Origin of the sequence: Flavobacterium quisquiliarum (genome assembly GCF_019308285.1) — a bacterium.
Lineage (GTDB): Bacteria > Bacteroidota > Bacteroidia > Flavobacteriales > Flavobacteriaceae > Flavobacterium > Flavobacterium quisquiliarum.
Window position 1 is genome coordinate 369,164 of record NZ_WWEM01000020.1, and the last position, 57,671, is coordinate 426,834.

Here is a 57,671-nt window from a genome sequence, read left to right on the forward strand (position 1 = left end):
CGAACTTTGCGTTTTACAACGTAATGTTTAGTAAAAAAACTTGCGTGCTTTGCGGTTAAAATTTCATTTCAATTAGAAACCAAAAAACTAACCCAATGAAAAAACAATTTTCAATTATTGCCATCCTATTTTCGGCATCGCTTTTTGCTCAAAAAATAGACCGAAAAGCCTTGGTAACACGATATAATGTTCAAATTACGGCAATCGATACGCTGGCTTCTTTGACAGTCGGGAATGGCGCTTTTGCCTTTACGGTGGATGCAACAGGACTTCAGACTTTTCCAAAAACGTATCAAAACGGAATTCCGTTAGGAACTCAGTCAGAATGGGGTTGGGACAGTTATAAAAATGTGAACAGCTATAAGTTTTCAGAGACTTTAAGAGATTACAAACAGTATGGAAGAGACATTTCATATACTGTTCAAATTAAGGAACCAGCGAGAAGAGTTGAGGCGGTAAACTGGTTCAGACAGAATCCGCATTTATTGCAATTGGGAAATTTAGGCTTTGAAATCACTAAAAAAGATGGAAGTATTGTAAAGCCGAGCGACCTTAAGGCGATTTCCCAAAAATTGAATTTATGGACGGGCGAAATTGAAAGTTATTTTGAAGTTGAAGGAACTCCTGTAACCGTTTATACTGCTTCACATCAAGATAAAGATGAGATAGGTGTAAAAGTTAAGTCTGCTTTATTGAAAGAAAAACGACTGAAAATCAGTTTAAGAATTCCTTTTCCGACAGGAGATTGGGCTGATATGGGAACAAAATGGGAAGGAAGACAGGATTATAAAACCACTCTGACAGAAAAATCTAAAACACAGGCTGTTGTAAAACATGTGATGGACAGCATTTCGTATAATGTGGGTTTAAGCTGGAAAGGAAATGCGCAGATTAAGAAAACAGGGGAACATTATTTTGTTTTAGAACCCTCAAATATAGATGTATTAGAATTAAGCTGTCTTTTCGCTTTAGCGGAAAAACCAGTTTCAAATTCTTCTTTTTTGGTTATCGAAAATAGCAGTATCAAAGGCTGGGAACAGTTTTGGAAAAGTGGTGCTGCAGTTGATTTTTCTGGAAGCACAGATCCGCGTGCCAAGGAATTGGAACGCAGAGTAATTTTGTCGCAGTATCTAACCAAAGTGCAATGTACAGGAAAAGTGCCTCCGCAAGAAACGGGTTTAACGTATAACAGTTGGTATGGAAAACCGCATTTGGAAATGCATTGGTGGCACGGTGTTCATTTTGCGCTTTGGAACAGAGCAGATTTATTAGAAAAAAGCCTTCCGTGGTATCAGAAAGTTTTTGATAAAGCAAAAAATATTGCCAAAAGACAAGGTTTTGAAGGAGCAAGATGGCAGAAAATGACTGATCCTGATGGTAACGAAAGTCCGTCATCTGTAGGTTCGTTTCTGATTTGGCAGCAACCTCATTTTATTACCTATGCTGAATTAATATATCGCAATAAACCTGAAAAAGCAACTTTAGATTTATACAGCGAAAGAGTTTTTGCAACCGCAGATTTTATGGCTTCGTTTGCTAATTATGATGCTAAAAAAGACCGTTATGTTTTAGGGCCGGGCGTTATTCCGGCGCAGGAACGTTTTAAAGCTATGGAAACGTTTAATCCGACTTATGAGTTGGCGTATTGGAATTGGGCTTTGAAAACGGCAATTGCATGGAAGAAAAAATTAAACCAAAAAGTACCAGAAAAATGGGAAACGGTTTTAGCTAAATTGTCTCCACTGCCAATTTCAGATCAGGTTTATCTGGCGACAGAAAGTGCCACGGATTCTTATACCAATCCAGAATTTAAAACCGACCATCCTTCCGTTTTGGGAACTTTCGGAATGCTTCCAGAAACTTCTTTGTTGGATAAGAAAATCATGAAAAATACTTTTGATTTGGTTTGGAATACTTGGTCATGGGATAAAACCTGGGGTTGGGATTTCCCAATGACGGCTATGTCTGCTGCACGTCTGCAAATGCCGGAAAAAGCAATTGATGCCTTGTTTATGAATGTGACTACGAATACCTATTTAAAAAATGGACATAATTATCAAGCAGAACGATTAACACTTTATCTTCCAGGAAATGGCGGATTACTGACAGCAGTAGCCATGATGTGCGCGGGTTGGGACGGAACAACTGAAGAAAATCCGGGTTTCCCGAAAGATGGAACATGGAAAGTAAAAAGCGAAGGATTTAAGAAGTTTTTTTAAAAAAGATTCTGAGTTGCTGAGATTCTGAGATGCTAAGTTTTTAAGTTTAGCTTGTCATTCCGAGGAACGAGGAATCTCCGCAAGGAACTCCATAAGATAAATCGTCAATCTTTGTCGAGTCACTTACGAAGATTCCTCGTTCCTCGGAATGACAAGAATACCTAAAAAATCTGTACTAATCTGCCAAAATAATTTTAAATCTGCGTGAAATTTTTATAATAAATAATGAATCATGAAAAATATAATTCTATTAATAATTTCATTTTTAACGGTTTCTATTTCTGCACAAAGGCAAATGGAAAACCTCGATCGAGGCGTTATTGCTGTAAAAAACAAGGATCAGTTTTTTATTGGATGGCGTGTTTTAGGAACTGATCCAGATGATCTGGCTTTTAATTTATATCGTAAAAGTGGTACTAAAAAAGCAGTAAAATTGAATGAAAAACCCATTATTGGCGCAACAAACTTTGTAGATACCAAAGCGAATGCTAAAGAAGAAAATACTTGGTTTGTAAAAACGGTTTTAAAAGGAAAAGAATCTGATGCAAAAGGAAGTTTTACGATTCTGGCTTCAAGTCCTGATAAAGATTATTTATCAATTGTATTAAAACCAATTGAAGGTTATACAGCAAATGATCTTTCGGTTGGCGATTTAGACGGAGACGGAAAGTATGATCTTGTGGTGCACATGACAGGAAAAGGTCATGACAATTCACATACAGGAATTACAGATCCTCCTGTTTTTCAAGCCTATACTTTGGAAGGTAAATTTTTATGGGAAATCAATTTAGGAAAGAACATTCGCGAAGGCGCACATTACACGCAGTTTATGGTGTACGATTTGGATGGCGACGGAATTTCAGAGTTTGTTTGTAAAACAGCTGACGGAACTAGAGACAGTCAAAATAATGTTGTAGGAGATGCATCAAAAGACTGGGTTGATCGAGATCCAAATTCAGCAACTTTTGGAAAAATTTTAAAAGGTCCTGAATATCTTTCTGTCTTTAACGGAAAAACAGGAAAACTAATTACAACAGTCGATTATATTGCTGAAAGAGGCGGTTTGGCGGGCTGGGGAGGACATGGCGGAAGCGGTGGAAATGATACTAAAGGAAACCGTATGGATCGTTTTTTGGCTTGTGTTGCTTATCTTGACGGAATTCATCCAAGCGTTGTAATGTGTCGTGGTTATTATGGAAGGACAGTTTTGGCAGCATGGGATTTTAAAGATCAAAAACTAACTTCGAGATGGGTTTTTGATAGTAAAGATTCTGAAAATCCTTATTCGGGAATGGGAAATCATAATCTTACCGTTACTGATGTAGATAATGATGGCAAAGATGAAATTATTTATGGTTCAATGTGTGTTGATGATAACGGAAAAGGTTTGTACACAACGGGTTTTAGACATGGAGATGCCATTCATGTTTCAGATTTAGATCCTGATCGTCCAGGTCTAGAAGTTTTTGGAATTCATGAAATTGAAAATGGCACAAAAGGGCCTGGGGTTACTATTTTTGCCGCTGCCGATGGAAAAGTTTTATTTACGGATTCTCTAAATGAAGATGTCGGCAGAGGTGTTGCAGATAATATTGATCCAACCCGAAAAGGCGCACAATTCTGGTGGTCAGGTTCTCCAAATTTGTATGATATGAAAGGCAAAGTTGTTGGGAAAGCACCAAGTTCAGTTAATTTCTTAATTTATTGGGATGGAGATACATCGCGTGAAATTCTCAATTCGAATTATATCGATAAATATGAAAAAGGCCGTTTGTTTACTGCAAATGGTGCGGTTTCTAATAATGGTACAAAATCGACACCGGCACTTTCGGCAGATATTTTAGGCGACTGGCGTGAGGAATTGATTTTGAGATCGGAAGACAATAAAGAACTCCGAATTTATTCTACCACTATTCCAACCCAAATTAGGCAGTATACACTCATGCACGATCCGCAGTACAGATTGAGCATTGCATGGCAGAATGTTGGCTATAATCAGCCTCCGCATACCAGCTTTTATATGGGTGCAGGTATGAAATCTGCTCCAAAACCAAATATTGTGTTAGTGTCAGCAAAGAAATAGTTTAAAAGTTAATTCAGAAAGAATGTTCATAACCCTTTGGGTGTAATATAATAAAATAGCTTCATTCAAGAATTAAAAATCTAATTTAATCTGCTGAAATCCTTTAAAATCTGCGTGAAATACTTTTGCTTATAAATTTTTCACGCAGATTCATACAGATTAAAGCTGATTTATATCTAAGCTGATTTAATAGAAGTGAAAAAAGTAATTTCACCCAACAGGGTGTTCATAAGATTAAAATCAATTCAATCATGAAAAAAATAATATTTTGTACGGCTTTAGTGATTTCGTTTGTTTTTGTATCGTTCAAGAAAAATGATTCAGGCGTAACCTTAAAAGAAGTGACTGTAAAAGCACCTTTTGAAATGCCAGCGATAAAAATTCCTGATTTCAGCAACTGTAAAGAATTTTCGATTACGGATTTTGGTGCTGTTGTGGGAGATTTAAATAAAACTTCTGAGGCAATCAGTAAAGCTATTGCTAAAGCCAGCAAATCGGGTGGCGGAACAGTTATTATTCCGGAAGGAGAATGGTTAACAAAGAAAATTCATTTTAAAAGCAATGTAAATCTGCATTTGAAAAAAGGCGCGGTTTTGCTTTTTTCAGAAAACCCAAAAGATTACCTGCCAGCGGTACGCTCGACTTGGGAAGGTTATGAATGTTATAATTATTCGCCTTTGATTTATGCGTATCAATGTAAAAATATAGCTATTACAGGAGAAGGCGAATTAAAAGCCAAAATGGATGTTTGGAAACAATGGTTTGCAAGACCTAAAGCGCATATGGAAAGCCTGAAGAGATTGTATTATTTGGCTTCTTACAATAAACCAATGAAAGAAAGGCAGATGGTAAACGATACTGCCAATTTCCGTCCACAATTTATTCAGTTTAATAGATGTGAAAATATTTTGATGGAAGGTGTGACGATTACCAATAGTCCGTTTTGGACGATTCATCCTTTTTTGTCTAAAGATGTGGTACTTCGAAATCTTAATGTTTATGCTCACGGACATAATAACGATGGTGTAGATCCTGAAATGAGTCAGAATGTTTTGATTGAAAATTGTGTTTTTGACCAAGGAGACGATGCGATTGCGATTAAATCTGGAAGTAATCAAGACGCTTGGAGATTGAACACGCCTTCAAAAAATATTGTAATGAGAAATTGCACTGTCAAAAACGGTCATCAATTAGTTGCTATTGGAAGTGAACTTTCGGGCGGTATCGAAAATGTTTTTATTGATAATTGCACAGTGGTAGATGGCGCCAAACTCAATCATCTTTTATTCATTAAAACCAATGAACGCAGAGGCGGTTATGTAAAGAATATTCACATGACCAACATAACTTCAGGAAAAATTGACGAGGGAATTCTCGGAATTGAAACCGATGTTTTGTACCAATGGCGAAATTTAGTTCCAACAATCGAAAGAAGACTCACACCAATTCAAGACGTTTATCTTGAAAATGTAAAAGCTACAAACGTCAAATTTATTTCAAGAATTTTGGCGCAGAAAGAACTTCCGGTCGAAAATGTTTTTCTTAAAAATGTAACAGCTCAGAATGTTCAGGGAGAAAAATCCATTCATGAAAATGTAAAAAACTTTAGTGCTCAAAACTGATTTAAATTTTAAAAAGATGAATATCAATACCCTTCTGTTCAAAATACTTTTAGTTTTTATATGTTGTTTTAACGCTTCTGTTGTTGAAGCGCAGTTGTTGAATATTAAAAATGATTCTTTTTGGAAAACCAAAGATGGAAAACCAATTTACAGTCAGGGAGGCGGTATTTTTAAATTTACAGACCCAATAAGCGGTATTCAGAAATATTATTGGTATGGCGTGCAGTATGAAGAAGCAGATGTTTACCGCAATAATCCTGCGGTTACACTGCCAACATCAACTTTCAAGTCGGTTACCTGTTACGGCTCTACAGATTTGGTCAACTGGACTTTTGAAGGGGATGTTTTGACCAAAGAAAAAGTAAATAAAAACGGCAAAACATGGGTTGGACGTTTGGGAGTTGCTTATATCAAGGAATGGAAAAAATATGCGATGTTCGTACAGCACGATTCAGAAGTATTGATTACACTTTCGGACTCGCCGACGGGTCAGTTTGAATGGCATCAGAAAATCAATATGGAAAAAATGATTGGAACGAGCAACACTGGCGATCAGACTGTTTTTACAGATGAAGACACTGGAAAATCCTATTTAATTTATTCTTACGGAAGGGGGCGAAATAAAATTTATGTTTCTGAAATTGGTATCAAAAACGAAAAAATAAATCTTTTGGATTGTACGGAGGTTTTTAAAGGCGAAAGCCGTGAAGGAAACTGCATGTTTAAATACAAGAACAAATATTATATGTTTGCATCGAATATATATGGCTGGGATGCTTCTTTTGCTTATTATTTGGTATCCGACAATATTCACGGGCCTTATCTTCCTGCAAATGACATGCAGGTAATGAAAGGCACGGAAGACGATTTTGCGCACATCTCGCAAACTGGATTTTTCTTTTCTGTAAAAGGAAGCAAACAAGAAACCATAGTCTATTGCGGAGACCGCTGGGCCAATTTTGCTGGAAACGGATTAGGTTATAACCAATGGTGTCCCATTTCGTTTGAAGGAACAACACCTTATTTTAATTCTTTAAACTCATGGAATCTAGAAGAGAAAACAGGAAGATGGGAAGTAGCAAAAGATAATAATTACATCAAAAATCCAAGTTTCGAAGCCGACCGCAGACATATTCCGAGTCCTGTAAAACCTGTCCAAATTCAGCTGACGGGCTGGTTTTCTGAAGTAATTCAAGGCAATAAGATTTCGTTAGATTCAATTTCACCAGTTTTAAATCACTTTAATACCGAAGAAGAACGAAAAACGGTAATTGGAGAGAAAAGTCTTGAAATCAGTGATAAAATAGATTTTAAAAGAAAGATTTTTCAAACTATTGCTTCTTCGCCATTCGTAAAACTGAAAGACGGTGTTTATACACTTTCTGGCAAAATAATAAACAGCGCTGATTTTAAGAATTTAGAAATGTATGCAGTCAGTGGCAACAAAAGATTTTCCTATGTTATTAAAGAACAAAACGCAGCGTGGAAAACCATTACCATTTCAAACATCGTTGTAAAAGGGGGAAAGGTAGAGATTGGTTTTTTGGCTGACGGAAAAGCTGGAGCTTTTTGTTATGTAGATGATTTATCTTTTATGAATTAGTATTATAAACTTAATTGTCTGATTTTTAACAGAAGTAAAATGATGTTTTTTACTAATTGTCTGTATCTCTTTTCTGAATGATGTTTAAATCCTTGTTAAAAGAATTGCGATATTTTTTGATATACTCTGAAGGTTTCATTCCAAACAATTTTATAAACTGCTGACGGAAATAGCGCTGATCTTCGATACCAACCTGAGGGCCAACTTGAGCTATATTAATATTTTCAGTAAGCATAATTACAGCGGCTCTGCGTATTCTGATAGATCGGATAAAAACATTTACGGTTTGTCCCGAAATTGCTTTAATCTTCTTATAAAGACTGGAATGGCTCATTCCCATTTCGGCAGAGAAACTCTTTAAATTGAATTCGCTGTTTTCAAGATTGGCTTCAACAATTTCGATACATTTATCCAGGAATTCTTTGTATTCAGTTGGAACTTTATTTCCGTTTTCACGAAGTGTAATGCTGTCTAAGAAGTATTTGCGCAATTGCCCTCTGTTTCGAAGAACCGAATCTACTCTTGCTAAAAGTATATCACTGTCGAATGGTTTAGTAACATAATCATCAGCGCCTTCTGTAATACTCTGCAAATGAATATCGTTACTCGTTGTTGCTGTAAGAAGTATTACTGGAATATGGCTTAAATCGTCATTTTGCTTGATTTTTTTGCACAAATCCAATCCGTTCATACCTTCCATAGAAATGTCGCTTAATACAATATCTGGCGTATGTTTTTCTACCAATTTTAATCCGTCAATACCATTAGCTGCAGCGTAAACAACATAATTTTTAGAGAAAAGCTGCACCAGATAATGATTCATTTCAGGATTGTCTTCCACAATCAGCAGTGTTTTTTTAGTGCTGATTATTGCTGACTGAAGATTTTCTGGATAGGAGGACTCGATTGTTTTTTCGTATGTATTTTGATGAGCGACAGGCATTCCTTCAAGAAGTTCTCCCACAAGCGGTGACATGTGCGGGTGATTTTCGTTGATGTTCATTTCGGTAAAATGACTGTTTCCTTTTGGAAGCGTAATTAGGAACGATGTGCCTTTTCCTACTTTACTTTTACAAATGATCTCACCATGATGTTTCTTCACAAAATACTTCGCAATATAAAGTCCGATTCCAAAACCATTAGAAGACTTAGATTGAATTTGTTTGAATTTTTCAAAAATAGTATCAATATCATTTTCGTGGATACCGCTTCCAGTATCCGATATAATTATCGAAACATCAGTAATATTCTCGATTACTTCAATAGTAATTGATCCTTTATTAGGAGTAAATTTAAAAGCATTAGAGATTAAATTGAACAGCGTAATTTCTATTTTTTCATAATCTCCATATATTTCAACTGCTGTTTCATTTTCAATAAATTGGTAGTTTAGATTTTTAACCGCCGCCATTTGTGTAAAGCTCTCGTAAATTTCTTTACAAAGCAGATTCAGGTTAATCTTGGAAATTTTGAGTTCGTCAAGATCGGTTTCTGCTTTTCTAAACAACAGCAATTGATCTGTAAGACTCAATAATCGCTTCGCATTTTTGTAGGCAAGATTTAAATCTAAATCATCTTCAGTGCGGTTTTTTCTTTCCATTGCACTTTTAAGCGGATTTATAATCAAAGACAAAGGAGTGCGTAATTCATGAGCCATATAAGTGAACATAGAAAATTGTTTCTCAGCATGTTCTTTGTCTTTGGTATGCTCCATTCGAGCCAGTTTTATTTCGTAGCGAAGTCTTTCCTTGTTTTTGTGATAGCCAACGTAAGCGTAGATAGCGCCAATTACACCAATTAAATAAAAGGTATAAGCCCACCAAGTTCTGTACCAAGGCGGAAGGATGGTTACCGTTGCCAATGTTACTTCATTCGTCCAATTTCCAAAAACATCGGTTGTTTTTACTTTAAAAACATACGTTCCTTCAGTTAGGCGGGAATAATTTGCTCGGTTATTTTTTGAAGTGTAATTCCAGGTTTTATCCCAGCCGTCGAGAAAATAAGCGGTATTGATTTTTTCAGAATTAACATAATCTAGATAAACAAAATCAAAACTTAATGCCGATTTTTCATAAGGAAGCTCGACACTGCTGATCATTTCCAGATTTTTTTCAGTTATGTAAGGACTGTTCAATGGTAAAGATTCATTGTTTACCAGCAAATCATTTAATAAAAATCGGCCTGTATTTTTTTTATCTTTTATGCTGTCCGGATGAAAAACATTAAATCCATTTATACCTCCAAAAATAAATTCTCCCGTAGAAAGTTTTGTTCCCGCATTCCAGCTAAATTGATTGCCCTGCAGTCCGTCAGTGGTTCCGAAATTTCTGAAAGTATTATTCTTTGGATTAAATCTTGAGATTCCATGATATGTACTCATCCATAAATTCCCTTCATTATCTTCTAAAAGACGTAATATCGTATTGCTTGGAAGGCCGTTTTGAGTGGTGTATTTTTTAGTCTTTCCTGTTTTTCTATCGAATAAAAGCAGACCGCCTTCTACGGTGCCAATCCAAAGATTGTTATTTTGATCCTCAGTTATACATCTAATGTTATAATCAGAATGGTAGTTTTTAATTTTTTTTGTTTTGGCATCTATCTCAAAAAAAGAATTGAATGTTCCGCCCCATATTTTGCCGTCTTTGGTTTCGTAAAGACAAGTTACATCGCGTAAAGTATTACTATAACAGATAAATTTATTCTGTTTTCTGTCAAATTGATAAAATGCACCAGCATTAGTTACGGCAAGCCAAAGTGTTTTTTTTGAATCTAAAAAGAGCAACCATGATTCTTGTTCCGCTTTTTTAGTGTATTGATTATAAATGGAATAATTCTGAATTGCTTTTGATTTTGGATCAATACGGCATACACCGCCTTTCCACATCGCGACCCAAATGGCATTATCAGAATCTCTTACTATACTGGTAACAAAATTACTTTGAAGTTTTCTCCCAGCTGATGATGTGGTAGAGTAGACATCATAGGTATTTTGCTTTCTGTTCCAGTATCGCATTCCAGCACCATCTGTACCGATCCAGATACTTTTCTTTTCATCTTCACAAAAAGAAAGCATGAAGTTTGCAGCAGGATCTTCATCCTCTTTATTAGTCTGTGGATTTTTGCTTTTGTAATGATTAAAATAGAGAGGCTTTTTTCCCATCATGCTGACACCGCCACGCAGTGTTCCAAACCACATTTCTCCGTTTTTACTTTCAAAAATATCATACAGCGATTTACTGTTCAATAAGGAAATAGGGCCGCTTGCCTGATAAGAAATAGGAGTAAATTGATTTTTTGTAATAGTGTAAAGACCCGCACCGTCTGTAGCAATCCAAAGTCTATTCTCCTGCTTAAAAAAATCACGAACTACTGTTTTTTCCTGAAAGTAGTTTTTAGAATAGTTATTGAGACTTGCATTATATAAGTAAGCACCTTCATCTGAGCCAATCCAAAGTCCTTCATTGGTCAGTTTTATGCAGTTTGCACCTGTAATGCTATTGTTTAGAAGCGTTAATTTTTTTGATTTAAGATCATATTGGCAAAGACCTGTTCCAGTTATAAAAACATAGAAGATTTTTTTCTTTGCATCGTAAGCTATGGAGCGGGCTATATAATTTAATTTGCCATTAAAAGGTATTGCTGTTCCAGTTTTTTCGCCTTCTTTATAAAGTACAATTGCTTCTTTTGTTGCAACAAGAATAATTTTTTCAGAATGTACCGCAATGATTTCGTAGGCAGTAATTTGTAAAGGTTTGACTTTTTTGTCAATTCCAATATATTTCAATGGACTAAACGAAGAGCGTTCTGCATTAAAAATAACAGGTCCAGCTGTTGTTCCTATCCACAAATTATTTTGATAATCGCCTTCGATGCAGCTTATGGCATTTCCTTGAATAGAATTAGGATCAGTATGGATATGGCGGTAAATTTTAAAATCGTTTCCGTCATATCTGTTAAGACCATCAAAAGTTCCAAACCACATATATCCATTTTGATCTTGATATATGGTGGCAACAGAATTGTTAGAAAGTCCTGATGAAATGTCAAGATGTCTTATTGGGTAATTCTGTCCAAACGCATTTATTGAAAGAAAACTGATAACAAGAAAAACTAACTTATTCATAGATTTTTTTTAAGCTTACTGCTCTTTATATATACGAAAAATAGAAGGAATGTGATCTGAAAGCAGAATCAACTTTTTAGATGAATATAGCTTAAATCGGTATGCTTTGCGAAAATAATAATTTATTGCATAAGGTGTAAAAGTAACATTTGTTTTTTAGATTAATTGTTGACCGAAATTTTTATGCTCTTTTTTCTATATAAAAGTCTGCTTCTTTTTTGAAACTATACAGTTTGAAAACCATAATCGAAGGGATTATTAAATCGATTGTTTTAATGACTATTTTTTTGTTTTGTTATTTTTTTTAGACCAAAAAAATGAAGAATCTGTTTTTATAAGGCATTCTATTTATGCTTTTACGAAATTGTCCCCTTTTATAAATGAATTTTTCCCTGTATTTAAAACGCGCTGTATCCTTAATTTGCAATGTGAGTTGACAAGCTATAACGATTAAATAATTGTATTTTATTTTTTGATTAAAGCAAGTCAGCAAAAACATCTAACTAATTATCTTAACCAAAAACAATTTAAAAATGACCAGCACTCCAATTAAACTTTACAGAGGAAACCTATCCTCATTCTAAAGAAAAGATTACACTTATTTTAAAAAGAAAACAGTTTATAATTCTAAGAAACAATTAGTGTAAAACTAAACCTTGTTTCTTTAGGTTTATTTCCTGCTATCTTTTTTCGACCTAAACTGAATGAACAAAAACTAACTTAAACCAAACCAATTAAAAAAGTATGAAAAGGATTAAAACTAAATTTTTACTTTTATTACTCTTGCTTCCTTTTTGTGTTTTCGCTCAGAACACAATCAGCGGTGTCGTCTTGGAAAAGGGTTCCAAACAGCCCATACCGGGAGCGAACATAAAAGTATTAGGTGTCAATAGCAGCACCTCTACTGACTTTGATGGGAAATTTCAATTATCTGGAGTAAAATCAGATAGTCAAATTGCCGTTTCCTTTACTGGTTATGTCAATCAAACTATTGCAGTTGGCGGGCAGAAAAATGTAACCGTATATCTTGAAGAAGATACAAATCAGCTGAAAGAAGTGGTTGTACAGGTAGGATATGGAAGCGTTAAAAAGAAAGACGCTACAGGATCTGTTACAGCACTTACTACAAAAGACTTTAACAAAGGAAATAATATTACAACAGAAAATCTGCTTAACGGAAGAGTGGCAGGTCTAACAGTAAATTCAACTGGTGCTCCAGGTTCCAGCTCTCAAATTAGAATTCGAGGAGGAAGTTCACTTTTTGCTAGTAATGATCCACTTATTGTAATTGACGGATTGCCTCTTGATAATGCGACCAATACAGGTTCTTCTTCGTTTTTAGCCTCATTGAACCCAGCAACGGTTGAATCAATCACGGTTTTAAAAGATGCATCGGCTTCGGCAATTTATGGTTCTCGTGCTTCAAATGGTGTAATTATTATTACGACTAAAAAAGGAAGTAAAACATTGTCTGTAGATTACAATGTGCAATATGCTGCAGGTTCGCTGACTAAAACCGTTGATGTTTTCAGTGCTGACGAATTTAGAAGTGTAATTGCAGACAGAAGAAGCGATGATTTGGATAAACTAGGAACAGCAAATACAGACTGGCAAAAAGCAATTTATAGAAATACTGGAACAGTAGATCAAAGTTTAGCCGTTAGAGGAAGCTTGTTCAATATTATTCCAACCAGTTTAACACTTGGAAATACAGATCAGCAAGGATTACGCTTGACGAATAATTTTAAAAGAAACACCGTTGGTTTAGTAATGAATCCAACGTTCTTGGACAATCATTTAAAAATGAGGCTTTCGGCTAATTACACAAACGAGATTAACCGATTTACTGATGCTGTTGAAGGAGCTGCTATCGGTTTTGACCCAACACAGCCAATAAAAGTGGAAGGAGCGCCTTACGGAGGTTATTTTGAATATACGACAGGAGTAGATTCAAACGGTAATTATCCGTTAGTTTCGACTGCAGCAAGAAATCCTGTTGCGCAATTGTTGAATACAAATGATAGAGGAACGAACGACAGAATTTTTGGAAATTTTGAAATCGATTATAAATTCCACTTTTTGCCTGCTTTAAGAGCGGTTGTAAATGTTGGTTTTGATGAATCGAATGGAGACAGAAGAAGATTAGTAGGAGCTGATGCAGGTTCTGCTCCATCCAACAACAATATTCCGTATGGTACAAATGAATATACGGAACAAACTAGAAGAAATAAATTATTAGACACTTATTTGGTTTATAACAAAACGTTTAAATCATTGAATTTTGAAATGACGGGTGGTTATTCGTATCAAAAATTTCAAAGCTCAAAATTTGAAACAGGTAATATCTTAAATCCCGATTTGCCATCGACATTTCCTGAAACTACTTTGGATACAGATGTTGTTTTGTTAGGATTTTTTGCCAGAACAAACTTGAATTTTAGAGATAAATATTTATTAACGCTGTCTTACAGAAGAGATGGTTCTTCAAGATTTGAAGAAGCAAACCGTTGGGGAAATTTCCCTTCTGTAGCTTTTGCATGGAAAATCAAAGAAGATTTCTTTAAAGAGAGCACCGTGTTATCTGACTTAAAATTAAGATTAAGTTATGGTATAACAGGACAACAAGATATTCCTGAGCCAAATGGATACTTGCAGAAATACCAAGTTGGAAGTGGAAATTCCGAATATTATTTTGGAGCAAGTCCTGTAGCTGTTGCACTTCCTTCAAAAAGAACAAACAATTTAAAATGGGAGGAAACCACTTCATACAATGCGGGTCTTGATTTCGGATTTTTAGACAATCGCTTAGCTGCTGGACTTGATGTTTATTATAAAGAATCTAAAGATTTATTAGTAAACGCAGCAATATCTGACGGTAGTAACTTTTCTAACCGTGTTTATCAAAATGTTGGAAGTTTTACCACAAAAGGAGTAGAGTTTACGCTTAATGCGAATGCCATTAGAACAGAAAATTTTAACTGGAACATGAACTTTAATATCGCCAAATTCGAAAGAAGAATCAAAAATCTAGTAAATGGAACCGATATCTTTTTAGGAGATAATATTGCGGGAACAGGAACTCCAGGGCAAATTTTTAGAGAAGGCTACACGCCATATTCTTTCTATGTATACAAACAATTATACAACAATGAAGGAAAACCAATTGATGGTGCATTCGCTGATTTAAATGGCGATAATATCAAAAATGATTCAGATAAATACATTTACAATAATCCTGATCCGGATTTTACACTTGGATTTGCGTCGAATATGAATTACAAGAAGTTTGACTTTTCATTCAATTTACGTGCAAGTATTGGTAACCGAATTTTTAATGCTGTAGATGCCAGCAGAGCACAATATGATGCTATGGAAAATGGAGGTGTTTTAAGTAATATTCCATCTCAGGTATTAGAAACCAATTTTCAGACTACTTCAAATGTAGTATTATCAGATCTTTATATTGAAAATGCTTCATTTTTAAAATTAGACAACATTACGTTGGGCTATACTTTATCGAACTGGCTAAACAGCAAAGCTTCGTTAAGAGTATCAACGGGAGTTCAGAACGTTTTTGTACTTACCAAATACAGTGGTTTGGATCCTGAAATCACAAATAATGGTGTAGACAAAACGATTTATCCAAGACAGCGATCAGTACTATTTGGTCTTAATCTTAAATTTTAATACAGCAAACATGAAAAAATATATAGTAATAACAATAGCTGCATTGACTCTGATGTTTCAGTCCTGTACAGATGATTTAAATGTTGTCTCAAAAGATGACGATGTTCTTTCTTCTGATGTATTATTTTCTACGCCTGACGGATACAAAAAAGCATTCGCAGGAGTATATGGAAATTTAACTTTAACAGGTGTTTTGGGGCCTGACAACTCTTCGCTTGAAGGTGTAGATGCGGGAACGAGCCAGTTTACAAGATGTTTATTATACATGCAGGAATTAACGACAGACGAATTGGTTTGGAGTTATGAAAATGATGGTGGAACGGCAGAATTACAACGTAACATTTGGACACCTGCAAATCCTGTAATTTTAGGAATGTTTAGTAGAACTATGGTTTCTGTGGCTTATGCAAATGAGTTTTTACGCCAGAGTACTCCAGAAAAATTAAGTTCAAGAGGTATTACAAATGCGACAACAGTGGCTGATATAGCACTTTACCGTCAAGAGGTTCGTGTTTTAAGAGCGTATGCTTATTATACTATGATGGATTTATTTGGGAAAGCGCCAATGTATACCGAAAATGATCCTGTAAATTTTACGGGGCCTGAGGTAAACAGAAAACAATTGTTTGAATATGTCGAAACTGAATTAAAAGCGGTTTTACCAGATTTAAAAGCAGCAAGAACAAATGAATACGGAAGAGTAGACCAATCTATGGCGCGCATGATTTTGGCTAAAATGTATTTGAATGCTCAAGTATATATCCAGGAAAATCGTTTTAATGATTGTGTTACAATGTGTAACGATATCATTGCTGGCGGTTATACTTTGAAACCGAAATATTTAGACAATTTTAAAGCTGATAATAATACTTCTGAAGAAATCATATTCGGAATCCAGTCAGATGGAGCAGTTTCGCAAAACTGGGGAGCAACAACTGTATTGACCAACGGTCAAATTGGTGCTTGGGAAAACAATGGTACCGATTTTGGAATTGGAGGCTGGACAGGAGCACTGAGAATCAGAAAAGAATTTGCTCAAAAATTTGATGGTGTTAAATTTAGTCAAGACACTAGAAATACAATTGGAAAAGGTGTGCAAGGTGATCCAGCAAAACAAAGATCGATTGATATTGATGATATTGGCGTAAAAACACAGGGTTATATTTTATCGAAGTTTTCCAATAAAACATCTACTGGAGTTAATGGAATCAGTTCTACTTATGCTGATACCGATTTTCCATTATTCAGATTGGCCGATGTGTATTTAATGTATGCTGAAGCTACTTTGAGAGGTGGAAACGGAACAACTACTCAAGCATTAAATTATGTAAATGCTTTAAGACAAAGAGCTAATAATAATTCAACAGTTGGAAATATTACTTTAAGTGAGTTGACGCTTGATTTTCTTATTGATGAAAGAGCTCGAGAATTGCACTGGGAAGCGCACAGAAGACAAGATTTAATTCGTTTTGGAAAATATACTGGCGGTTCTTACAATTGGGCATGGAAAGGAAATTCCTCTAAAGGAATCGCAATCCCTTCTTACATGAGTGTTTTTCCTATTCCAGAAGGTTCGTTGGGAGCCAATAGAAATTTAACTCAAAACACAGGTTACTAAAACTTTTTTAACTTAAACGATACACAAAATGAAACTTATATATAAAATTTTTATAGCTGTTGTTGTACTTACAGGATTTTGGTCTTGTGAAAACGAAGAAAATTTAATGATTTTAGAGCCTCAGGAAGCTGCTTTTGCTATCATAACTCCAGAAGGCGGTTCTTCTACAATTCTAAATAAAGCAACTCCAAATAATACTGCTATTACCTTTACTTGGGAAAAAGTAAGTTACGGAACACCAACGATAATCACTTATACGGTACAGTTTGCAGCGAGTAATACTGAGTTTGCAGCACCGGTAGATATTACCTCTTCAACTTCTACACACGCTTCTATTACAGTCGCAGAACTTAATGCAAAAGCGCTGGAACTTGGATTGGTTCCTGAAGAGCAAGGTACAATTGATGTTAGAATTAAATCTACGGTTGGAACTACACTTTCAGAACCAAAACTTTCTACGCCAATTACAATCAATGTAACTCCTTACAGAGGAGAATTGCCTAAAAAAGATTTGTTTTTAGTGGGACCTGGTACTGCTGCAGGCTGGAGTGTAACGAGCAATAATATGCCGATTTACAGAGATCCAAAAGAAAATGCAAAACATTATTATACAGGTTACTTTAATAAAGATGGTTTTAAATTAATTGAACAAATTGGTTTCTGGGCTCCAGCTTATGGAACAAATGGTGCCAAAGTACAATACAGAGCAACAGAAGCAGATACTGATCCAGGTGTTTTCCCAACAGCAGCTTCAGGTTATTATAGTTTTGAACTTAATCTTGAAGATTTGACATACAAAATTACACCTTACACAGGTCCAATGACAACGTATGCAACAATTACTTTTACTGGATCTGTATTAACAGGCGATGATACAGGATGGGCTCAAGATGTTCCTTTAGTAAAATCAGCATTTGATTCTCATATCTGGAAAGTTACTCAAACTTTAAAAGGAGGAAAAATGAAATTCAGAGCAAACAATAGTTGGGATGTAAGCTGGGGAGATAATGGTGGAGATATACTTGTTGAGGCAGGGAAATACGAAATCTGGTTTAATGATTTAGATGGCCGTTATATGTTTATCTCAATGCCATAATTGAATTAAAAATAAGAGAAGCCTCAGCTTTTTTTGAGGCTTCTTCTTTAGATTAAAAAAGCTTGTTTTAAATTCAAATCTCATTAATTACAATTTCTATTATGAAAAAATATATAAAAATTCTTGGGTTGCTTGCTATAACGGCTATTCAGTTTTCGTGCTCAAGTAACGATAATTCCGATACAGAGCCTGTCAACCCACCAGATGCAACTGATACTTTTATTAGAGCTTCAGATGTTTCTTTTCTTCCGCAAATGGAAGCTTTAGGTACTAAATTCTATAGCAATGGAAAAGCCGAAGGAATGCTTACAACGCTAAGAAATGCAGGTTGTAATACTGTCCGAATTCGTTTATGGAAAAAACCTGTAAACGGACGCTCAGGTTTAAGTGAAGTAAAACAATTGGCTCAAAAAGCAAGACAAGCGGGTTTAAGAGTTTGGCTTACAGTTCATTATTCTGATGATTGGGCAGATCCAGGAGTTCAAACCACTCCAGAAGAATGGAAAAATTTATCTTTTACCGATTTAAAATCGGCAGTTACGTCTTATACGTCAACAATAATTTCAGAAATAAATCCAGATATTATTCAGATAGGAAATGAAATAAATAGTGGCTTATTATGGCCACAAGGAAATCTTATAAGTAACGAACAGCAATGCATAGATTTACTAAGTGCAGCAAGTGCTGTGGTTCGCAGTAAAGCGCCAAACACAAAAATAATGATTCATTATGCTGGTGTAAATGGCGGTGGGACAGATTGGTTTTTTACTAAAATGAAAAGTATTGATTACGACTATATCGGATTATCTTATTATCCTGTTTGGCACGGTAAGGATTTAAATGAAGTAAAAAATACTATTGATGCTTTAGGAAAGAAATTCAGTAAAAAAGTTCTGATTGCAGAAACGGCTTATCCTTTTACTTTACTGCACAATGACCAGACCAACAATATCGTAGGAACAAGTGATCAGCTGGTACCAGGATATCCTGCAACTCCTGCTGGACAGAGAACATTTGTTATGGATATTAAAAACATCGTAAAAACATCACAATATGGACAAGGATTTGCCTATTGGGGTGGTGAATGGGTTGCATTTAAAGGACCGCAATCGACTAGTGGTTCTACATTTGAAAATCAAGCCTTATATAGTTTTGATAACAACGCCTTATCCGTAATGCAAGCTTTCAGTAAAGACTAAATCATGAAAAAAACGCTAAAAACTATTTCTTTTTTAATGCTAATTGGTGTTGCTTTTACTTCGTGTAAACCAAAAATGATTAGCGAAAAAAATTCCTTTTCAAAAGGAGCAGATATTGGCTGGTTACCACAAATGGAAGCAACCGGTTATAAATTTTATGATGCAGACGGTTCTCAAAAAGACTGTCTGCAATTATTAAAAGACCGTGGCATCAATACCATCAGGTTGCGTGTTTGGGTAAATCCGAATAACGATAAAGCCAGCGGACACTGCAGTCCCGAGGAAACCGTTGTGATGGCGGTTCGCGCACAAAAAATGGGAATGCGTATTATGATCAACTTCCATTACAGCGATTCTTGGGCAGATCCGGGCAAACAAAATAAACCTGCGGCTTGGGCAAAACATTCTTTTCCAGAATTATTGACCGATGTGTATCAGCATACTTATGATGTTTTAAAACTGTTGAAAAAAGCAGGAGTAACTCCAGAATGGGTTCAGGTAGGAAATGAAATTCCAGGCGGTATGCTTTGGCCGGAAGGCAGTACAGATAATTTTAAGCAATTAGCACAATTGCTTGATAAAGGATATGAAGCGACAAAAGCCATTGATCCAAAAATTAAAGTAATTGTTCATTTGGATGAAGGAAATAAAAGTGAAAAATTCAGATGGTTTTTCGATAAAGCAACCGAAAATAAAGTAAAATATGACGTGATTGGTTTATCGTATTATCCATATTGGATCAAAACCGATTACCAAAGCACCATTTTGGATTTAGAAAATAATCTAAAAGATATGGCTTCACGTTACAATAAAGAAGTTATGGTTGTAGAAGTAGGCGGTGATTTCGAAGCAGTACAAAACACAAAAGAACTGCTTGAAGCAACTATAAAAGCGGTGAAAAGTGTACCCAATAATAAAGGTTTAGGCGTTATTTATTGGGAACCTCAAGGTGAAAAAAGCTGGAGCGGTTATCAGCTTAATGCATGGCTTTCTGATGGAAAACCTTCACCTGCATTGGATGCTTTTAAAGAATAAAACTTTTATCAAAAAATAAAATTTATCAGTAAGATATTAAATTTTATAGCACTAAATTGTCTTAATATCTCAACGGTAAAAAAATAAAAAAGAAAATGAAATTAATTTTTAGGTCAATATTATTCTCCAGTTTGCTGTTTTTTTCATCTGGAAAAATGATGTCACAATCTACCACAGTTATTTTAAAAGACAATTGGCGCTTTTCTGCAGCTGTAAAAGAAGAAGCTTTTTCTGTAGATTTTAATACTTCTAAATGGGAAAAAGTAAGTGTGCCACACGATTGGGCTATTTACGGACCTTTTGACAAAGAATGGGACAAACAGGTTTCGGCAATTGAACAAAACGGAGAAAAAATTCCAACAGAAAAAACAGGTCGTACCGGGTCATTACCACATATTGGAACGGGCTGGTATCGTAACACATTCTCTATTCCGCAGTTTAAAAAAGGAAAAAAAGCACTCCTTATTTTTGAAGGTGCTATGAGTGAACCACAAGTTTACTTAAACGGAAAAAAGATAGGAGAATGGGGTTATGGCTACAGCTATTTTTATATCGATATTACGAATGACCTTAAAGCAGGTTCAGAAAATTTATTAGCTGTTAAATTGACTAATATGCCATTTTCTTCAAGATGGTATCCAGGAGCTGGACTTTATAGAAATGTTAGCATTGTAATAAAAGAAGAGGATAGTTTTGAACAGTGGGGGACTTTTGTTACGACGCCAGAAATGAAAGGAGATAATGCTGTTGTTGATATTAAAGCAGAAGTTCATGGCAGTACTATGTCAATGATTACCGAAATAAAAGATGCAGCTAATAAAGTAGTGGCAACTCAAAAAGCTTCAGAAATGAAAGATGGAAAATTTCATCAAATTATTGAAGTGACTAAACCTCATTTATGGAGCCCTGAGACACCTTATTTGTATACTGCAGTAACCAAATTATATGCTTCAGACGGAACATTAAAAGACGAGCAAAACATAAAATTTGGTATCCGATTTATTAAATACGAAGCCAATAAAGGATTTAGCCTGAATGGTAAAGTAACTAAATTTAAAGGAGTTTGTCTTCATCATGATTTGGGCCCTCTTGGTGTGGCTATAAATAAAGCAGCGCTTCGAAGACAGCTTACAATTCTAAAAGATATGGGTTGCAACGCAATCAGAAGTTCTCATAATATGCCTTCTTTTGAACAGCTTGAACTGGCTGACGAAATGGGATTCATGTTTCTGGCAGAAAGTTTTGATGAATGGGCAAAACCCAAAGTACAAAACGGTTATCATCGCTTTTTTGAAGAATATGCTGAAAAAGATATTGTCAATTTAGTGAGAGCTACAAGAAATCATCCTTGCATTGTAATGTGGAGTTCTGGAAACGAGGTTCCCGATCAATGGGGCGCTGAAGGGGTAAAACGCGCTAGATGGCTACAGGATATTTTTCATCGTGAAGATGCTACAAGACCCGTGACTGTTGGTATGGATCAGGTAAAAGCAACTATGGAATCTGGCTTTGGAGCTTTACTCGATATTCCGGGATTAAATTATAGAGTGCATCTTTACGAAGAAGCGTATAAAACATTTCCGCAAGGACTTATTTTAGGTTCAGAAACAGCTTCAACAGTGAGTTCAAGAGGAATTTATAAGTTTCCTGTTGTTCAGGCAAAGAATAAGGAATATGATGATTTTCAAAGTTCTTCGTATGATTTAGAAGCTTGCAGCTGGTCGAATGTTCCTGACGAAGATTTTGTGCTTCAGGATGATAAACCTTGGGTTATTGGAGAATTTGTCTGGACTGGTTTTGATTATTTAGGAGAACCAACGCCTTATGATGAAAAATGGCCTTCAAGAAGTTCTTATTTCGGGATTTCAGATTTGGCGGGACTTCCTAAAGACCGTTTTTATCTTTACAGAAGCAGATGGAATACAAAAGATAAAACGCTTCATATTCTGCCACATTGGAACTGGAAAGGAAGAGAAGGTGAAGTTACTCCTGTTTTCGTTTACACCAATTATGACAGCGCCGAGCTTTTTGTAAATGGAAAAAGTATGGGGGTTCAGAAAAAAAACAACTCAACGCCGCAGAATCGTTACAGATTGATGTGGAATGATGTTAAATACGAACCAGGAACGGTAAAAGTCGTAGCATTTGATTCGAGTGGAAAAGTGGCGGCAGAAAATGAAATTAAAACGGCTGGAGATCCCTATAGAATTGTGCTTGAAGCAGATCGTAAAACGATAAAAGCTGATGGAGATGATATTTCTTTTGTAACGGTTTCGGTCGTAGATAAAAATGGAATTCCATGTCCGACGGCAGTCAATGAACTGGAATTTAAAGTTACTGGAGTCGGAACTTACAGAGCAGCATGTAATGGTGATGCCACATCATTGGAAATATTTCATGACAATAAAATGAAGCTTTTCAGCGGGAAACTGGTGGTACTTGTAAAATCAACTAAACAAAGTGGTACCATGCAGCTTGAAGTTAAAGGTGATAATCTTGAAAAGGCAAGAATTAATATTAAATCACTCAAATAATAGTTTTTACAATATTGATAGTACTGTATTTGAGGAAGTAGAAGACGAAAAGAAATACAAAACAAAATAAACGAAGGGGCTAAAATATTACCAGTTAATATTTTAGCTCTTTTTTTTATTGGTTTTTTTAGACATATTTAATTTTGTTTTGTTCTGGAGATATATCTTCTATTTGTACCTCATAATTCAAAAATGACTTTTATTTTATAGTAATTGGTTGATAATTTAAAAACATTTAGATCACTTTTGTTTAAAATTGTGGCGTCGAGTGTGTTTCGCTTTTTTTGTGCGGATGCTTGCTTTCTTAAATAAATTTTAGGTCTTTTGCTTTGTATAGCTAAAATGATGACAGGAAAATGGTTAAAAAGATTAGGTATATTTTCTTACATAGTTAAAAAGATAATTAAAACGAAATTAATATAATTCTAAATAATGAAGTGTTTATAGGATAATAGTACAATAAATGTGAGAATAATAGATTTAATACGAGGTGCATTATTAATACTCAGTTTTAATGTTAGTGCACAGTTTTCAAATTTGAAATTTGAGAATTTTGATACCAGCAAAGGGCTCTCTAGCAGTACTTGTGTAGAAATATTTCAGGATAAAGAAGGCTTTTTGTGGTTTGGTACCATTGATGGTTTAAATAAGTATAATGGATATGAATTTGAAATTTTCCGGCCAATTGTTAATGACAAGTATTCCATTAGTAACAATCGCATAAATGCCATTACAGAAGATCATTTAGGATATTTATGGATAGGAACGAGTAATGGTTTAAATGTTTTTGATAAAAAAGCACAGCGATTTTACAAAATTAATCTGGACAAAAATATCATCGATAAAACTAATCCGAGAGAGGAAATCAATTGTCTAAAATTTGATACTCTAAAAAGAATACTTTGGGTTGGTACTAAAAACGGTTTGATTAAAATTGATCTGTCAACTTTTTCAAATAACTTTCAAAGTTTAAAATCAGTTCGTTATACTGCCAGTTCTAAAAACAGTAATGCATTAGATAACAATAATGTTTCTAATTTGATATTAGATAAAAAAGGACAGCTTTGGATTGGAACAGCAGGAAATAATTTGCATAGGTACAATTCAAAAACAAATGTATTCGAACGTCAGAATATAAAATTTGAGACGAATCAGTTTTTAGATCATTTGCCTAAACAAATTATACTTGATAACAGAGGTGAATTTTGGATTGGTAATGATTTGGGACATTTGTATGTTTATAATTCGATCACTAAACAACATAAAAAAGTTAGTTCAGAGAGTTATTCAGTACCAATTTTTCATCTGTATCAAGATAACAAAGGTTTAATTTGGGTAGCTACCGATGGAGAGGGATTATATCTCTTAGATCAGCAAAAGGGATTAGTAAAACATCTGATCCAAAATCCAGATGATTCTTTTTCATTACCAAACAATCAGCCATCAAAAGTACTTCAAGATAAGGAAGGTATTTATTGGATAGCTACTTATAACAAAGGTGTAAGTAAATTAGCTTTATTTAAATCATCGTTTGGCCATCATTTCTACAAAGCTCAAACTACAAATAGTTTAAGTACTAAAATTGCACAGTCAGTATTTCAAGATAGTCATCAGCGAATTTGGATTGGAACAGATGGAGGAGGTCTTGATATGTATGATGATACAAAAGAAACGTATAAACATTATAAAAATATCCCAGGTAATTCAAATTCATTGAGTTCTAATAAAATTCTGTATGTAATTGAGGGCAATAATGATGAGTTATGGGTATGTACCTGGGACAGAGGTCTTAACAAATTTAATACAGAGACTGGTCAGGTAAAACGGTTTTTAAATGATCCGAATAATGCTTTTTCAATAGGCCAAAATACAGTTTGGTGTGCTGTTAAAGACAAACAAGAGAGACTTTGGCTGGGTACATCTTTGGAAGGACTAAATTTATTTGATACCCAAACAGAGCGTTTCTATCAGTTTAAGAACAGTCCGAATACACCAAAAAGTATAATTAGTAATTTTGTTTTTTCACTTTTTGTAGATTCCAAAAACAGACTTTGGGTAGGAACATCTATAGGTCTTTGTTATGTCAATCTTGATAGATTGGATGCCAGAATACCAAAGAAAATCCAGTTTGAAGAAATTAAAATTAAAAATGTCCAAGGAAATCGCGTAAACCAAGTAATTGAAGATTATAAAGGGAATATTTGGGTTGGTACAGATATGGGCTTATTTCAATTAGATAAGAATTTACAATTGAGAAAATCCTATTCTTCATCAAATGGTCTTCCAAATAATTTAGTGGTTGGTTTACAGGAAGATAATAACAAAAATATATGGATTAGTACAAAGAGTGGTCTGTCTCTATTAAGTCCTAAATCAGGTAAGATCATTAATTTTAATGTTCACGATGGCTTGCAAGGTCTAGAATTTCAAAGTAAATCAATAGCTAAAACTTTTGATGGACGTATAATAGCTGGTGGAATAAATGGGTTTAATTTATTTAATCCCAATGATATAGTGCTGAATTCAGATAAAGTAAAACCTATTCTTTCTGGTATAAAATTGTTCAATCAAAAAGTTAATGCCGGCGATACGATCAATAATAGAGTTTTGTTTGAAAATGATCTTAATAGTTTAGATAAATTAAAACTGGCTTATAATGAAGGTCATATATCAATAAGCTTTGTAGCCTTAAACTATCAGAATCCAGAGCGTGTAAAATATGCTTATAAAATGTCTGGATTGGATAAAGAATATATCAATGCAGATAATAATCGTATTGCAAATTATGCAAATCTGCCCCCAGGCTCCTATAATTTTGAAGTAATGTCTGCAATTGATGGTCAATGGGAAAATGCTGGTAAAACAAGTATTGAGATTAAAGTTTCTCCTCCTTTTTGGAAATCATGGTGGGCATATATTTTTTATATGATAACAGCAACAGCCATGATTTGGTTTGGACTAAAGTATTATACCCAAAGATTGAACGAGGAGAAAGAACAAGAATTGGATCAATTAAAACTAAAATTCTTTATCAATGTTTCTCATGAATTTAGAACACCCTTGACCTTGATATTAAATCCCGTTGAGAAAATATTGACTCACTTTAATGAGCCCGATGAAGTAAAAAGATCAGCGGCAATAATTCAAAAAAGCAGTAAACGTTTACTTTATTTAGTAGATCAGTTATTGGATCTTAGAAAAATGGATCTTGGTAAATCTCATTTAGAAATTGCTAATCTGGATATTGTAAAATTTAGCAAGGAAACTTTTTTCTTGTTTGAAGATTTAGCTAAATCCAAAAACATTCGTTTTGTCTTTGAATCAGAATTTGATCAATATTATGGAAATTTTGATGCCGATAAAATTGAAAAAATACTAGCAAATCTCCTATCTAATGCAATTAAGTTTACAGATAATGGAGGAATTATTACGTTGACATTATCTGAAATTTTTGTAGATAGTATAGGATATAAATGGAATTATTTAAGGCCTTCGATTAATCGAAAAATGATTCAGATTAATGTGTCAGATACGGGAATAGGTTTTAAAAAGAAACAGCTTAAAGAAGTCTTTCAGCGTTTTTTTCATGCCGATGCATCTAAAGCAGGAACAGGTATTGGATTGAATTTTACAAAGAGTCTTGTTGAATTGCACAAAGGAATGATTTTGGTTGAAAGCAAATATAAACAGGGCACAACTTTTAGTGTAAGACTTCCAGCAGATCTAAAAGAAGATGGCAAGAAGATTATAGAAGCAGGAAATATAACAGCACAAGGTAGCAATATGAATGCACTTTCATCTGCAGATTATGAAATTTCTATTGCCGATGAAAATATAAATTCAGATGCAATCGCTTCAGATGCAGACAAAAAAAGACCATTAATACTTTTAATTGAAGACAATAAGGTACTTCGGAGTCATCTTAAGGCTGAACTCAGCGAGCAATTTAGAGTTAAGGAAGCAGTCAATGGAGTAGCTGGTTTAGAAAAAATAAGAAAGTATTTTCCAGACATCATAATTAGTGATGTAATGATGCCAAAAATGGATGGTTTCGAATTATGCCAACAACTTAAAAGTGACTTTGAAATTAGTCATATACCTATTTTACTCCTTACAGCCCGTAGTTTAGATGAAGATCTGGCAACGGGTTATGAAAGAGGTGCTGATGCCTACTTGTCAAAACCGTTCAGTATCAATGTGCTTAAGGCACGAGTTAATAATTTGCTGGAAGCACGTAAGCGTTCCCGTGAACGTTTTGCAGCTGTAGGTGGAATTATTCCAGCATCTGATATAACAATTAATTCACTTGATGAAAAATTTTTAGATAAAGCTACAAAAGCAGTTGTAGATAATGTAACTAACGTCGATTTTTCTTTAGACGATTTGCTGAATGCCTTAAATATGGGACGTTCTCAGTTTTATCGAAAAATTAGTTCCTTGACGGGACAAAATCCAAGTAATTTTATTCGGACCATAAAATTAAAATATGCGGCAGAACTGCTAATTAGTGATTCATTTTCGATTAAAGAAGTCGCTCACAATTGCGGATTCAATTCGACGGCTTATTTTACGAAGACTTTTAAGGAAGTTTTTAATGTAACGCCTTCCCAATATATAGAAGAAAATAAAACAAGAAAAAATGAAGATAAGTCTAGTGACTAAAAACAGTAGAGAATTTTATTTAAATCCGATTGAGTATTCAAATCGGATTTTTTATTGTCTTAAAAATCGCGATTAATATCCTTAATTATTTTAAATAGGAGTGACTTAATAAACTTTATTATTAACCATAATGATAACAGTATAAAAAGTGCTTAAACTCCCAAATATATAGGCAATTACGCAATATTGAAATATAATTTATACTCTTTGAATCATGGTTTATACACTCTAGATTGCCAATTTTTTAATATTGCAATGTTCGATTTTGACGATTTAATAATTATTTCGATTCAAAATTGCGAGTATTAAAATTATTAACCATTAAAAATGTATTTATGAAATCTGTACTTACTTAAACATTATAGTATTAATAAACTTAAACTAATTATCAACGACCAAAACAAATCAAAATGAATAAACTTGTTTTAAATAAAACAAACTCAATTAATCGACTAAAGCCTGCTCTGCTCTGTTCGATGTTAGTTTGCATTTCTTCTCATTCATTCGCTTTAGAAAAGGGAAAGATTAGAATGATGGAAACAGTTGAGTTCAATAATGCAACTCAGCAGATAATAATTAAGGGAAAAGTAGTAACTGCTGAAGACAATTTAGGATGTCCTGGTGCTAACATTATGATTAAAGGCACTAATCAAGGCACAACAACTGACTTCGATGGAAATTTCACTATTAGTGTACCTTCTTCAGATGCCATTTTAGTTTTTAGCTTTATTGGCTATCAAGATCAAGAAATTTCAGTTGCGAGTAAATCGGTAATTAATGTAGCTTTAGTTGCTGATCAAAAAAAATTAGATGAGGTTATTGTGGTGGCTTATGGTACACAGAAGAAAGTAACTTCTACAGGTTCCATAGAAACTGTAACAGCTAAAACCTTTCAAGATAGAGCTGTAACAAATCCGGTTTTAGCTTTACAAGGAGAAACTCCAGGATTGGTAGTTACTCGAAGTTCCTCACGACCAGGGAGAGAAGCTATTAATATGCAGATTCGTGGAGCAACTTCAATCAATGGTGGTTCTCCATTAATTGTAATTGACGGAACTCCAGCGATAAATAATGAGGCCTTTTACAACATGAACCCAGACGATATTCAGTCGGTAACAGTACTAAAAGATGCTTCTGCGGCTTTGTACGGTTCTCGATCGTCTAATGGGGTAATTATGGTTACTACCAAAAAAGGAAAGTCTGGTAAAATGAAAATTGATTTGTCTACCACAACTAGAGTAAATACTTTAGGGATTCGACCACAATCGCCAACGATGCAGCAATATGCAACCATTTGGCTTGATGCAGCAAAGGAAGATGGAGCGCAAGCTAATTATTGGGGATGGCAGTCTAAAGAAAATTTACAATTAATGCAGTCAGGCTATGCAGGCATCTATTCTACATTATATTGGGGTGACGTTTATATCGCAAATGCACCTCGTTACGATGAAATGTTTGGAAGTTCTGTTTCTACGTTCAATAATGGAAGTATTTCAGGTGGAACTGAAAACACCAATTACCGAGTTTCTTATGGATATTCAGAAGATGTAGGAGCTTTGCAGACGGCTTATGACGGTAAAAAACAATATAATGTTCGTTTAAACTACGATTATAAGGTCAATAATTGGTTGAACTTAGAAACTAATATGTCGTATTTAAAATATAATTTGTCTTCTCCTTCTACAGGTTTAGACAGTTCATTAGCACAAGATCCACCTTTTTTCCCATCGAGAAATCCGTATGGACAGTGGTATGCCAATTTTAATATAGCAGGTAACCGTAATAGTGTGGCGGCAACAGTTGATGGAGGTAGAGATCAAACGACCAGAGATCAAATCATGATGAATTTAGCAGCTACTTTTAAATTGTATAAAGGTTTGACGTTTCAAACTAAAGTGGCATACAGTAAAGACTTTTATACAAACCTAAGATATGATATTACGGTGCCACAATACAGCTGGTACGGAGATTTAGCACCTGAATCGGTAAATTCTGCTTCTTCAATTAGACAAGAAGATAAACAAATAACGTATCAAAATTATGGTGGATTTTTAAATTATGAGAAACAAATAGGAGACCATAATTTTTCAGGATTATTAGGAATAACTGCCGAAAAGACTGAAGACACTAGATTGTATGGTTACAGAAAGGGATTTGTTGATAATGGAGTGTACGATCTTAATATGGGATCTATTGAAGAAAAAGTGGAGGCTACAGGTGGCCGTGGACATAATGGTTTATATTCTTATTTGGCAAGAGTTAATTATGGATATAAAAATAAATATTTAATTGAAGGAAGCTGGAGACGTGATGGCTCTTCTAAGTTTGGAGATGGAAATAAATGGAACAATTTCGGTGGAGTTCAAGCAGGCTGGGTGGTAACAGAAGAAGGTTTTATGAAAAATCTTAAACCCTTAAGCTACCTAAAATTAAGATATTCTTACGGCGAAATGGGATCACAATCAGGGATTAGTAATTATAGTTATGTATCTAATATCAACAATGGGAGTGCACTTTTTGGTTCTACGGCAGCTTTGCAAACAGCTAGTTCTGTAGCAGGTATTACTTCTAATGATATTTCGTGGGAACGAGTTGCAATGAATACATTTGGAGTTGATTTTAGCTTTTTTAATAAAAAACTCTTCGGTTCATTTGATGGATACAAGAAAAGGAACAACGGAATGTTGACCAATGTTATTTATCCAGATGTTTTAGGAGGTACAGCACCAAAAACTAATGCAGGTGAATTGGAAACAAAAGGCTGGGAAGCTACTCTAGGTTATAGAGGTCAGATTGGTAAATTCAAATACAGTATTGCCGCCAATATGGGAGACAGTCAGAACATTTTATTGAAAAAAGAAAATGCGACCGCTATTACAAACGGAGTTAATACAAATGGCGTTTTAGGTTATCCTTTAAACCCAATTTTCTTATACGAAACAACAAATTTATTTAGAAATCAGGCAGAAGTAGATGCTTATTATGCTGCAAATAATAATAATGGAGCATTACCAACTGGAGTTAATGCTTTGCGTCCTGGTGATACTCAAAGAGTAGATCTTAATAAAGATGGACAAATCGATGTTAAGGATGTGAAGTTTATGGGAGATACACAGGCGCATTATGTTTATGGGCTTAATTTAAATGGAACTTATGGCAAATTTGATACCTCTATTTTCTTTCAGGGAATGTTGCAGCAAAACGTTCTAAGAACCGGTTTCTTTTCATATCCATTTAACACATTATACGGTAGCCAGACTACAGCTTTTATAGGGAAGACTTGGACAGAAACGAATACGGATGCTGAATATCCTAGAATGACTGCCAATACAACTAGAGCAGCCTGGAACTGGGCAAGCAATGATTTTGCTTTACAAAACAACCAATACATTAGGCTGAAATCTTTAATTGTTGGTTATACTTTAGACGACTTGAAAATTGGAAATTTCCCAATTGATAAATTCAGAGTTTATTTTTCAGGAAATGATTTATTTGAATTTTCTAAAGTAAAAGATGGTTATGATCCAGAATATGGAGATAGTTCAAATACCATTTATCCTTTTGTGAGAACATTGGCGATAGGACTTAATGTTTCCTTTTAATTATTAAAATGACGAATATGAAAAATAGAGTATTAACCTTAATGCTGTCTTCAGTATTATTGTTTTCGAGTTGTCAAAATGATTACCTAGAATTAGATCCTTTGGATGCACAAACTGAAGCTTCTTATTTTAGATCAACAGCAGATTTTAAAGTTGCTTCCAATGATTTTTACAATAAAATGATCAGTTGGAAACCAATTAATAGTAGCAGTGTATTTTCTTTTATGGATTTTGGTACAGATCTTACTTCATTAGCGCAAGAAGAAGGTCGTGGTAATACAGTAGCAGGCAATTCAGATATTTACTGGACAAACCCATATAAATATATTAGAGCCAATAATATTTTATTAAAAGCTGCTGATCAGTATACAGGAGACAAAGCAGCAATTGCGCAATATGTAGCCGCTGCAAAATTCTTTAGAGCTTGGCATCACTTTTTTTTACTAAAACGTTTTGGAGGAGTACCTATCGTAACTACGGTAGTAGATATTAATGATGGGGTATTATATGGAAAACGTAACAGTCGCTACGAAGTGATGAAACAAATCATTAAGGATTTAGATGAAGCGATTCCAAATTTGCCTACTGAACAAAATATTTCGGGTGCTGATAAAGGACATCTAAGCAATTGGGCAGCCAAAGCTTTTAAGGCACGTGTTTTATTGTACGAAGCTACTTGGGAAAAGTATGTAGGCAATACTACAGATGGAGATGGTACTTCAACTGGAGCAGGTACTGCAGAAGCTTCTTCTAATGTAAATGCTTATTTACAGGAGGCAATTGTATTAGCAAAAGAAGTAATGACTAGTGGAGGCTACCAGCTTTGGAATTACAATACACAGCTAAATAATTTTAGTATGTGTTATTTATTCAATTTGGAAGATGCTGGTTCTAATCCTGCAGGTCTAGATAAAGCAACAAACAAAGAATATATTTTGTATAATAAATATGATTTTGGTTTGCTGCAAGGAGGCATTAATTTGAGCCATACGGTTTCTTCAAGGTTGGCGCCTTCACGCAAATTTATGGATATGTTTTTATGTAGTGATGGCCTTCCTGTAAACAAATCGCCTTTGTTTCAAGGGTATCAACATGTACAAGATGAGTACAAAAACAGAGATTATAGGTTGACTTCTTATTTTGTCGATGCAAATACGGATGCCATTCCTGCTCAAGGATCAATAAAATTATTCGGTCCAGGCGGAGATAGTGGATCAGGTTATGCCAACAGAAAATTCCGTTCGTACAAATATGGTACTTACAGAGCAGCAAACACAGAATCTCCTGATTATGCTCAAATTCGATTGGCCGAAGTGTATCTTATTTACGCAGAAGCCTTATTCGAATTGAATGGTGCTATTTCTGATGCTGAATTAAATGAATCAATCAATTTGCTTCGTCAAAGAGCTGGATTACCTGCATTAACGAATGCTTTTGTTACTGCTAATGGTTTAAACATGAAGGAAGAATTAAGAAGAGAAAGGGCTGTCGAATTATTTGGCGAAAATTCGCGCTACGATGATTTAAAGCGTTGGGGAATTGCTGAACAAGAATTAAACCAGCCAGTGGTAGGTTCTGTTATTCAAGGAACAGATTATGAAGGAAATGCAAATTTGTATAAACCAGCTTCATATCCTTATGGCGAAATTAGTGTAGCTACTGGAAAAGGAAATCTTAGAGCTTTGTTGTTAGACCCAGTATCCAATAGGAATTTTCAACGTAAACATTATTTGTTTCCTATTCCTTTAACGCAAATACAATTGAATGGGAAATTGGTGCAGAATCCAGGTTATTAATTAGGAATTTCTAAATGTATTCAAAATGAAGCAAATCATAAAAAACAATATAAAAGCGGTCGCAGCATTCGTAAGTATACTATTTATTACTTCTTGCAGTGATCAGGAAAGAGAATTCGTAGGAGATCCATTGGTTACTTATCCTGCAGTAACTATAAGTTCAGTTTCTCCCACTTCAGGGGCATCTGGGAATATAGTTACTTTAACAGGAGCCAATTTTGGTCAATACGTTAAAGCTGCAAAAATTTATTTTAATGGTATAGCAGCTACTGAAATTATCAGTTATACAGATACTTCTGTTCAAGTGCGTGTTCCGCAAGATGCAGGAACTGGGCCTATTACCGTAAAAGTATGGACAAATTCTGCTATTACAGCGGATTTTCAATATCTAACAGGTGCAACTGTAAGTGGTATTGCTCCAAGTTCTGTCAATGTGGGAGATTTAGTTGTCATTACGGGTAAAGGATTTGGAACTGATCTTTCAAAAGTAACAGTTAAATTTTCAAGTGATTTAACTGTAGATGCTTTCTCCGCTAAGCCGGTTTCTGTATCAGATACCCAAATTAATGTTATAGTTCCCAAAGGTGCTGCTACTGGTAAAGTAAGGGTTTGGCTGGAAAACCAAATTATCACTGGGCCTTCGTTAACTGTAATTGCTCCTCCTAAAGGGAAGTATATTTTTGAGTTTGATGATCCAGCAGATCCACAATGGCTACCAGCTCAAAATGCATCTTATAAAATAGAAGATGGTAAATTAAAGGTAACTTTTGATCCAACTCAGTTAGGTACATCTGCGAGTAAACGTCGTGCCGATTTGTATACTATTATGAATGGAGTATTTCCTTCTCCAGGAGGAACTGCCAAAGCTAAATTTATACAAGCTCCAGAATATCCAATATTAGCTATGAAAATTGCTTTTACAGGTACAGGAGCGGCTAAACCAGGAACTGGTAATATTATTATTGATCCTCTTCCAACAGGTAGTGCTAATCTGGGAAATAACAAATATAAAACAGATTTAATGGCTCAAAATGTAATTTATTATGACTTGTCTGCAGATTACACAACTTTAACAGAACTAACAACGAGACAGTTCAAAATAGCTGATATCGTAGGTGCTGAAACAGGTTATGAAGTAGATTGGATTCGCACATTTAAGAATCAAGCAGAACTAAAAGCTTTTTTAGGTTTATAAAATTTAAGTTAACCAAGCCAAGTAGCATTTTGTGTTACTTGGCTGGTTTACCATCATTAAATCAATTGTTTCGTATTACTATCAAGTTTTATGCTAAGTGAATCAAAGTAACTCTAGCAGAATAGTAATACCTATTAAAAAATAAGTATATGAAAAAAATAAAATTAATAAAAACCAAATTTGTTTGGGCATTGCTTGGTTCTATTGCCTTTGTTGCATGTTCCTATGATTATGGCTTGCCTCAAGAGAAGAAAGATGATCAAGCAAACGCTTCAGAGGATATTGTCGTTCCTGCTAACATGAAGTTTGTGCACCCTGGATTATTGCATTCAAAAGAAGATTTTGATCGTATGAAAACCAATGTAGCTAATAATGTAGATCCTTGGCTGGCTGGTTATAATAAAATGATTGGTAATAGCCATGCTTCTGCTACTTATGCAATGAAAGGACCAGTTGCTACCTTAATTAGAGGAGGAGGTTCTAAGGAAGAACCAGCATCAGACAATTATGCTACGGCTATGAATGATGCACATGCAGCTTATCTTACCGCTATTCGTTGGAAAATAACTGGAGATGTAGCTTATGCGAATAAATCTATTCAAATATTAAATGCCTGGGCTGCTACTTGTACCAGAATCAGTGGTGATTCTAATAAAGCATTAGGAGCAGGTATTTATGGATACCAATTTGCCAATGCTGCTGAAATTATGCGTGATTATTCGGGCTGGAATGCGGCTGATCTTGCAAAATTTAAGAAATGGATGTTAGATGTCTTTTATCCAGTAAATTATGATTTCCTGCAAACACATTACAATACCTGTTCTTCTCATTATTGGGCTAATTGGGATTTATGTAATCTGGCTTCTATTATGTCAATTGCTGTGTTAAACGATGATGTTGCAAAATACACCTATGTAGTTAATTATTTAATGAAAGGTGTTGGTAATGGTCAACTGATCAAAGCAATTAATTATGTGCATCCAAAAAGTGCTAATGATGATATTGATTTAGGACAAATTCAAGAAGCTGGACGTGATCAAGGACATGCTCTTATGGTAGTGGGATTATTGGGGACAATTGCTCAAATGGCAGATACTCAAGGACTAGATGTTTACGGATACAAAGATAATTTGATCCTTAAAGGAGCAGAATATGAAGCAAAGTTTAATTATGCTAGGTTAGCAGTGCCATTTAATAAATACACTAACTGTGATAATATTACGCATACAGCTGCAGCAGATGATGCCGCTCGAGGCCAAATCAGACCTGCTTGGGAAAGAATCTATAATCATTATACAGTAAAAAAAGGTATTAAAGCCAGATATATAAAAATGGGGAAAGATTTGGCTTATCCAGAAGGGGGCAGTGGCGAATATGATCCTAACAGTGGAGGATACGATGATTTAGGTTTTGGTACTTTATTGTATTCAAGATAATAGATCAAAAAGAATAGATGCCCGTAGACAGCATAGTTTGTTTTACGGGTATTTATAATTTAGAAAGTGTTTTAAGAATTTATAGAAAGTATCAAATTGAAATAAAATGCCAATAAACAATGTTTTTAGAAATAAATACCTTGTTGCACTAGGTATTCTTGTAACAATGATTGGTTGTAGGCCCGTATTTAATAAATCAAGCATAGAAAATGCACAAGAAAAATACGATTTTTCAGCTATAGATAACAAAATTCAAACTTGGATTGATAGCAGTTATTATTCAGGGGCTGCAATGATGGTTGTTAAAAATGACAGTATTATACTTAAAAAATGCTATGGGAATTATACCGAAGAAACTCAAGTTTTTATTGCCTCGGCAGGTAAATGGCTGGCAGCAGCAACTATTGCATCGATTGTCGAAAAAACAAAACTTTCCTGGGACGATAAAGTCAATAAGTGGCTGCCAGAATTTAAAGACAGCAAAGGCGAAGCTACTTTAAGACAACTTTTTTCCCATACAGCTGGTTTTCCTGATTATCAACCCAAAGATTCTGTCACAGATAATTACCAAACTTTAAAGGAATCTGTTAAACATATTGTCAATTTACCGGTAACAGCTAAGCCTGGCGAACAGTTTAGTTACGGTGGACTGGCGATGCAAGTAGCGGGTAGAATGGCTGAGTTAGCAACAGGTAAAGATTTTGAAAGTCTTTTTCTAGAAAATATTGCTGTTCCACTGGGAATGAAAAACACCCATTTTGTTCCAGTAAACGATGAAGGAGGTCATAGTCCTATGCTGGGTGGAGGTGCTCGAAGTACACTTGCAGATTATATGCACTTTTTAGATATGATTGCTCATGAGGGTAAATTTCAAGACAGACAAATACTAAGTAAGTTATCCATAACAGAAATGCAGGCAGATCAAGTCAAAGGCGCTTTAATTGATAGTAAAGAATATGTAGAGCGTGTTAGGTCTAAAAAACATAAAAGCATTTACGGATTAGGAGAGTGGCGGGAAGAGCTTGATGAGAAAGGCAACGTAATTTTAATTAGCAGTCCCAGTTGGGCTGGTGCTTATCCTTGGATAGACAAAACTACAAATACCTATGGTTTCTTTATTACCCATGTTAATGTAGTAAAAGCAAATGAAGACGGTTTTTCCTCTTTTTATAGTAGTCCTGTTTTACCAATTATGGTTCGTGATGTATATAAAAAAACAGCATTACCTAAGTAAAAAAAGATTCATAAGTATTGGAAAGAAGTAGCTTTTATGATGTTTTGTAAGCTAAAGAACAGAGATGCATCATAATTTATAGTCTTTGCACAATAAGTAATGAAGAGTATTTCTTTTTCTCATTAACATTGAAAAATGAAAATAACCAAGTACAGTTAATCTTCAAAATCAAGAAATTTAAAACTAACTAAATGAACCAGATATTAAGACATAAAACACAACTAACCATTTTATTCTTTTTGATTACCATGCAGTTGTTTGCCGTAACTAAAGATAGTTTAGTAGTATATCCATCTCCTGATAAAGTAAATAAAAATTCAGATTTCATTGTAAAAGTTAGAAAGTCTGGAGGACAATGGTTGGATGTTTTTGTGTATAATGTAAAAGTAGATCAAGTAGTAGGTACAGGGCATTCGGTGCAAACTGCTGCATTGGCTTCTTTTGACTTTTCAGGTGCCGTTGAGGTGCAAGTAACAGCTACAAAAGCTAAAATTACCCAATCGCGTATTAGACCGTTGGCATATCATATCCCATCAAAAGTAAAAGGAAATACGATAAACTTTATATTGAATAATCCAGTCAATTTATCAATTGAAATCAATGATGATATTTTTCACAATTTGCATCTTTTTGCAAATCCACTCGAAATAAATTCTCCCAAATTCACTGATCCGAATGTAATTTATTTTGGTCCAGGAGTTCATGAAATTCCAAATCAAAAATTAAATGTTCAGTCCAATAAAACAGTATATCTGGCTGGAGGAGCCATCCTAAAGGGGCAAATACGTTTAGACAGTGTATCTAATGTGACTATTCGCGGTCGTGGTATGGTCGATCAGGAAATTAAATTAGGTATTCATATTGCAAACTCCAAGAACATTAAAGTAGAAGGTGTTTTTGCTTCGCAGTGTTTAACAGGTGGATCTGATCAGGTAAATATTGAAAATGTTAAAACAATCAGTTTTTTTGGCTGGGGTGATGGAATGAATATTATGGCTAGTAATAATGTCCAGTTTGATAAGGTTTTCATCCGTTCATCAGATGATTGCACCACAGTATACGGGACTCGAAAAGATTTTAAAGGAGGCTGCCAAAATATTACCATGAAAAACAGCACACTTTGGGCAGATGTAGGCCATCCTATTTTGATTGGCACACATGGAAACAGTAACAATCCGGAACTGCTTGAAAATCTAACTTACAGCAATATTGACATCTTAGATCACAAAGAAAAACAACAAGATTATCAAGGCTGTTTAAGCATCAACGTAGGGGATAATAATACGGCTATAAATGTTCTTTTTGAAACTATAAGAATAGAAGATTTTAGAGAAGGTCAGTTGTTAAATCTTCGTGTTTTTTATAATGCAAAATATTGTACAGCTCCTGGTATGGGCATTGAAAATGTAATGTTCCGAAATATTGATTATGTAGGTAAAAATGCCAGTACTTCAATTATCGCAGGTTATAACGAACAACGAAAAATAAAAAATGTAGTATTCGAAAACCTTAAAATTAATGGAGTTTTGATACATGATGAAATGCTGGAAAAGCCTAAATGGTATAAAACATCGGATATGGCCGGTTTTTTTGTAGGTGAACATGTAGAAGAACTTTCCTTTAAATTAAAAAAATAATTATTTAAAATATGAAAATACCTAATCAATTAAAACTAATATTTTGTAGCTGCTTTACAGTTATATTTTTCACCTCCTGTATTTCTACGAATAAATCGGATGAAATTGAAATTAAAGTTAAAAACAGTTTGAATTTTGATAGAAAGGAAATTGTTACAGTAAAGCGTAACCAGATAGAGAAAGTATTAAAGAACAATTCAGAAAAAAATGTTCGTGTCAAATTGAAAGGAACGGAGAAGTTTTTAACTACCCAATGGATTGATTACGATAATGATGGTAAAGCCGATGAACTACTTTTTCAGGCTGAGGTGAAGGCAAAAAGTGTGTCAGATTTTGTGGTAGTGATTGATACAGTAAAGGAACCGCAATCAAAAGCAGTGGCCTATTCTCGTTTCGTACCCGAACGAATTGACGATTACGCTTGGGAAAATAATAGAGTAGCTTTCAGAGCTTATGGACCAGTAGCACAGCAATTAGTTGAAGAAGGCAAAGAAGGAGGCACACTTTCAAGTGGAATCGATCTTTGGCTTAAAAAAGTAGACTACTCTATTATTGATGATTGGTATGCTAAAAATGAGAAAGAAGCAGGTTATTATCACATCGATCATGGAGAAGGGTACGATCCTTATCATGTAGGCGCTAGTCGTGGTACAGGTGGGGCAGGAGTTTGGGTTAATGATAGTTTACAAGTAGGTAAAAATTATATTAACTATAAAACCATAGCCAAAGGACCGTTGCGTACTATTTTCGAATTAGATTATGCGCCGTGGAGTCAATATCAAATTAAGGAAACCAAACGTATTTCATTGGATTTGGGTAGTAATTTTTCAAAATTTGATATCATTTTAAAAGCTAAAGAGCAGTTTCCAAATTATACTATTGGAATTACACTCCATGACAAAAAAGGTGAAATTAATATCAACAAAACAAAGGGATGGTTTCGCCATTGGGAACCGATCGATAAAACTTTTTTAGGCGAAGGAATTGTACTAAATCCAGAATTAGTTACTCAGGCATTTGCAAATAACTCAACAATTCCTGACCAAAGTAATTTGTTGATTGTTACTAATCCATCGAAAAAAATCACTTTTTATGCCGGTTTTGTATGGACTGGTAGCAAACAAGTAAATGAGGTTACACAATGGGATGAGATGCTTAACAAACAAGCTGAAATAATTCAAAATCCTTTGCAGGTAACGGTGAATTAATTACAAATTCCTTAGATTATTAAAATGCAAAATTTAAAATATAGTACTTTTTTATTGATGTTTCTTTTCGTTGTAAAAACGGAAGCTCAAAAGGAGCGTACAATACAAAATCAAAAACCGTATGTTTCTCAGGTTTGGCAATCTGACAATGGAAATGGCACTTATGCCAATCCCATTTTATATGCCGATTATTCCGATCCAGATGTGATTCGGGTAGGAAACAATTACTATATGACGGCCAGTAGTTTTAATTGTACGCCTGGTTTGCCTATTTTGCATTCTACTGATTTAGTCAATTGGGAGATCATCAATTTTGCATTGCAAAAACAAGTGCCTGAAGAAGTATTTAATATACCACAACACAGTAGAGGGGTTTGGGCTCCGGCAATTCGTTTTCATAAAAATCAGTTCTACATTTATTGGGGAGATCCCGATTACGGTGTTTATATGGTAAAAACCAAAGATATTTACGGAAAATGGGACGAACCTATTTTGGTTATGGAAGGCAAAGGAATTATTGACCCTTGTCCGCTTTGGGATGGCGATAAAGCTTATTTAGTTCATGCATGGGCGGGCAGTCGTGCCGGTATAAATAGTGTATTAACTATTAATAAAATGAATTCAGAAGGAACTAAAGTTCTTGATGAAGGACAAAATGTGTTCGACGGTCACGATAAGCATCATACGATGGAAGGACCTAAATTATATAAAAAAGATGAATATTATTATATTTTGGCACCAGCAGGAGGTGTTGAAAACGGCTGGCAGGTTGCAATGCGTTCCAAAAATATTTATGGTCCCTATGAAGATAAAGTGGTTTTAGAGCAGGGCAGTACAAAAGTAAATGGCCCGCATCAAGGAGCCTGGGTTACAAGTCCAGATAACAATTCATGGTTTTTACATTTTCAGGATCAGGGAGTTTATGGTAGAGTTTTACATTTACAGCCTATGAGCTGGAAAGACAATTGGCCTGTCATGGGGAAAGACTTTGATGGTAATGGTATTGGTGAACCTGTAGCAAATTATAGTAAACCTTTTTCTAAATTAAAATCGCCCATAAATCATCCAGTCGAAAGTGATGAATTCAATAATGGAAAAATTGGTTTGCAATGGCAATGGTATGCAAACGGTTCTATAAAGTGGAGTGCACAGATTCCAGAAACAAATTATCTGCGTTTGTTTGCTATGAGTTTAAAGAACGAGCCTAATTTATGGAATGTACCTAATTTGCTTTTGCAAAAACTACCAGCTCCAAATTTTACAGCTACCACCAAAGTAAAGTTAACCACCGAGTGGAACACATCAGGTAAAAAAGCTGGATTATTACTTATGGGACAATCGTATGCTTATGCAGCTATTGCTTTTCATGATGAAAAATATTGGGTGCAGCAAGTTATTGCCGAAAATGCTATAAATGGAGAAGCGGAGAAAGTTGTAGCTGAAAAAGCTTTACTTTCAAATGAAGTGGAATTAAGAATGAAAATAACAGCTCCCGAGGCAAATTGCCAATTTAGTTATAGTGAAAATGGAATTGATTTTATTGAAATTGGTAACTCTGTAAAGGCACAAAAAGACCTATGGATAGCTGCTAAAATAGGAATCTTTGCCACAAGTTTAAACAATGTACGCATGGGCGGTTATGCCGATTTTGATTGGTTCAGAATTACAAAATAAATTATAACAGTATTAAGTAAGTAGTTGTACTTGCTAAAAATCAAAAATAAAAGAAGAAGGCAATGAGAAATTTCAAATCACTTTTAACAGCATTATTGGTATTTACTTTTGCTCTAATACAAGCGCAAAATAAAGCAAAACAAGTTGAAACACTTGAAGACTTAGAACAACTTGCCAAAAAGAATGGTCAAAATATTCAAATGAAACCAGGAGTGTATTCGCTTGCTGAGTATTTAACTAAAGATAAGATTACAAAGTTGTTATCAGAGCTTCCAGCAACAACTGAAGAACAAAAACGTCCTCCTCGTTGGTTCTTGCGCTTTGGCGGTAATAATAACACCTTTGATTTTACGGGTGTTACTTTTGAAATTAGTACTGAACTATACAAAATATTACCCTACGGTTATACTCGTTGTATTTTTATTGATGGAAAAGGCAATACAATAAAAGGTTTAACTATTAAAAACACAGGGTCTAAAAACATTGGGAGTAATGGTAATATTCTTTCCATTTTTGGAGATAACACTCTATTAGAAGATGTCAAATTATATGTAAGCGGTTCGACTTATGGCTATGGAGATTTATTTGGTAAAGGCGGTCCAAATTTGACTAACCTTCAAAAACAAAGTGGGATTATGATTGCAGGCCAAAACAACACTTTGAAACGATGTAGAGTGTACAGTCGTGCATTCGGACACTGTTTTTACATTCAAACACAAGGACATGTTACCGACAATGTAGTTTTAGAAGATTGTTATGCCGAAGGAGAAATGCGTACAACCAACGATATATTGGCAGAGTCGGGTGGTTTAGCCGAAAAATTAAAATACCAAAGCGTATATCAAAACCGTGATGGTCGTTATATGATTACTCCAGGATATACAAAATCACTGTGTGAAGATGGTTTTCGTACGTATGGCGGAGTAGGTAAAGTGACACTTCGTAATTGCACCTCAAAAAATACCCGTTCTGGTTTTGAAATTGGTGGTACAGAAGATGCTAAAAATCAAACCATATTGCAAGGTTGCCAAGCTTTTGGGACAGAAAGAGGTTTTTTAATCGGTTCTAATACAGTAGTGCGTGATTGCAGAGCCGACATACAGTTTGGGCCATTATTATATCTAAGAGAAAACACAGTAGGCGCTGATGTAGAATTAGAATTAGTTCCAAGTATGCCAAAGTCATTGGTGCATACTATCGCTACGATTGCTGGTAAAAACCATCGTGTAAAACTTTATACAAACGATGCTCAAGTAGTAATGCCAACTTTACCGATTATGCTGGGATTTGGTATGCCTGCTCATGCAGAAATGAGTTCGCCCATTTTACCAATGACAACTGAGAATATTGTTTTGGTTAATGATTTAACGCACAGTCTAATCATAAAAAATGATGAGGCTAAAAATCTTGAAATTACATCAACTCAACTACAGTTAACTAATACCGAAACTCAAAGAATGAACGGTAAAGGGAAATGGTAAAAATGTAAATGCTGGTAAAATTGAAAATTTAAAAAGAATGAGGACTAAATTCAAATTACTATTTTTTTTAAGTCTTGTAAGTTTAAGTGGCTACAGTCAGATATGGCAATGGAGTGTAAAAGTAAACACAACTATTTCAGCAGAAACAAATGACCACCCGCAAGCCTTTTTATGGATTCCCGAAAATTGCAAACAGGTAAAAGGAATTGTCTTTGGGCAGCATAATATGGTTGAAGAAGGAATCCTCGAACACACTTATTTTAGAAAAGTATTAACGGAATTGGGTTTTGCTGCAATTTGGGTTACTCCAGTTGTAAGTTGGACTTACGATACTTCTAAAAATGAAGATAAAATAGTCGAAAGTATTTTCGAATCATTAGCAGACGTTTCGGGTTATAAGGAGTTGGCTCATGCACCAATTGTCCCAATTGGACATTCTGCAATGGCAAGTTTTCCATGGAATTATGCAGCATTTAATCCGCAGCGTACCTTAGCCTTAGTTTCCATTCATGGCGATGCACCTCAAAGTCCTTTAACAGGAAGTGGCAAGCCTAATCCTGATTGGGGTAATCGAAATATAGATGGCATTCCAGCTTTATTTATAATGGGAGAGTACGAATGGTGGGAAGCTAGAATTCAGCCCGCATACAAGTACATAGCCAAACATCCAAAAAGTGTCATTACATTATTTGCCGATGCTGGTCACGGTCATTTTGATTATTCAGATGAGCTGGTAAAATATATGGCGGATTATATAAAAGCTGCAGCAATTCATAGACTTCCTCCAAAGGATAAAAATAATAGTTTTACTAACCTAAAGCCAGTAGAGCCAAGCTCAGGCTGGCTCATGGATAAGTGGCGAAAAGATTCGATTCCGCAGGCTGTTACTGCTTCTTTTGATAAATTCAAAGGAAATCGAACAACAGCTTCTTGGGTTTTTGATGAAAATTTGGCAAAGGCTACAGAGTCATTTTATGCCAAAGCGAGAGCTAAGGAAAAACAGTTCATTGGCTTTAAACAAAACGGTAAGATAGTAGAACCAGTAAAGAATCACGCCAATTTTCAACCAAAATTTTCACCTAATTCAGACGGCATTACTTTTAATTTAAGTGCTTTTTTTTCCGATTCCACTCATACTAAATCTACTTGGTCGCATGCCGTTACAAAACTCCAATTGGATAGAATTTGCGGACCGATTAAAAAGGTAAACGATTCAACCTTTCAAATTAGTTTTGATAAGTTAGGTTTTAATAATACAAAGCGAAGTAGTGATATTTGGTTATTAGCGCATAATAAAGGCGATAAGCAATACAAAAGTGTTGTACAGCAGGTAAATATAAAATTTCCATTAATTAACCAATCAGGTAAATCACAAAAGATTCAATTTGCAGCCTTAAAAAATGTCACAATAGAAACAAAATCAATACCATTAAAAGCTGTTTCGGATCAGAATGCAACGGTGCAATTTTATGTTAAAGAAGGCCCAGCTTTCATCAAGGATAATATTTTGTACTTATCAAAAATACCGCCTAAAGCAAAATTTCCAGTAAAAGTTACAGTAGTGGCTTGGCAATACGGAAATCAAACAGATTTACAATCAGCTACACCGGTAGAAAATCATTTTTTTATTAAAAAAGAATAAATATGAAAATCATACATCAAAAATATAGTTTAATGCTCTTAGTATTCTTTATGCAGATAGGAGTCTTTGCACAAACAATTGTAAATGAAACACTGCAAAAGTTAAATTCACCTGATGGTAATTATGAATTTACTTTTTACCAAAAAGAACTTACAGCAAGTAAGAAACAAATGTATTATTCTCTTTCTTATAAAGGAAAACCTGTAGTCTTAGAATCAGAATTAGGGGTATTGATTGAAAATCAAACTTTCGAATCGGCTTTAGGAATACCTAATGATACTTGTAAAGTATGGGGAGAGAATCTTAACTTTACAGGACTACTTAAAAATACCGTAAACCAAACTTGGAAACCGATTTATGGAGAAAAAGCTTTGATTGCAGATAATTATAATGAATTGACGCTTACATTTCGTAAAGGGCAAGAAACTCGCGCAAATTTGACAGACGGTTACGATAAGAATAAAAGTTATTTCATGAATGTGGAGGTTCGTGCTTATAACCAAGGCGTGGCATTTCGTTATTATTTTCCTGAACCTACCAATGGTCTTTTTCTGCATATCGTTGGCGAGCAAACACAGTTTAAAATGCCAGAAGGTACCTTGGCTTATTACGAACCTTGGGCACAAGGACCTTATGATTTACTGCCACTTAAAAACTGGAAAGGACAAAGTGAACGTCCGTTGACCATGAAATTGTCCAATCAACTTAACGTTGCAATTACGGAAGCGCAGATGGTCGATTATTCTCGTATGAAGTTAAGTTTAAATCCAACGAAACCCAATACAATTCAAGCAGCGTTATATGGAAGTATCGATGTAATTCCGGCTTACGCGACTCCTTGGCGTGTCATTATGGTGGCCGAAAAAGCAATAGATTTAATTACAAATAATGACATCATACTGAATTTGAATCCAGAAAATCAAATCAAAAACACAGCTTTTATCAAACCAGGTAAAGTAATTCGTGTTGCAAAACTAACTCAGGCCGATGCTAAAAAATGTGTTGATTTTGCAGTAGAGAGAGGTTTGCAGTACATTCATTTAGACGCGGGTTGGTATGGCCCGGAAATGAAAATGAGTTCTGATGCTACTACGATTTCAGAAACTAAAGATTTCAATATACCTGAGTTAACGGCTTATGCTTCATCAAAAGGAATAGGAGTTTGGGTATATGTGAATCAAAGAGCTTTAGTGCAACAGTTTGATAGTATTTTACCATTATATAAAAAATGGGGAATTAAAGGTATTAAATTCGGATTTGTACAAGTTGGAAATCAGCGTTGGTCGACCTGGCTTCATGAAGCAATTAAAAAATGCGCTGAATATGAAATGATGGTGGATATACATGATGAATACCGTCCTACAGGATTCAGCCGTACCTATCCCAACTTAATGACACAGGAAGGAATTCGTGGTAACGAAGAGATGCCAGATGCTAATCACAACACCATTTTACCTTTTACACGTTTCTTGGCAGGCCCAGCCGACTATACGATTGCTTATTACAATAATCGTATTAAAAATACTCATGCCCATCAGTTGGCTTTGTCAGTGGTGTATTATAGTCCAATTCAATTCTTCTATTGGTATGATCAGCCTGCATTTTACCAAGGAGAATCAGAAATAGAATTCTTTGATAAAGTCCATACAGTATGGGATGAAACAAAGATTATTAATGGCGAAGTAGGCGAGTTTATTACGGTAGCTCGTAAAAAAAGAAACGATTGGTTTGTTGGCGCAATCACAAACAATCAATCGCGTCAAATCACAATTCCTACCGCTTTTTTGACTAAAGGAAAAAAATACACTATCAAAACATTTCAGGATGATGATGCAATTCAAACGCGAACCAAAGTAGCGGTAAAAGAACAAATCATAAAAGGAGGAGAAATGCTTTATTTTAATCTAAAAGCAAGTGGAGGAGTCGCGATTATAATTAGTGAATTACCTAAAAAATAAATTGCCTATTATAGTTTCATGTTTTTAAGGTAATCTAAAAAGTCGTTCCAAAATTGGCAGCGACTTTTTTATATTTAGAAACTAGATACATTGTATTTGATTTAAGAAATGATTTTATGATAAGCCCTTCATTTATAAGTTGTATAGATTAATAAAACTATAATTTATACTCTTTGAACTATAATTTATCTTACTAAAAATTAAAACGAACTAATATTGGGATTGTGTTTGAGAATCAAATTTTAAGAAGCAAACACAATTATTAATTTAAGTATTAGTCAAGTTTTATGTATTTACAAATTAGTCTAAAAAGTATTCAATTTTTGAGAGAAATAAAAAATAACATTTAAAGTAAAATGAAGTATTTAAACAATTCAAAGTATATCGTATTTTCTTTTATAACCACTATAACTGCATTTGCTCAATCGCATTATCCCGGACAACATCAGTCAAAATTAAAAGTAGATGAAACTAAAAATATCCAATTAACAGCTTTTGATCTTGAGGATGTAAAACTATTGGACAGTCCTTTTAAAGAGAATATGGTTCGAGAGAGTAAATGGATTATGGATATTAGTGCCGATCGTTTGCTGCACAGTTTCCGTAATAATGCTGGCATATACAGTGGAAATGAAGGCGGTTATTTTACCATGAAAAAATTAGGAGGTTGGGAATCCTTAGATTGTGAGTTGCGAGGCCATAGCACTGGACATATTCTTTCTGGTTTAGCTTTATTGTATGCTTCTACTGGCGACAGTAAATACAAAGTGAAATCTGATAGTATCGTATCTGGTTTAGCTGAAATACAAAAAGTACTAAACCAAAAAGGTTTTCTAAGTGCTTTTCCTGAAAATTTAATTGATAGAGCCATAAAAGGACAGAAAGTTTGGGCGCCATGGTATACACAGCACAAACTATTCTCTGGTCTTATTGACCAGTATTTGTATTGCAATAATAAAGAAGCTTTTGAAGTGGTTAAAGGAATGGCCGATTGGGCTTATCAAAAATTAAAACCTCTTTCTCAGGAAGAACGCAAAACGATGCTGCGTAATGAATTTGGAGGTATGAATGACTCATTTTATGCTTTATATCAAATTACGGCAAATCCAAATTACAAGTTCCTTGCGGAGTTCTTTTACCACGACGATGCTTTAAATCCATTAATTGATAAGGAAGATAATTTGAATAAGAAGCATGCCAACACCTATATTCCTAAATTGATTGGTATTTCACGCGCTTACGAATTAGAAGGTACAACTAAATACCGTGAAATACCAGAGTTCTTCTGGAATACCGTAGTAGATCATCATTCATTTATCACAGGCAGTAATAGTGATAAAGAAAAATTTTTCGAGCCTGATCATCAATCAGAACATTTGAGTGGTTATACAGGCGAATCGTGCAACGTATATAACATGTTAAAGCTTACGCGCCACTTATTTGCCTATGAACCAAAAGTCAAATATGTTGATTTTTACGAGAAGGCATTATACAACCATATTCTAGGGCAGCAGGATCCACAATCCGGAATGGTTGCATATTTCCTGCCAATGAAACCTGGTGCTCATAAAGTATACAGCACACCTGAAGATTCCTTTTGGTGCTGTGTAGGAAGTGGTTTTGAAAATCAGGCCAAGTATGGAGAGTTCATTTATTACCATGATAAAAAGAATTTATTTGTCAATCTGTTTATTCCTTCTCTGCTAACTTGGAAAGAAAAGGGAATGACAGTAAAGCAAGAAACGACTTTTCCAAATCAAAATAATATCAAATTAACCATTAATACAGCGGGTTCAGAAGCTGTTTCTATAAATATTAGATATCCGAATTGGGCAACAGAAGGTGCTAAGATTTCAATTAATGGGAAACAGCAAAAAATTACTGTAAAACCGGGTAATTACATCGTACTCAATCGCAAGTGGAAGGATGGAGATATTATCGGAGTGGTATTTAATTTACCATTAAAAGTTACACCTACTCCAGATAATCCAAAAGTAGTAGCAGTAACTTATGGACCAATTGTCTTGGCGGCCGAATTAGGTAGTGCCGATATGATAGAGCCGGCTCCCTTTAGTAATCCTAAATTATACAATGATTATTATACCTACGATTATCATGTTCCAGCTTCGATTACAAATCAGCTGAACTATTCATCTAAGGAATTACTAAAAAATATTTCCAAAGTAAACAATAATGATTTGTTGTTTAAGATTAAGGGAAATGATGAAACACTTAAACCAATTTCTGATATACACAGACAGCGATATACTATTTATTGGGAACTAAATAAATAATGAATTACAGTAATAAGATTATGATTCTAAACAAACAAGTAACAGTTATATTGGGAGTATTTATGCTGCTTGCCGGCTGTGGTAGGAAGTTGGTTCAATCTCCAGCAGAAAATGATTTCAATGTAGATGCCGAATTGAATTATTGTGTCAAGCAAACTTCAAAAGCTTTAGCTCAAATTCCGGATAATGGTTTAATACCTAGAAATATCGCACCAAATGCCACTGAATGGCGGATGGTAGATTACACCGATTGGACCAGTGGTTTTTGGCCAGGAGAGTTATGGTATCTTTTTGAGGCGACTGCAGATAGTAAGTGGAAAAAAGTTGCAGATAAATATACACAGTATTTAAAACCACTTTCAATTTCTCCAGCTACAGATCACGATTTAGGTTTTCAGGTATTTAGCTGTTATGGTAATGGGTATCGTTTAACCAAAGATCCAGAATATAAATCAGTATTACTGAAAACCGCTGATACGTTGGCCACTTTATTTAACCCAAAAGTAGGTACTATTTTATCCTGGCCTCGTGATGTGCCAAACATGGAATGGCCTCAACACAATACCATTATGGATAATATGATTAATTTGGAATTATTATTCTGGGCTTCCAAAAATGGCGGATCTAAACAATTATACGATATGGCAGTTAGCCACGCAGCAGTAACCATGAATAACCATTTTAGACCCGATTACACTTCCTATCACGCAGTAGTTTATGATAAAGAAACGGGTAAAAAAATAAAAGGAGTTACGCATCAGGGGTATAGTGACAGCAGTATGTGGGCACGGGGACAGGCTTGGGCAATTTATGGATATACGATGGTATATCGCGAAACTAAAGATCCTAAATTCCTTGATTTTGCGCACAAAGTAACCCGCGTTTACTTAGATCGGTTACCCAAAGATCTAATTCCATATTGGGATTTTGACGATCCTGCAATTCCAAAGTCAGCCCGTGATGCATCAGCGGCAGCTGTGGTTGCCTCAGCATTATTAGAATTAGCTGTTTATACAACAGATAATAATCTGGCTAATGAGTACAATGAAAAAGCCCTGGGGATGTTAAAAGAATTATCTGCAAATTATCAGAGTAAAAATCATAATTCAGCACTTTTATTACATTCTACAGGGCATAAACCCGCTGGTTCTGAGATCGATTATTCCATTATCTATGCCGATTATTATTATGTAGAAGCACTATTGCGTTACAAAAAAATTGCTCAGGGTCAGAAGCCATTAATTACTTATAAACTTAACTAATTATAAAACCAAAATTTTAATTGCCTTTTTTAAAATGAAAAATAAAAAAATCATTTACTGGTCGGTCGTTGTGGCATTGGCTGGTTTTCTTTTCGGCTTTGATACCGTTGTCATTTCGGGAGCCGATAAACAATTACAGACATTATGGAATTCTTCGGATTTGTTTCATGGTTTGGTGGTAATGTCCTCGGCACTTTGGGGAACTGTATTAGGCGCTGTTTTTGGTGCGTTACCTACCAATAAATTAGGCCGTAAAAACACGTTGATTTTAATAGGAGTATTGTTTTTCTTGTCCGCGGTTGGAACGGCCTTTGCTAATTCCCCAATCGTCTTTTCAATTTTCCGATTTCTGGGAGGTTTAGGCATTGGAGCTTCAACTATTGCAGCACCAACTTATGTTTCTGAAATTGCTCCTGCTAAAGACCGTGGTAAGTTAGTAGCACTTTACCAGTTCAATATCGTTTTTGGGATTCTAATCGCTTTTCTTTCCAATTATTTATTACAGGATATAGGAGAAAATTCATGGCGTTGGATGTTAGGCGTGCAGACAGCGCCAGCATTAATTTATACACTTTTGGTTTTGGGCATCCCAGAAAGTCCTCGTTACATTTTCGATTATAAAAAAGATGCCATTAAAGCAAAAGAAATCCTTTTCTTGGTAAATACTCCCGAAGAAGCAGAGTTGGAGTTAGAAGCTATGTCTAATGAAAAAGTAAAAGAAAAAGTAGATGAATCGATCTTTATGAAAAAATATAGAAAACCGTTAATGCTGGCTTTCTTTATTGCCTTATTCAATCAATTTTCTGGGATCAATGCCTTTTTATATTATGCACCGCGGATTTTTGAATTGGCAGGTCTTGAAAAATCGGCTTCCTTTTTTAGCAGTATTGGCATCGGTATGGTAAACTTAATATTTACGTTGATAGGGATTTCATTAATTGATAAATATGGACGTAAAACCTTGATGTATTTAGGTTCTGTTGGATACATTGTTTCCTTGGCTTTAGTGACTATGGCATTCTATTTTGAATGGAAAGGTATGGCGGTTCCTTTGTTTTTCTTTTTATTCATTGCTTCTCACGCAGTAGGACAAGGCTCGGTAATTTGGGTCTTTATTTCAGAATTGTTCCCTAATAAATTGCGTGCGGCAGGTACTGCTTTTGGCACTTCTGTGCATTGGATATTGGCTGCATTAATTCCATCTTTTATTCCTTTTCTTTTTAAAGAAATTGGCGCTACTACGGTGTTCTTGATTTTCTGTCTAATGATGGTTTGGCAATTATTATGGGTAGTCATTAAAATGCCTGAAACCAAAGGTAGAACCCTCGAAGAACTATCAGAAAGTTTAGCAACAAAATCATCTATTAAACCAAATTCTAATAAAAAAGTTGAAAATGAATTCATTTAGTTTACAAGGCAAAACGGCCTTAATTACAGGAGCTACGCACGGTTTAGGAATGGCTATGGCTGTTGGTCTAGCGCAAGCAGGCGCCGAATTAATTATAACAAACAACCTAAAAGAACCTTTAGATGCTGCTATCGAGCAGTATATAGATTTAGGATTTAAAGCTTCAGGTTATGTATTTGATGTTACCGATGAGGTAGAAGCAGAGAAACAAGTAGCAGATATCGAAAAAAATCACGGTAAAATTGATATTCTGGTAAATAATGCTGGAATTATTTTAAGAGTATTAGCCTTAGATATGCCAGTTGCCGATTTCCGAAAAGTAGTTGATGTAGACCTTATTGGTCCTTTTATCATGTCTAAACTAGTGGCTAAAAACATGATCGAACGTCGCTCTGGTAAAATTATTAACATCTGCTCTATGATGAGTGAATTGGGGCGTGACAATGTAAGTGCTTATGCTTCAGCTAAAGGAGGGCTTAAAATGCTGACCCGTAGTTTAGCTACAGAATGGGCTAAGTATAATGTACAGGTTAATGCTATTGGACCAGGCTATTTTGCCACTTCACAAACAGCTCCAATTCGTGTAGATGGACATCCATTTAATGATTTCATCATCAGTCGCACACCCGCTGGACGTTGGGGTGAGCCTGAAGATCTTGCTGGTACAGCTGTTTTTTTAGCTTCAGAAGCAAGTAATTTTATTAATGGTCAAGTAATTTATGTTGATGGAGGTATTTTGGCTACAATTGGTAAGCCTTCAAACGAATAGATTTTGATACGCTATAATTTATTATTCTCAAAAATAGTTAAAACGATGCACTTTAGTGCATTTAGTTTTCAGCTTCTAAAAAGTTTTTAGCCGCAAATTTGCTTCGCTTATTCACGATCAGTCGGGGTGCATTGACACAAATTAATTTCCGAAAATTTGTGCAATTTGTGGTTGGAATTAAGCTTTACAACCTTGCAGACTTTAAGTCATAGTTAATCATCAAATAAGTTAATTGATTAGGCTGTTATCTTGTATAGCAGCCTATTTTTCAAATATTACCACGTCGATATAGATGAGCAAACAATTTTTTAAAATTGGAATATGAAAAAAATATTGATAACGACTTTTATAATAGCTTCTAATCTATTATGGTCGCAAAAAATACAGCACCCTGCATTATTGTTAACTTCAGAAAGAGTCAACTACGCAAAAAAAATGGCGGATAGTGATCCAAAATTAAAGGAAGCATGGAAAATCATTAAAAAACAAGCAGATGATGCGCTTTCTAAAAATGATTTATTAAAGACCGATTATTTGGCTTTGGCTTATTTAATGTCTAATGATAAAAAATATGCCGAAAAAGCAAAAGAAATATTATTGAATTCAGTAAGAGGTAAACAATGGAGTAGTACTGACGAGATGATGTTGCGTAAACCCGCTTGGCGAGCAGATTTAGGATTTTCTCATAAATGCCGTATTAGCGCTATTGCCTATGACGGGATTTACAATATACTTTCAGAAGCGGAAAGAAAAGAAATCGCTGAAGGTTTATTTAATTATGGTGTCGTACCAGGTTTGGGTGATTGGTTTTTAGAGCCAACCAGAATTCATTCCCTCAATTCTATGGGGCACAATTGGTGGACATCTTGTGCTAGTATGTCTGGATTGTTAGCATTGAGTATTTCAAACGAAGTTCCTCAAGCGGCCACCGCAGCAGCATTGTTTTATGAACAATTACCAGAATGGTTTGCTTTTGCCGGCGATGAACTTCAAAATAAACCTAAAAGTTTCGATAAAAATGGAGGTATGTACGAAAGTATTAATTATGCCAATTTTGGTACATCAGAAGCTTTAGTATACATGTTGGCATGGAAAAACGCACATCCCAATTCGAAACTTTTAGATATACCCGAATTAAAAAACACTCCCGATTTTTTCATTTATTGTGCCTATCAAGGAGATAAAAAAATACAAAGCCTCAATTTTGGTGATAGCAGGGCAGAAATTACAGCAGAAAACGTGATGTTGCTCCTCTATGCCTTAGGTCAAAAAGAGGATAATATGTTATGGTATTTAAAGCAAACTGAACTGGGTAACAATAGGGAAGGACTTTATAGAAACACACCTTTAGGATTTTTGTATTATCCCAATACAAGTCAGGCTCCCAAAGAACCAAATCTAAAAAACTCACAGTTATTTGCAGATTTTGGCTGGGCTACCTTGCGAAATGCATGGAAACCAGATGCGACAATGTTAGGTGTAAAAAGTGGGCACACCTGGAACCATTCACACGCAGATGCCAATTCATTTTTAGTATATCATAAAGGAGAAAACCTAATTGCAGACGGTGGTCACTGTTGGTATCCAAATCCTGCCTACCGCGAATATTTTTTTCAAAGCCAAGCCCATAATGTAGTTTTATTTAATGGAGAAGGACAGCCTATCAATCAGCAATATGAAGGTTCTATGTTGGATGGTAAACTTACTAATTTATTGGATGCTGGTACCATAAAATATGTTTTAGCCAATGCAACTGGTCCAACTTCTAATAATTTCATTCGCAATTTTAGACATTTTTTATGGATCGATAATATCATTTATATTGTTGATGATTTAAAAACATATAAGGAAGGAAACTTTGAATGGCTGTGGCATTTAGAAGGAGAAGTAAAAAAGAATGGAATAGATATTAATGTAAAACACAACGAAGCAGCACTAACTATTCGTCCGATATATCCTGAATATATTACCCCTTCCAATTTTGTACACGACTATCCAACTTTCTCCCGTTTTGAAGAACGTAAAGCTCCTTCTGAAGATTTAAAAGGAGAAACAATTTATTATTCCGTTAAATCCCCAGTAGAAGCTAAAAAAGTTAAAGGATTAACCGCGATAATCTTAAAAGATAACGAAACAGATAAAATGCCTAAAATAGAAAAAATTGAAGGTAAAGATTGGATTGGAATTCGTGTACGTAATAATGGCAAGATTACAGATATTATTATTAATCAATTAGCCGATGGCACTTTAATGCATTCCAATTCTTGGATATGGGCTGAAGGCTGGGAAACCGATGCCTATATGTTTGCAGTAACTTATAATGAAAACAGTAAAACAGAGGATGTCGCGGAAATTTGTATTATATACGGTAGTGCATTACGTCGAAACAATAAAGCTTATTTCAGTTCACTATCAAAATTAAATGTTATTCAAAAATTAGATGAAGACAAAATGTTAATTACTATTGATGGCCAACCGCTTATTAATGCTTCGTTTTATGCGCCAAAACAACCTAATACTTTAATGGTAAATGCTAAAGAATCAAATTTTGTATTTGATAATCAATATTTAAGATTTAAACTGGATAATCGTCTGAAAGAATGAATTCCAAACAAAACAACAAAGGAGAAATTTTAAATATTAAGGGGGGTAAAGCAAATATGCTTTACCCTTTTTAGTTTAGCAGCTTTTTAAATATCTTCTTTTACTAATTAGAAAAATTAACCAATAGATTTTGAGTAATAAGTAGATCGTATTTTATCAAATTGTTTCCAGTTTTAATTATTCCGCTGTTTTTAAGGTCTTTTTTGTGATTTCACCCTAGAGTAATTGTAAAATGTCCCATATTCTTTACTGGGAAACATTCTATGTTTGTACCTGTTGACAGTTTGAAATTTAAACTGCACTAGATACTATTATGAAAAAAAATATCACTTTATTATTCTGCTTTTTTCTATTTTTTACTGTTTTCCCAAAAGGATGGAGTGCAATTGTTCAAGATACTATTACAGTTTCATTAGATGGTTCAGCCGATTTTATTTCGATTCAGGAAGCCATTACCGCTTGTGGCGCTTTTCCATCTAACCCGAAAACTATTTTTATTAAAAAAGGGATTTATAAGGAAAAAATCATAATCGATTCTTTTAACAGTAATATCTCTCTTATTGGAGAAAGTAAAGACCAGACCATTATTTCATTTAATAATTATAATGGCCAGCCTGATATTGGCACTTTTACAAGTTATACTTTAAAAATACTAGCCGATAATATTAGTCTTCAAAATATAACAATAGAGAATACTGCGGGAGCTGTTGGACAGGCTGTGGCGCTGCATGTCGAAGGAGATTATTTTAAAGCATCCAATTGTAAGTTTCTAGGCAATCAGGATACTTTATATACAGCTGGAGAAAATAGACGGCACTATTTTAATAATTGTTACATAGAAGGCACTACCGATTATATTTTTGGTTCGGCTACCGCTGTTTTTGATAATTGTACTTTGTATAGTAAAGCCAATTCGTATATCACAGCGGCAAATACTTCTAAAAACAGCAAATATGGTTTTGTCTTTTTGAACTGTAAACTTTTATCTGCACCAAATGTTCGAAAAGTGTATCTGGGACGGCCGTGGCGTGAATATGCGAATGTAATTTTTTCCAGTTGTTTTATGGATTCTCATATCAATCCGGAAGGATGGCATAACTGGGGAAAACCGGAAAGTGAAAAAACGGCTTATTATGCCGAGTTTAAAAATTACGGTCCGGGAGCTTTGACAAATAAGCGAGTCAAATGGTCGCATCTACTATCTGTTGAACAAAATCGTAAGCTCACTTTTGATGTTATTTTCAAAGTAGAGAATCAATGGAATCTCAGTTCGGCTACACCATAAAATCTTTAATATTCTTATTTACTATCATACTTACTAAACCATGAACCATAAATTTTATTACAAACTATTTTGTTTTATCTTTTTTCTAAATTCCCTAAGCGTTTTGGCAAAAAGCTTTGATCTTAAGGCATTAGGAGCAGATAATTCGGGTAAAAAATCCTGTACAGCGCTCATTCATAAAACCATTGATCTGGCTTCAAAAGACGGAGGAGGGACTTTGTATTTTCCAGCTGGTAATTATCTAACAGGCGCTATCACTTTAAAAAGCAATATTACCATCTATTTAGAAGCTGGTGCCACTTTAAAATTTTCATCCAATTTTAATGATTATCTGCCTTTTCAAAAAGTACGTTATGAAGGTGTGTTTATGAAAACATTTGCTCCTTTGTTTAATGCCCAAAAAGCTGAAAATATTAGCATTAAAGGAGAAGGTACTATAGATGGAAATGGTTTTGCGTGGTGGGAAGAGGCTATGAGAATCAATAAGGAATTAAAATCGAATGGTACACTTAAAGAACCAACCGAATTACAAAAACTTTGGGCAGAACAGAACAAAGAATTAAAAGTAGAACCGTATTATGAAAATACATTAAAAACACAGTTTTTTAGACCTCCTTTTATTCAGTTTTTGGAATGTAATAAAATCAATATCGAAGGGATTCGCATTTTGAATTCTCCATTTTGGACTATTAATCCAGTAGGTTGCAATGATGTACGCATACATGGAGTAACAATCCTGAATCCGGATAAAGAACCACACGGCCCAAATACAGATGGTATTAATCCTTCTTCTTGTTCCAATGTTAGAATATCCGATTGTTTTATCAGTGTAGGAGATGATTGTATTACTATAAAATCAGGTAGAGACTTTCACGGACGCGAATATGGAAAAGCATGCGAAAACATTACCATTACCAATTGTGTGATGCTGGCAGGTCACGGAGGTGTTGTAATTGGAAGCGAAATGTCTGGTAGCGTAAAAAATGTAGTCATTACAAACTGTGTTTTTGACGGAACAGATGCAGGAATCCGAATGAAAGCTTCTAGAGGTCGTGGAGGAGTTGTGGAAAACATTATGGTCTCCAATATAGTGATGCGAAATATTGGTCGTAACGCCTTTACATTTGATCTTTTTTATGATAGATCATCCAAAATAGAACCTGTTTCTGAGCGTACTCCAATCTTTAGAAATATAGCCATCAGCAACGTAACAGGCAGAAGCATTAATAAAGTGGGAGTGATTTATGGAATCGAAGAAATGCCTATCGATGAACTTACTTTCACAAATATTAATATGGAAGCCAAAGAAGGTTTTACAGGAAATCTAGGAACCAATCTGACTTTCGCGAATGTAGATATAGTGGCCGAAAAAGGCCCATCTTTCGAGTTTACGAATTGTGAAAAACTGTTGTTTAATGATGTGAAATCTAAAAAACCGATTGCAGATCAGCCAATAATTAAATTAGAAAACTGTAAAACGATAGTGGTCAACAACTGTTTCCAGAAAGTACCTGCTTCCATTTTTGTTGAAGCCGTTAATTCAGATGTAATTCAGGGTAATAATTTCTTATCTCTTGTAAAAACACCTTTCATTAAAAAAGACAAATAAAAATGAAAAATATTGTATTGCTTTTTTTATCCATTATTTTTATAAATACAGCTTTTAGCCAAGAAATTATACCGCTTTGGGAAAAAGGAAAGATGC

At 34.8% G+C, this 57,671-nt stretch carries 31 protein-coding genes (1 of these 31 cut by a window edge); 30 read left to right on the forward strand and 1 reads right to left on the reverse strand.

From position 1 onward, the window contains the following. Positions 1–95 precede the first annotated feature (95 nt). The 4 genes from GSY47_RS09385 to GSY47_RS09400 all read left to right on the forward strand — a co-directional run bounded on the left by GSY47_RS09385 (position 96) and on the right by GSY47_RS09400 (position 7,527). Positions 96–2,219 carry a hypothetical protein gene (locus tag GSY47_RS09385; RefSeq protein ID WP_179005955.1) on the forward strand — a complete coding sequence of 708 codons (2,124 nt, stop codon included), beginning with the start codon at positions 96–98 and terminating at the stop codon, positions 2,217–2,219. 232 nt (positions 2,220–2,451) lie between these two features. After that, on the forward strand, positions 2,452–4,302 hold the full coding sequence (locus GSY47_RS09390) for a rhamnogalacturonan lyase (RefSeq protein WP_179005957.1): 1,851 nt from the start codon (positions 2,452–2,454) through the stop codon (positions 4,300–4,302). Positions 4,303–4,553: 251 nt separating this feature from the next. Further along, the gene (locus tag GSY47_RS09395) at positions 4,554–5,924 is read left to right on the forward strand and encodes a glycoside hydrolase family 28 protein (RefSeq protein WP_179005959.1); all 1,371 of its coding nucleotides are present in this window, start codon (positions 4,554–4,556) and stop codon (positions 5,922–5,924) included. A gap of 16 nt (positions 5,925–5,940) precedes the next feature. Next, complete coding sequence (locus GSY47_RS09400; RefSeq protein ID WP_219071243.1) at positions 5,941–7,527, forward strand: family 43 glycosylhydrolase; 1,587 nt, start codon at positions 5,941–5,943, stop codon at positions 7,525–7,527. Between the two features lie 52 nt (positions 7,528–7,579). On the opposite strand, the gene GSY47_RS09405 is transcribed toward GSY47_RS09400, so the two are convergent. After that, on the reverse strand, positions 7,580–11,650 hold the full coding sequence (locus GSY47_RS09405) for a hybrid sensor histidine kinase/response regulator transcription factor (protein WP_179005963.1): 4,071 nt from the start codon (positions 11,648–11,650) through the stop codon (positions 7,580–7,582). A gap of 744 nt (positions 11,651–12,394) precedes the next feature. Here GSY47_RS09405 and GSY47_RS09410 point away from each other — a divergent pair. From GSY47_RS09410 to GSY47_RS09535, 26 genes are all read left to right on the forward strand, one after another. Continuing rightward, positions 12,395–15,337 carry a SusC/RagA family TonB-linked outer membrane protein gene (locus GSY47_RS09410; protein ID WP_179005965.1) on the forward strand — a complete coding sequence of 981 codons (2,943 nt, stop codon included), beginning with the start codon at positions 12,395–12,397 and terminating at the stop codon, positions 15,335–15,337. A gap of 10 nt (positions 15,338–15,347) precedes the next feature. After that, positions 15,348–16,955, forward strand: coding sequence for a RagB/SusD family nutrient uptake outer membrane protein (locus GSY47_RS09415; RefSeq protein WP_179005966.1), 1,608 nt, complete (start codon positions 15,348–15,350; stop codon positions 16,953–16,955). Between the two features lie 28 nt (positions 16,956–16,983). Next, positions 16,984–18,051 (forward strand): SusE domain-containing protein, encoded by a 1,068-nt coding sequence (locus tag GSY47_RS09420; protein ID WP_179005968.1) that lies wholly within the window; start codon positions 16,984–16,986, stop codon positions 18,049–18,051. 101 nt (positions 18,052–18,152) lie between these two features. Continuing rightward, positions 18,153–19,250 carry a glycoside hydrolase family 53 protein gene (locus GSY47_RS09425; protein WP_179005970.1) on the forward strand — a complete coding sequence of 366 codons (1,098 nt, stop codon included), beginning with the start codon at positions 18,153–18,155 and terminating at the stop codon, positions 19,248–19,250. Positions 19,251–19,253: 3 nt separating this feature from the next. Then, positions 19,254–20,285: a glycoside hydrolase family 53 protein gene (locus GSY47_RS09430; RefSeq protein ID WP_246611302.1), complete on the forward strand. Its 1,032-nt coding sequence runs from the start codon at positions 19,254–19,256 to the stop codon at positions 20,283–20,285. 95 nt (positions 20,286–20,380) lie between these two features. Continuing rightward, a complete protein-coding gene (locus GSY47_RS09435; protein ID WP_179005971.1) occupies positions 20,381–22,819 on the forward strand; it encodes a DUF4982 domain-containing protein in 2,439 nt (812 codons plus the stop codon). A 537-nt stretch (positions 22,820–23,356) separates the two neighbouring features. Next, positions 23,357–27,481 carry a hybrid sensor histidine kinase/response regulator transcription factor gene (locus GSY47_RS09440; RefSeq protein ID WP_218651429.1) on the forward strand — a complete coding sequence of 1,375 codons (4,125 nt, stop codon included), beginning with the start codon at positions 23,357–23,359 and terminating at the stop codon, positions 27,479–27,481. 410 nt (positions 27,482–27,891) lie between these two features. Continuing rightward, a complete protein-coding gene (locus tag GSY47_RS09445) occupies positions 27,892–31,083 on the forward strand; it encodes a SusC/RagA family TonB-linked outer membrane protein (protein WP_218651430.1) in 3,192 nt (1,063 codons plus the stop codon). A 17-nt stretch (positions 31,084–31,100) separates the two neighbouring features. Then, entirely contained in the window at positions 31,101–32,879 is a 1,779-nt protein-coding gene (locus tag GSY47_RS09450) for a RagB/SusD family nutrient uptake outer membrane protein (protein WP_179005973.1), read from the forward strand. A 25-nt stretch (positions 32,880–32,904) separates the two neighbouring features. Then, entirely contained in the window at positions 32,905–34,074 is a 1,170-nt protein-coding gene (locus GSY47_RS09455) for an IPT/TIG domain-containing protein (RefSeq protein WP_179005974.1), read from the forward strand. A 149-nt stretch (positions 34,075–34,223) separates the two neighbouring features. Continuing rightward, positions 34,224–35,510: an alginate lyase family protein gene (locus GSY47_RS09460; RefSeq protein WP_179005975.1), complete on the forward strand. Its 1,287-nt coding sequence runs from the start codon at positions 34,224–34,226 to the stop codon at positions 35,508–35,510. A 106-nt stretch (positions 35,511–35,616) separates the two neighbouring features. Then, positions 35,617–36,744: a serine hydrolase domain-containing protein gene (locus GSY47_RS09465; RefSeq protein WP_179005976.1), complete on the forward strand. Its 1,128-nt coding sequence runs from the start codon at positions 35,617–35,619 to the stop codon at positions 36,742–36,744. Between the two features lie 191 nt (positions 36,745–36,935). After that, the gene (locus tag GSY47_RS09470) at positions 36,936–38,381 is read left to right on the forward strand and encodes a glycosyl hydrolase family 28 protein (RefSeq protein ID WP_218651431.1); all 1,446 of its coding nucleotides are present in this window, start codon (positions 36,936–36,938) and stop codon (positions 38,379–38,381) included. Positions 38,382–38,509: 128 nt separating this feature from the next. Beyond that, the gene (locus tag GSY47_RS09475) at positions 38,510–39,589 is read left to right on the forward strand and encodes a DUF4861 family protein (protein WP_246611303.1); all 1,080 of its coding nucleotides are present in this window, start codon (positions 38,510–38,512) and stop codon (positions 39,587–39,589) included. Positions 39,590–39,613: 24 nt separating this feature from the next. Continuing rightward, on the forward strand, positions 39,614–41,263 hold the full coding sequence (locus GSY47_RS09480) for a glycoside hydrolase family 43 protein (RefSeq protein ID WP_246611304.1): 1,650 nt from the start codon (positions 39,614–39,616) through the stop codon (positions 41,261–41,263). Positions 41,264–41,463: 200 nt separating this feature from the next. Next, entirely contained in the window at positions 41,464–42,744 is a 1,281-nt protein-coding gene (locus GSY47_RS09485) for a hypothetical protein (RefSeq protein WP_219071244.1), read from the forward strand. Between the two features lie 37 nt (positions 42,745–42,781). Beyond that, the gene (locus GSY47_RS09490) at positions 42,782–44,386 is read left to right on the forward strand and encodes a hypothetical protein (protein WP_179005981.1); all 1,605 of its coding nucleotides are present in this window, start codon (positions 42,782–42,784) and stop codon (positions 44,384–44,386) included. A gap of 2 nt (positions 44,387–44,388) precedes the next feature. Beyond that, entirely contained in the window at positions 44,389–46,344 is a 1,956-nt protein-coding gene (locus tag GSY47_RS09495; RefSeq protein ID WP_179005982.1) for a glycoside hydrolase family 97 protein, read from the forward strand. A gap of 356 nt (positions 46,345–46,700) precedes the next feature. Continuing rightward, positions 46,701–48,638 carry a glycoside hydrolase family 127 protein gene (locus tag GSY47_RS09500; protein WP_179005984.1) on the forward strand — a complete coding sequence of 646 codons (1,938 nt, stop codon included), beginning with the start codon at positions 46,701–46,703 and terminating at the stop codon, positions 48,636–48,638. Next, positions 48,638–49,900, forward strand: coding sequence for a glycoside hydrolase family 88 protein (locus GSY47_RS09505; protein WP_246611305.1), 1,263 nt, complete (start codon positions 48,638–48,640; stop codon positions 49,898–49,900). Before GSY47_RS09500 ends, GSY47_RS09505 begins: the two co-directional genes overlap by 1 nt. Positions 49,901–49,934: 34 nt before the next feature. Beyond that, a complete protein-coding gene (locus tag GSY47_RS09510; protein ID WP_179005986.1) occupies positions 49,935–51,308 on the forward strand; it encodes a sugar porter family MFS transporter in 1,374 nt (457 codons plus the stop codon). Next, on the forward strand, positions 51,295–52,077 hold the full coding sequence (locus tag GSY47_RS09515) for a gluconate 5-dehydrogenase (RefSeq protein WP_179005988.1): 783 nt from the start codon (positions 51,295–51,297) through the stop codon (positions 52,075–52,077). Before GSY47_RS09510 ends, GSY47_RS09515 begins: the two co-directional genes overlap by 14 nt. 321 nt (positions 52,078–52,398) lie before the next feature. Beyond that, positions 52,399–54,681, forward strand: a complete 2,283-nt coding sequence (locus GSY47_RS09520; protein WP_219071245.1) for a heparinase II/III domain-containing protein — start codon at positions 52,399–52,401, stop codon at positions 54,679–54,681. Positions 54,682–54,994: 313 nt separating this feature from the next. Further along, entirely contained in the window at positions 54,995–55,966 is a 972-nt protein-coding gene (locus GSY47_RS09525; protein ID WP_179005991.1) for a pectinesterase family protein, read from the forward strand. A 103-nt stretch (positions 55,967–56,069) separates the two neighbouring features. Beyond that, the gene (locus tag GSY47_RS09530) at positions 56,070–57,575 is read left to right on the forward strand and encodes a glycoside hydrolase family 28 protein (protein ID WP_246611306.1); all 1,506 of its coding nucleotides are present in this window, start codon (positions 56,070–56,072) and stop codon (positions 57,573–57,575) included. Positions 57,576–57,577: 2 nt separating this feature from the next. Further along, a protein-coding gene (locus GSY47_RS09535) for an alpha/beta hydrolase (RefSeq protein ID WP_179005995.1) crosses the window boundary here: on the forward strand, positions 57,578–57,671 show its 5' end (the start). It continues 827 nt past the right edge of the window; 94 of the gene's 921 nt are visible here — the first part of the coding sequence; it begins with the start codon at positions 57,578–57,580; its stop codon lies off the right edge, out of view.

Bases quoted from the DNA above. Each gene is read 5' to 3' on its own strand.
- GSY47_RS09515 (WP_179005988.1), top strand. From the start codon at position 51,295: ATGAATTCATTTAGTTTACAAGGCAAAACGGCCTTAATTACAGGAGCT.
- GSY47_RS09510 (WP_179005986.1), top strand. From the start codon at position 49,935: ATGAAAAATAAAAAAATCATTTACTGGTCGGTCGTTGTGGCATTGGCT.
- GSY47_RS09465 (WP_179005976.1), top strand. From the start codon at position 35,617: ATGCCAATAAACAATGTTTTTAGAAATAAATACCTTGTTGCACTAGGT.
- GSY47_RS09480 (WP_246611304.1), top strand. From the start codon at position 39,614: ATGCAAAATTTAAAATATAGTACTTTTTTATTGATGTTTCTTTTCGTT.
- GSY47_RS09395 (WP_179005959.1), top strand. From the start codon at position 4,554: ATGAAAAAAATAATATTTTGTACGGCTTTAGTGATTTCGTTTGTTTTT.
- GSY47_RS09385 (WP_179005955.1), top strand. From the start codon at position 96: ATGAAAAAACAATTTTCAATTATTGCCATCCTATTTTCGGCATCGCTT.
- GSY47_RS09450 (WP_179005973.1), top strand. From the start codon at position 31,101: ATGAAAAATAGAGTATTAACCTTAATGCTGTCTTCAGTATTATTGTTT.
- GSY47_RS09505 (WP_246611305.1), top strand. From the start codon at position 48,638: ATGAATTACAGTAATAAGATTATGATTCTAAACAAACAAGTAACAGTT.
- GSY47_RS09405 (WP_179005963.1), bottom strand. From the start codon at position 11,650: ATGAATAAGTTAGTTTTTCTTGTTATCAGTTTTCTTTCAATAAATGCG.
- GSY47_RS09525 (WP_179005991.1), top strand. From the start codon at position 54,995: ATGAAAAAAAATATCACTTTATTATTCTGCTTTTTTCTATTTTTTACT.
- GSY47_RS09400 (WP_219071243.1), top strand. From the start codon at position 5,941: ATGAATATCAATACCCTTCTGTTCAAAATACTTTTAGTTTTTATATGT.
- GSY47_RS09445 (WP_218651430.1), top strand. From the start codon at position 27,892: ATGAATAAACTTGTTTTAAATAAAACAAACTCAATTAATCGACTAAAG.
- GSY47_RS09390 (WP_179005957.1), top strand. From the start codon at position 2,452: ATGAAAAATATAATTCTATTAATAATTTCATTTTTAACGGTTTCTATT.
- GSY47_RS09460 (WP_179005975.1), top strand. From the start codon at position 34,224: ATGAAAAAAATAAAATTAATAAAAACCAAATTTGTTTGGGCATTGCTT.
- GSY47_RS09470 (WP_218651431.1), top strand. From the start codon at position 36,936: ATGAACCAGATATTAAGACATAAAACACAACTAACCATTTTATTCTTT.
- GSY47_RS09425 (WP_179005970.1), top strand. From the start codon at position 18,153: ATGAAAAAATATATAAAAATTCTTGGGTTGCTTGCTATAACGGCTATT.
- GSY47_RS09430 (WP_246611302.1), top strand. From the start codon at position 19,254: ATGAAAAAAACGCTAAAAACTATTTCTTTTTTAATGCTAATTGGTGTT.
- GSY47_RS09420 (WP_179005968.1), top strand. From the start codon at position 16,984: ATGAAACTTATATATAAAATTTTTATAGCTGTTGTTGTACTTACAGGA.
- GSY47_RS09415 (WP_179005966.1), top strand. From the start codon at position 15,348: ATGAAAAAATATATAGTAATAACAATAGCTGCATTGACTCTGATGTTT.
- GSY47_RS09490 (WP_179005981.1), top strand. From the start codon at position 42,782: ATGAGGACTAAATTCAAATTACTATTTTTTTTAAGTCTTGTAAGTTTA.
- GSY47_RS09485 (WP_219071244.1), top strand. From the start codon at position 41,464: ATGAAACCAGGAGTGTATTCGCTTGCTGAGTATTTAACTAAAGATAAG.
- GSY47_RS09410 (WP_179005965.1), top strand. From the start codon at position 12,395: ATGAAAAGGATTAAAACTAAATTTTTACTTTTATTACTCTTGCTTCCT.
- GSY47_RS09520 (WP_219071245.1), top strand. From the start codon at position 52,399: ATGAAAAAAATATTGATAACGACTTTTATAATAGCTTCTAATCTATTA.
- GSY47_RS09495 (WP_179005982.1), top strand. From the start codon at position 44,389: ATGAAAATCATACATCAAAAATATAGTTTAATGCTCTTAGTATTCTTT.
- GSY47_RS09500 (WP_179005984.1), top strand. From the start codon at position 46,701: ATGAAGTATTTAAACAATTCAAAGTATATCGTATTTTCTTTTATAACC.
- GSY47_RS09435 (WP_179005971.1), top strand. From the start codon at position 20,381: ATGAAATTAATTTTTAGGTCAATATTATTCTCCAGTTTGCTGTTTTTT.
- GSY47_RS09455 (WP_179005974.1), top strand. From the start codon at position 32,905: ATGAAGCAAATCATAAAAAACAATATAAAAGCGGTCGCAGCATTCGTA.